This is a genomic window from Mesorhizobium sp. B2-1-3 (assembly GCF_006442495.1).
GTDB lineage: Bacteria > Pseudomonadota > Alphaproteobacteria > Rhizobiales > Rhizobiaceae > Mesorhizobium.
Map to the genome: position 1 here is coordinate 57,672 of NZ_VFWL01000001.1, position 55,431 is coordinate 113,102.

60 protein-coding genes (2 of these 60 running past the window's edge) are annotated in these 55,431 nt (G+C 63.4%); 35 read left to right on the plus strand and 25 right to left on the minus strand.

The features are described from left to right. The 4 genes from FJ973_RS00280 to FJ973_RS00295 form a co-directional block, all read left to right on the plus strand. Positions 1-647, plus strand: the 3' portion of a protein-coding gene (locus FJ973_RS00280; protein ID WP_140554565.1) for a phosphoenolpyruvate carboxykinase. Its footprint begins 964 nt before the window's first position; only the last 647 of its 1,611 coding nucleotides appear in the window; its start codon lies off the left edge, out of view; the stop codon is at positions 645-647. 84 nt (positions 648-731) lie between these two features. Continuing rightward, positions 732-1,169, plus strand: coding sequence for an alternative ribosome rescue aminoacyl-tRNA hydrolase ArfB (gene arfB, locus FJ973_RS00285; protein WP_140491189.1), 438 nt, complete (start codon positions 732-734; stop codon positions 1,167-1,169). Positions 1,170-1,258: 89 nt separating this feature from the next. Then, the gene (lysM, locus tag FJ973_RS00290) at positions 1,259-1,732 is read left to right on the plus strand and encodes a peptidoglycan-binding protein LysM (RefSeq protein WP_140554566.1); all 474 of its coding nucleotides are present in this window, start codon (positions 1,259-1,261) and stop codon (positions 1,730-1,732) included. A 103-nt stretch (positions 1,733-1,835) separates the two neighbouring features. Continuing rightward, complete coding sequence (locus FJ973_RS00295; protein WP_140524103.1) at positions 1,836-2,453, plus strand: alpha-ketoglutarate-dependent dioxygenase AlkB; 618 nt, start codon at positions 1,836-1,838, stop codon at positions 2,451-2,453. Here FJ973_RS00295 and FJ973_RS00300 read toward each other — a convergent pair. The 10 genes from FJ973_RS00300 to hisB all read right to left on the minus strand — a co-directional run bounded on the left by FJ973_RS00300 (position 2,447) and on the right by hisB (position 9,930). Continuing rightward, positions 2,447-4,039, minus strand: coding sequence for a hypothetical protein (locus tag FJ973_RS00300; RefSeq protein WP_140554567.1), 1,593 nt, complete (start codon positions 4,037-4,039; stop codon positions 2,447-2,449). The two genes, FJ973_RS00295 and FJ973_RS00300, sit on opposite strands and share 7 nt — an antisense overlap. Positions 4,040-4,182: 143 nt before the next feature. Beyond that, on the minus strand, positions 4,183-5,142 hold the full coding sequence (gene coaA / locus FJ973_RS00305) for a type I pantothenate kinase (protein ID WP_140491197.1): 960 nt from the start codon (positions 5,140-5,142) through the stop codon (positions 4,183-4,185). Between the two features lie 23 nt (positions 5,143-5,165). Further along, positions 5,166-5,489 (minus strand): phosphoribosyl-ATP diphosphatase, encoded by a 324-nt coding sequence (locus tag FJ973_RS00310; RefSeq protein WP_140554568.1) that lies wholly within the window; start codon positions 5,487-5,489, stop codon positions 5,166-5,168. 33 nt (positions 5,490-5,522) lie between these two features. Next, on the minus strand, positions 5,523-6,317 hold the full coding sequence (gene hisF / locus FJ973_RS00315; protein ID WP_181170860.1) for an imidazole glycerol phosphate synthase subunit HisF: 795 nt from the start codon (positions 6,315-6,317) through the stop codon (positions 5,523-5,525). Continuing rightward, entirely contained in the window at positions 6,314-7,150 is an 837-nt protein-coding gene (locus FJ973_RS00320) for an arginase family protein (RefSeq protein WP_140554569.1), read from the minus strand. The genes hisF and FJ973_RS00320 overlap by 4 nt, the downstream gene beginning before the upstream one ends. Continuing rightward, positions 7,147-7,896: a 1-(5-phosphoribosyl)-5-[(5-phosphoribosylamino)methylideneamino]imidazole-4-carboxamide isomerase gene (gene hisA, locus FJ973_RS00325; RefSeq protein WP_140554570.1), complete on the minus strand. Its 750-nt coding sequence runs from the start codon at positions 7,894-7,896 to the stop codon at positions 7,147-7,149. The genes FJ973_RS00320 and hisA overlap by 4 nt, the downstream gene beginning before the upstream one ends. 4 nt (positions 7,897-7,900) lie before the next feature. Further along, on the minus strand, positions 7,901-8,191 hold the full coding sequence (locus FJ973_RS00330) for a DUF1330 domain-containing protein (RefSeq protein ID WP_140524112.1): 291 nt from the start codon (positions 8,189-8,191) through the stop codon (positions 7,901-7,903). 6 nt (positions 8,192-8,197) lie between these two features. Further along, the gene (gene hisH / locus FJ973_RS00335; protein ID WP_140517743.1) at positions 8,198-8,848 is read right to left on the minus strand and encodes an imidazole glycerol phosphate synthase subunit HisH; all 651 of its coding nucleotides are present in this window, start codon (positions 8,846-8,848) and stop codon (positions 8,198-8,200) included. Position 8,849: 1 nt separating this feature from the next. Next, a complete protein-coding gene (locus FJ973_RS00340) occupies positions 8,850-9,326 on the minus strand; it encodes a DUF2628 domain-containing protein (RefSeq protein WP_140554571.1) in 477 nt (158 codons plus the stop codon). Positions 9,327-9,330: 4 nt separating this feature from the next. Beyond that, complete coding sequence (gene hisB, locus FJ973_RS00345) at positions 9,331-9,930, minus strand: imidazoleglycerol-phosphate dehydratase HisB (RefSeq protein ID WP_140491213.1); 600 nt, start codon at positions 9,928-9,930, stop codon at positions 9,331-9,333. Positions 9,931-10,143: 213 nt separating this feature from the next. Between hisB and hslV the strand changes: the two genes are divergently transcribed. From hslV to FJ973_RS00370, 5 genes are all read left to right on the plus strand, one after another. Continuing rightward, positions 10,144-10,695: an ATP-dependent protease subunit HslV gene (gene hslV, locus FJ973_RS00350; RefSeq protein WP_140491215.1), complete on the plus strand. Its 552-nt coding sequence runs from the start codon at positions 10,144-10,146 to the stop codon at positions 10,693-10,695. A gap of 73 nt (positions 10,696-10,768) precedes the next feature. Continuing rightward, positions 10,769-11,302, plus strand: coding sequence for a GNAT family N-acetyltransferase (locus FJ973_RS00355; protein ID WP_140491217.1), 534 nt, complete (start codon positions 10,769-10,771; stop codon positions 11,300-11,302). 3 nt (positions 11,303-11,305) lie between these two features. After that, a complete protein-coding gene (locus FJ973_RS00360; RefSeq protein WP_140491219.1) occupies positions 11,306-11,905 on the plus strand; it encodes a DUF2585 domain-containing protein in 600 nt (199 codons plus the stop codon). Positions 11,906-11,909: 4 nt separating this feature from the next. Beyond that, the gene (gene hslU / locus FJ973_RS00365) at positions 11,910-13,220 is read left to right on the plus strand and encodes an ATP-dependent protease ATPase subunit HslU (RefSeq protein ID WP_140517738.1); all 1,311 of its coding nucleotides are present in this window, start codon (positions 11,910-11,912) and stop codon (positions 13,218-13,220) included. 163 nt (positions 13,221-13,383) lie between these two features. After that, positions 13,384-14,343 (plus strand): DUF1402 family protein, encoded by a 960-nt coding sequence (locus FJ973_RS00370; protein WP_140554572.1) that lies wholly within the window; start codon positions 13,384-13,386, stop codon positions 14,341-14,343. Positions 14,344-14,412: 69 nt separating this feature from the next. Here the strand turns inward: FJ973_RS00370 and FJ973_RS00375 are convergent, their stop codons facing one another. The 3 genes from FJ973_RS00375 to FJ973_RS00385 are packed head-to-tail and all read right to left on the minus strand — an operon-like array spanning position 14,413 to position 17,105. Further along, on the minus strand, positions 14,413-15,651 hold the full coding sequence (locus FJ973_RS00375; RefSeq protein ID WP_181170850.1) for an FAD-dependent oxidoreductase: 1,239 nt from the start codon (positions 15,649-15,651) through the stop codon (positions 14,413-14,415). Further along, entirely contained in the window at positions 15,648-15,962 is a 315-nt protein-coding gene (locus FJ973_RS00380) for a MocE family 2Fe-2S type ferredoxin (protein ID WP_140554574.1), read from the minus strand. The genes FJ973_RS00375 and FJ973_RS00380 overlap by 4 nt, the downstream gene beginning before the upstream one ends. A gap of 45 nt (positions 15,963-16,007) precedes the next feature. After that, positions 16,008-17,105, minus strand: coding sequence for a fatty acid desaturase family protein (locus FJ973_RS00385; protein ID WP_140491229.1), 1,098 nt, complete (start codon positions 17,103-17,105; stop codon positions 16,008-16,010). Between the two features lie 166 nt (positions 17,106-17,271). Here FJ973_RS00385 and FJ973_RS00390 point away from each other — a divergent pair, with 166 nt between their 5' ends. The 10 genes from FJ973_RS00390 (at position 17,272) to FJ973_RS00430 (ending at position 26,032) form a co-directional block, all read left to right on the plus strand. Then, positions 17,272-18,303 carry a LacI family DNA-binding transcriptional regulator gene (locus tag FJ973_RS00390; RefSeq protein WP_140554575.1) on the plus strand — a complete coding sequence of 344 codons (1,032 nt, stop codon included), beginning with the start codon at positions 17,272-17,274 and terminating at the stop codon, positions 18,301-18,303. A gap of 391 nt (positions 18,304-18,694) precedes the next feature. Then, the gene (locus tag FJ973_RS00395; protein WP_140524127.1) at positions 18,695-19,636 is read left to right on the plus strand and encodes a sugar ABC transporter substrate-binding protein; all 942 of its coding nucleotides are present in this window, start codon (positions 18,695-18,697) and stop codon (positions 19,634-19,636) included. Between the two features lie 108 nt (positions 19,637-19,744). Beyond that, positions 19,745-20,821, plus strand: coding sequence for an ABC transporter permease (locus FJ973_RS00400; RefSeq protein ID WP_140491235.1), 1,077 nt, complete (start codon positions 19,745-19,747; stop codon positions 20,819-20,821). Positions 20,822-20,823: 2 nt separating this feature from the next. Beyond that, the gene (locus FJ973_RS00405) at positions 20,824-21,591 is read left to right on the plus strand and encodes an ATP-binding cassette domain-containing protein (protein ID WP_140554576.1); all 768 of its coding nucleotides are present in this window, start codon (positions 20,824-20,826) and stop codon (positions 21,589-21,591) included. A 118-nt stretch (positions 21,592-21,709) separates the two neighbouring features. Continuing rightward, positions 21,710-22,705 (plus strand): inositol 2-dehydrogenase, encoded by a 996-nt coding sequence (gene iolG / locus FJ973_RS00410; protein WP_140554577.1) that lies wholly within the window; start codon positions 21,710-21,712, stop codon positions 22,703-22,705. Positions 22,706-22,730: 25 nt separating this feature from the next. Beyond that, positions 22,731-23,525 (plus strand): SDR family oxidoreductase, encoded by a 795-nt coding sequence (locus FJ973_RS00415; RefSeq protein ID WP_140517731.1) that lies wholly within the window; start codon positions 22,731-22,733, stop codon positions 23,523-23,525. Between the two features lie 207 nt (positions 23,526-23,732). Beyond that, complete coding sequence (locus FJ973_RS30715; protein ID WP_181167258.1) at positions 23,733-23,894, plus strand: hypothetical protein; 162 nt, start codon at positions 23,733-23,735, stop codon at positions 23,892-23,894. A gap of 87 nt (positions 23,895-23,981) precedes the next feature. Further along, positions 23,982-25,073, plus strand: coding sequence for a 3-deoxy-7-phosphoheptulonate synthase (locus tag FJ973_RS00420; RefSeq protein WP_140517730.1), 1,092 nt, complete (start codon positions 23,982-23,984; stop codon positions 25,071-25,073). Positions 25,074-25,191: 118 nt separating this feature from the next. Next, positions 25,192-25,557, plus strand: a complete 366-nt coding sequence (locus FJ973_RS00425) for a metalloregulator ArsR/SmtB family transcription factor (RefSeq protein ID WP_140491248.1) — start codon at positions 25,192-25,194, stop codon at positions 25,555-25,557. Then, the gene (locus FJ973_RS00430; RefSeq protein ID WP_140524136.1) at positions 25,535-26,032 is read left to right on the plus strand and encodes an SRPBCC family protein; all 498 of its coding nucleotides are present in this window, start codon (positions 25,535-25,537) and stop codon (positions 26,030-26,032) included. Before FJ973_RS00425 ends, FJ973_RS00430 begins: the two co-directional genes overlap by 23 nt. Before the next feature lie 42 nt (positions 26,033-26,074). Here FJ973_RS00430 and FJ973_RS00435 read toward each other — a convergent pair whose 3' ends face one another. Next, complete coding sequence (locus FJ973_RS00435) at positions 26,075-26,710, minus strand: LysE family translocator (RefSeq protein ID WP_140554578.1); 636 nt, start codon at positions 26,708-26,710, stop codon at positions 26,075-26,077. 127 nt (positions 26,711-26,837) lie between these two features. Between FJ973_RS00435 and FJ973_RS00440 the strand changes: the two genes are divergently transcribed. Further along, positions 26,838-27,536, plus strand: a complete 699-nt coding sequence (locus tag FJ973_RS00440) for a YafY family protein (RefSeq protein ID WP_140491254.1) — start codon at positions 26,838-26,840, stop codon at positions 27,534-27,536. Positions 27,537-27,556: 20 nt separating this feature from the next. Here the strand turns inward: FJ973_RS00440 and FJ973_RS00445 are convergent, their stop codons facing one another. Then, a complete protein-coding gene (locus FJ973_RS00445; RefSeq protein WP_140554579.1) occupies positions 27,557-28,666 on the minus strand; it encodes a Gfo/Idh/MocA family oxidoreductase in 1,110 nt (369 codons plus the stop codon). Between the two features lie 155 nt (positions 28,667-28,821). Between FJ973_RS00445 and FJ973_RS00450 the strand changes: the two genes are divergently transcribed. The 9 genes from FJ973_RS00450 (at position 28,822) to phnN (ending at position 38,438) form a co-directional block, all read left to right on the plus strand. Then, positions 28,822-29,667, plus strand: a complete 846-nt coding sequence (locus FJ973_RS00450) for a MurR/RpiR family transcriptional regulator (RefSeq protein WP_181165350.1) — start codon at positions 28,822-28,824, stop codon at positions 29,665-29,667. Between the two features lie 141 nt (positions 29,668-29,808). Next, positions 29,809-31,743 (plus strand): 5-dehydro-2-deoxygluconokinase, encoded by a 1,935-nt coding sequence (iolC, locus tag FJ973_RS00455; protein ID WP_140524141.1) that lies wholly within the window; start codon positions 29,809-29,811, stop codon positions 31,741-31,743. A 34-nt stretch (positions 31,744-31,777) separates the two neighbouring features. Further along, on the plus strand, positions 31,778-33,628 hold the full coding sequence (iolD, locus tag FJ973_RS00460) for a 3D-(3,5/4)-trihydroxycyclohexane-1,2-dione acylhydrolase (decyclizing) (protein WP_140524142.1): 1,851 nt from the start codon (positions 31,778-31,780) through the stop codon (positions 33,626-33,628). Positions 33,629-33,772: 144 nt separating this feature from the next. Beyond that, positions 33,773-34,690 carry a myo-inosose-2 dehydratase gene (iolE, locus tag FJ973_RS00465; RefSeq protein WP_140524144.1) on the plus strand — a complete coding sequence of 306 codons (918 nt, stop codon included), beginning with the start codon at positions 33,773-33,775 and terminating at the stop codon, positions 34,688-34,690. Positions 34,691-34,730: 40 nt separating this feature from the next. Beyond that, positions 34,731-34,949 carry a DUF3329 domain-containing protein gene (locus FJ973_RS00470; RefSeq protein WP_140491266.1) on the plus strand — a complete coding sequence of 73 codons (219 nt, stop codon included), beginning with the start codon at positions 34,731-34,733 and terminating at the stop codon, positions 34,947-34,949. Positions 34,950-34,953: 4 nt separating this feature from the next. Beyond that, positions 34,954-35,766: a 5-deoxy-glucuronate isomerase gene (iolB, locus tag FJ973_RS00475; protein WP_140524146.1), complete on the plus strand. Its 813-nt coding sequence runs from the start codon at positions 34,954-34,956 to the stop codon at positions 35,764-35,766. 151 nt (positions 35,767-35,917) lie between these two features. After that, the gene (locus tag FJ973_RS00480; protein WP_140554580.1) at positions 35,918-36,625 is read left to right on the plus strand and encodes a DUF1045 domain-containing protein; all 708 of its coding nucleotides are present in this window, start codon (positions 35,918-35,920) and stop codon (positions 36,623-36,625) included. Between the two features lie 44 nt (positions 36,626-36,669). Continuing rightward, on the plus strand, positions 36,670-37,809 hold the full coding sequence (locus FJ973_RS00485; RefSeq protein ID WP_140524149.1) for an alpha-D-ribose 1-methylphosphonate 5-triphosphate diphosphatase: 1,140 nt from the start codon (positions 36,670-36,672) through the stop codon (positions 37,807-37,809). Then, positions 37,806-38,438: a phosphonate metabolism protein/1,5-bisphosphokinase (PRPP-forming) PhnN gene (gene phnN / locus FJ973_RS00490; protein ID WP_181168445.1), complete on the plus strand. Its 633-nt coding sequence runs from the start codon at positions 37,806-37,808 to the stop codon at positions 38,436-38,438. Before FJ973_RS00485 ends, phnN begins: the two co-directional genes overlap by 4 nt. A gap of 55 nt (positions 38,439-38,493) precedes the next feature. Here the strand turns inward: phnN and FJ973_RS00495 are convergent, their stop codons facing one another. The 4 genes from FJ973_RS00495 to FJ973_RS00510 form a co-directional block, all read right to left on the minus strand. Then, positions 38,494-39,012, minus strand: a complete 519-nt coding sequence (locus FJ973_RS00495) for a DUF2231 domain-containing protein (RefSeq protein WP_140517718.1) — start codon at positions 39,010-39,012, stop codon at positions 38,494-38,496. 231 nt (positions 39,013-39,243) lie between these two features. Continuing rightward, a complete protein-coding gene (locus FJ973_RS00500) occupies positions 39,244-40,239 on the minus strand; it encodes an ABC transporter permease (RefSeq protein ID WP_140491276.1) in 996 nt (331 codons plus the stop codon). A gap of 50 nt (positions 40,240-40,289) precedes the next feature. After that, positions 40,290-41,828, minus strand: coding sequence for a sugar ABC transporter ATP-binding protein (locus FJ973_RS00505; protein ID WP_140554946.1), 1,539 nt, complete (start codon positions 41,826-41,828; stop codon positions 40,290-40,292). A gap of 116 nt (positions 41,829-41,944) precedes the next feature. Continuing rightward, positions 41,945-42,907, minus strand: a complete 963-nt coding sequence (locus FJ973_RS00510; RefSeq protein WP_140491278.1) for a sugar-binding protein — start codon at positions 42,905-42,907, stop codon at positions 41,945-41,947. A 551-nt stretch (positions 42,908-43,458) separates the two neighbouring features. Here FJ973_RS00510 and FJ973_RS00515 point away from each other — a divergent pair. The 5 genes from FJ973_RS00515 to FJ973_RS00535 all read left to right on the plus strand — a co-directional run bounded on the left by FJ973_RS00515 (position 43,459) and on the right by FJ973_RS00535 (position 48,657). After that, positions 43,459-44,553 carry a LacI family DNA-binding transcriptional regulator gene (locus FJ973_RS00515; protein WP_181170851.1) on the plus strand — a complete coding sequence of 365 codons (1,095 nt, stop codon included), beginning with the start codon at positions 43,459-43,461 and terminating at the stop codon, positions 44,551-44,553. A 346-nt stretch (positions 44,554-44,899) separates the two neighbouring features. Beyond that, positions 44,900-46,501, plus strand: a complete 1,602-nt coding sequence (locus FJ973_RS00520) for a flavin monoamine oxidase family protein (RefSeq protein ID WP_224681940.1) — start codon at positions 44,900-44,902, stop codon at positions 46,499-46,501. A gap of 49 nt (positions 46,502-46,550) precedes the next feature. Continuing rightward, on the plus strand, positions 46,551-46,964 hold the full coding sequence (locus tag FJ973_RS00525; RefSeq protein ID WP_140554582.1) for a cytochrome c: 414 nt from the start codon (positions 46,551-46,553) through the stop codon (positions 46,962-46,964). A 90-nt stretch (positions 46,965-47,054) separates the two neighbouring features. Further along, positions 47,055-47,567: a RidA family protein gene (locus FJ973_RS00530; RefSeq protein WP_140517715.1), complete on the plus strand. Its 513-nt coding sequence runs from the start codon at positions 47,055-47,057 to the stop codon at positions 47,565-47,567. 289 nt (positions 47,568-47,856) lie between these two features. Beyond that, positions 47,857-48,657 carry a class I SAM-dependent methyltransferase gene (locus FJ973_RS00535; protein WP_140524156.1) on the plus strand — a complete coding sequence of 267 codons (801 nt, stop codon included), beginning with the start codon at positions 47,857-47,859 and terminating at the stop codon, positions 48,655-48,657. Positions 48,658-48,723: 66 nt separating this feature from the next. Here FJ973_RS00535 and FJ973_RS00540 read toward each other — a convergent pair whose 3' ends face one another. Then, positions 48,724-50,262, minus strand: coding sequence for a winged helix-turn-helix domain-containing tetratricopeptide repeat protein (locus tag FJ973_RS00540; RefSeq protein WP_140554583.1), 1,539 nt, complete (start codon positions 50,260-50,262; stop codon positions 48,724-48,726). A gap of 127 nt (positions 50,263-50,389) precedes the next feature. Here FJ973_RS00540 and FJ973_RS00545 point away from each other — a divergent pair, with 127 nt between their 5' ends. Beyond that, positions 50,390-50,869, plus strand: coding sequence for a cupin domain-containing protein (locus FJ973_RS00545; protein ID WP_140554584.1), 480 nt, complete (start codon positions 50,390-50,392; stop codon positions 50,867-50,869). A gap of 188 nt (positions 50,870-51,057) precedes the next feature. Here FJ973_RS00545 and FJ973_RS00550 read toward each other — a convergent pair whose 3' ends face one another. The 5 genes in view from FJ973_RS00550 to FJ973_RS00570 are tightly spaced (at most 58 nt apart) and all read right to left on the minus strand, a layout consistent with a single transcriptional unit that may run on beyond the window. Beyond that, positions 51,058-52,167, minus strand: a complete 1,110-nt coding sequence (locus FJ973_RS00550) for an ABC transporter ATP-binding protein (RefSeq protein WP_140554585.1) — start codon at positions 52,165-52,167, stop codon at positions 51,058-51,060. Next, entirely contained in the window at positions 52,158-52,862 is a 705-nt protein-coding gene (locus FJ973_RS00555; protein WP_246675807.1) for an isochorismatase family cysteine hydrolase, read from the minus strand. Before FJ973_RS00555 ends, FJ973_RS00550 begins: the two co-directional genes overlap by 10 nt. A gap of 58 nt (positions 52,863-52,920) precedes the next feature. Beyond that, positions 52,921-53,697 (minus strand): ABC transporter permease subunit, encoded by a 777-nt coding sequence (locus FJ973_RS00560; RefSeq protein ID WP_140554586.1) that lies wholly within the window; start codon positions 53,695-53,697, stop codon positions 52,921-52,923. Then, a complete protein-coding gene (locus FJ973_RS00565; protein WP_181170852.1) occupies positions 53,694-54,539 on the minus strand; it encodes an ABC transporter permease in 846 nt (281 codons plus the stop codon). Before FJ973_RS00565 ends, FJ973_RS00560 begins: the two co-directional genes overlap by 4 nt. A 34-nt stretch (positions 54,540-54,573) precedes the next feature. Next, positions 54,574-55,431 carry the 3' portion of an extracellular solute-binding protein gene (locus FJ973_RS00570; protein WP_140554588.1) on the minus strand. It continues 408 nt past the right edge of the window, so 858 of the gene's 1,266 nt are visible here — the last part of the coding sequence; its start codon lies off the right edge, out of view; it ends in the stop codon at positions 54,574-54,576.

Below are 55,431 nucleotides of genomic sequence, written 5' to 3' on the forward strand. Positions count from 1 at the left end.
GCTGCGCCTATCCGCTCGACTTCATACCCAATGCCAGCAAGACGGGGCGCGCCGGCCATCCCCGGAACATCATCATGCTGACCGCCGACGCTTTCGGCGTGATGCCGCCGATCGCACGACTGACCCCGGCGCAGGCGATGTATCATTTCCTGTCCGGCTACACGGCCAAGGTGGCCGGAACGGAGAAGGGCGTGACCGAGCCCGAAGCGACGTTCTCGACCTGTTTCGGCGCGCCGTTCATGCCGCGCCATCCCTCGGAATATGGCAATCTGCTGCGCGAGCTGATCGCGCAGCACGGTGCCGATTGCTGGCTGGTCAACACCGGCTGGACTGGCGGCGCCTACGGCACAGGCAGGCGGATGCCGATCAAAGCGACGCGCGCGCTGCTTGCCGCGGCACTCGACGGCTCTCTGAAGACGACCGGTTTCCGTACCGACGCCAATTTCGGTTTCGAGGTGCCGGTGGCGGTGCCGGGCGTCGACGCCGCCATCCTCGACCCGCGATCGACCTGGGCCGACAAATCCGCTTATGACCGGCAAGCGGCAAGGCTGGTCGGCATGTTCGCCGTCAATTTCGAGAAGTTCGAAAACCATGTCGACGCCTCCGTCCTCGGCGCGGCGCCGCACATGCGGGAAGCGGCGGAATAATCGCCCGCCAGGCTCAGCCATCCTCGCAAGGCCCGGTCCCGATCGGGCCTTTTCTTTTTTCGTGCGCCGCGCCATGACTGCGGCATGACGAGCGACGACACAATCATCATTGCCGACGATGCCGTGATCCATCCGGGTGATCTGCACGAGGATTTCATCCGCTCCTCCGGCCCCGGCGGGCAGAACGTCAACAAGGTGGCGACGGCGGTGCAGCTGCGCTTCGATGCACGCAACGCACCCGGCCTGTCGGAGCGCGTGCGCGAACGCACGATCAGGCTTGCCGGCCAGCGCGCCACCAAGGACGGCGTCATCGTCATCGAAGCCGGACGCTTCCGCACGCAGGAGCAGAACCGGGCGGATGCACGGGCGCGGCTGACGGCGCTGGTCGCCAAGGCGGCCGAGCCGCCACCGCCGCCGCGCAAGAAGACGAGACCGTCGAAAGGCGCGGTCGAACGGCGGCTGAAGAGCAAGGCCGGACGCGGCACCATCAAGAAACTGCGCGGCCGGGTAGAGAACGATTAAGCAACACACCAATCGCGCGCGTGAACCCGCTTTCAATTTCGCTTTGCAGATGCAAGGTTTACTCATTGCCACAGCAAGGAGACCTGGAGATGGGTATGTTCGATTTCGTCAAGAGCGTCGGCAAAAAGCTCGGCATAGGCGGTGACGAGGAAGCGGCACCCAGCGCCGATACGCTCAAGAAAGAACTCGATTCGCACAAGCTCGGTACCGACGGCGTGCAGGTCGTCGTCCAGGGCGACACGGCGGTGCTGAAGGGCGTGGTCAAGGACCAGTCGGTTTTCGAAAAGGCGGTCATCGCCGTCGGCAACACGCTAGGCGTCTCCAAGGTGCAGGCGGACGAGTTGCAGGTCGCGCCGGCCGCCGGTTCGGCGGCGGCCGCGGCCAAGGAACCGACCTTCTACACCGTCCAGAAGGGCGACAATCTCTGGAAGATCGCCGAGAAAAGCTATGGCAAGGGCAAGGGCGCCAAGAACACGGTCATCTTCGAGGCCAACAAGCCGATGCTGACCCATCCCGACAAGATCTATCCGGGGCAGGTCCTACGCATTCCAGACCTCACCTGATCAAGGGAGACGCGAATTTTTCGGGAACGGCGGCTTTCGGGTCGCCGTTTTCATTTTCAGATGGCATGCTCGAACCGACGAAACGGAGCTAGCGACCGACCTCATGCTCGTTCTGCCCAAGGGCGTCCGCCACATGCCGGCCTATCTGTCCCGCGACGTGCAGGAGGCGCTGGTGGAGGATGTGAGAGGCATCGTCCAGCAGGCGCCGCTATTCGTGCCGGCCATGCCGCGCACCGGCAAGGAAATGAGCGTGCGCATGACCAATTGCGGCCCGCTCGGCTGGGTCACCGACAAGGAACGCGGCTATCGCTACCAGCCGACGCACCCCGTGACAGGGACGCCGTGGCCGCCGATCCCGGATGTGCTGATGCGGTTGTGGCGAGAGGTCTCGGCCTACCCGCATCCGCCGCAGGCATGCCTGGTCAATTTCTACGCGCCGGATGCGAAGATGGGTCTGCATCAGGACCGCGACGAGGAGGATTTCTCAGCACCCGTCGTCTCGGTCTCGCTGGGCGACGACTGCCTGTTCAGGGTCGGCCAGACGACGCGCGAGGGGGCGACCCGGTCGTTCCGGCTGAAGAGCGGCGACGTCGTCGTGCTCGGCGGCGAAGGACGCCTCTGCTTTCACGGCGTCGACCGCATCTATCCCTCGACCTCGGCGTTGCTGAAAAATGGCGGCAGGATCAATCTGACGCTGCGGCGGGTGACGAGGGGTCAGTGAGCACTGCTGCGCCGCGCATAGACCTCGATGTAGTCTCCTAGCGCGATCTCTTCGTAATTGCTCATCAAGGCCTGGAAGTCAGCGTTCTGACGCATCCAGGTAGTCCATATTGGAGGATAATTCGCCGCCAACGACAACACGGATTTCTTCTTGTCCAAGCGATCGACAAGGATGATGTCCGGCTTGTTGTCGCGGATCAAGGAGTTGACATAAAGCGTATAGTTGTCGAGGTCGTGCCGCGCTATTCGTTCGTCTTCGCCGTGATAGTTGCCTTTCATCAAACCCCAAAGCGCATGGGCGCCAACCCAATCATGAGCGTAGGCTGAAAGCCAGCGGCCATTGACCATCCTCGCCAGCGGATTCCCGACGGAAAGATCCGAACTGACCTGAACAATGGACGGCGAGGAGTATCGGGCCTTGATTGCATCGACCAGGCTCTTTTCCGGCATCTGGTAAAACTGGTGGTGCGTTACCGTGAGAGCGACAACCACGGCAAAGGCGGCGCTAGAATGAAGTCTCGCATTGGCGCGCTCCGAGGCCGCTTCTTCTCCTGAAAGCGCGAGCACTTTTTGCCGTCGCGATGCAACAGCCAACAGCATCGCGACCAGCAACGCAAGCTGATACGGATACTGGTGATTGGGCCAATATTTGCCAAGATATGCCATTGAGACAAAGAAGCCTGCGCCACTTGTTACCGCAATTGCCACATCACTTCGCCAAGCAGATTTCCGCATCTGGAAGGCTATAAAAACGACGAACACCGCAAAGGTCGGCAGCGCCAACAGAATATTTATGTTGGCCCGCAGACTGACATAGTAGCGCATCAGCAAAGGCAAGAACGTATCAAGAAATTCTGGGAACCATATTCGCACGCTGGCGAGATACCCCGTGCAGATCGCGCCTATGACGATATTCTCAACAGTCAGGCAGGCCAGAAGCGACCGCCTTCGCCAGGCGATGACAAGATAAGGCAGTGCGATGCCAAGTGCCCAGTGGGGCTTAACGAGCAGCAACACGCTTGCCGCCAGCCCAACGGTGAATGCAAGTGCAAATGGTATATGCTGGCCTTGACTATCGTTGGAACGCCACATCATCAGGAACAGCATCGGCATGAACAGCATCATACCGATATGCTCGCGTTGTCCGAAAATATTCCCTGGCATGATCAGAAGCAGAACCGCGAGCATGGGATAGACCCACTGGGTTCTGAGATCGACAAAGATCCTGCCTTTCTCGATCACAAGGGCCGACAACAAAATCGAAACGACGAAGATAAGATAGATGAAATATTCGATCGCCAATTCCGGCGAAATTCCCAACCTATGGGACAACCACACTGGTCCGATATACAGAGCGACCGAAAAAGGCGGGTTGGTTTCTAAAATGTCGACATAGAGTTTCTGACCAGAAAAAATCTTCTCGCAGATAATGATTATCCAACTCACATCGGTGTTGTCACCCGCTGTCCAAGGCATGAAAAAGGAGATCACGACGACCAGTCCAACGAGCGAGAATTGCCGCAGACTGCCGATACGGTACTGGGATGCGACCATCGCATCGAACGTTCTTGCGCCCGACAAGCTCATATGATTGCCTCTAAAAGGACGAGCCTCCGCAAAAGATTAAAGGTCATGATCGAAACTGGGACAGAGGCATAGCTGCTTGCGATCCCATTAAGATTGCATCGGAAACTAGCTCGGATAGCCTAAAGTGCCGTTAATCGCGCCAGCTAAAGCTTCCTGAGCGCCACTTCCTCGACGAGGTGGTCGGCGCCTTTGCGTAAGATCAAGTCGGCGCGGGCGCGTGTCGGCAGGATGTTTTCGCGCAGGTTCTTCAGGTTGATGTTGGTCCACAGGCCTTCGGCAATCGCCCGCGCTGAATCCTCCGACAGTTGCGAATAGCGATGGAAGAACGATTCCGGATTGCGGAAAGCGGTCTCGCGCAGCCGCATGAAGCGGGAAATGTACCATTCGTGGATCAGCTTCTCGTCGGCATCGATGTAGATGGCGAAGTCGAAGAAGTCGGACAGGAAAGGCACGATCTTGCCGTCCTGCGGCAGCTTGCCCGGCTGCAGCACATTGATGCCCTCGAAGATCAGGATGTCGGGCCGGTCGATGGTGACGAACTCGCCGGGGATGACGTCATAGGTGAGGTGCGAATAGACCGGCGCGCGGATATCGGGCAGCGCCGACTTGATGCCCGAGAGGAAGCGCAGCAGCGCGCCCACGTCGTAGCTGTCGGGAAAGCCCTTGCGCTCCATCAGGTTTTCGCGGCGCAGCACCTCGTTGGGCAGCAGGAAACCGTCGGTGGTGATGAGATCGACCTTGGGGCTGGACGGCCAGCGCGCGAGCAGCTCCTTCAGCACGCGCGCCGTGGTCGATTTGCCGACCGCGACCGAACCGGCGATGCCGATGATGAAGGGCGTCTTGACCACGTCCGAGGCGTTGAAGAAAGCCTGGCGCTGGCGGAACAGCAACTGGCTGGCCTCGACATGCGCCGACAGAAGCCGCGACAGCGACAGATAGATGCGCTTGACCTCTTCGAGATCGATTGGATCGTTCAGCGAACGCAGGCGGCGGAATTCATCCTCGCTCAGCGTCAGCGGCGTGTCGGCGCGGAATTGCGACCATTGCTCGGCCGAGAAAAAGCGAAAGGGGGAATATTTCTCGGTCGGTGCGAGCTGATCCATCGAGATTCCTGCCCTCCTCGCGGTCAGCGCTTGGACCGTGACGCCTTCTCGGCGATACCCGAACGCCCGGTGCGGCTTTCGAGCTCCCTAAGCACGTCGTCCAACGGCACACCCGAAATGCCGAGGACGACGAGCCAATGATATATAAGATCGGCACTTTCCGAAACGAGCGCCTGTTTGTCACTCTTGATGGCGGCAATCACCGTCTCGACCGCCTCTTCGCCGAGCTTCTGCGCCGCCTTCTCGATGCCGCGCGCGTAAAGCTTGGCGGTCCACGAGTCCGGATCGCCGGAATGGGCGCGTTCGCTGACGATTGTCTCCAGGTCGGAGAGTGAAAACCCAGTCATGGCGCCTTGGCCCTGTTTCTTAGCCGCAAGCCTCTAGGGCCGATCGCCCGAGGAGTCCAGCCGCATCGGCAGGCCGGCTTGCGCCATATGGGCCTTGGCCTCGGCGATCGTATAGGTGCCGAAATGGAAGATGGAGGCCGCCAGCACGGCACCTGCATGACCGTCGCGAATGCCTTCGACCATATGGTCGAGCGTGCCGACACCGCCCGAAGCGATCACCGGGGCGCGCACCGCGTCCGATACCGCGCGGGTCAGCGCGATGTCGTAACCGGCCTTGGTGCCGTCGCGGTCCATCGAGGTCAACAGGATCTCGCCGGCACCGCGATCGACCATTTTCCGGGCGAATTCGATCGCATCCATGCCGGTTTTTTCCCGTCCGCCGTGGGTGAATATCTCCCAGCGGTCGGCCTCGCTGGCGCCCGACACTTTCTTGGCGTCGATGGCGACGACGATGCACTGGTTGCCGAACTTGTCGGCGGCCTCGGCGACGAAATCCGGGTTCTTGACCGCCGCCGTGTTGATCGACACCTTGTCGGCGCCGGCCAGGAGCAATTTCCGGATATCGGCGACCTGGCGTACGCCGCCGCCGACGGTGAGCGGCATGAAGCATTGCTCGGCCGTGCGGGCGACGACATCGAAGATGGTCTCGCGATTGTCCGATGACGCGGTGATGTCGAGGAAGCAAAGCTCGTCGGCGCCAGCCGCGTCATAGGCCTTGGCGGCCTCGACCGGGTCGCCGGCATCGACGAGATCGACGAAGTTGACGCCCTTGACGACGCGGCCGCCCTTGACGTCGAGACAGGGGATGACGCGGGCTTTCAGCATCAGCGGCCTTCTATCGTGGCTATGAGATCGTTGAGCAGCTGCCCGACCAGCGGCGGCACATCGGCCTGCGCATCGAAAGCCGGATCGTAGGCGGAAACGGTGATGCCGACGATCGGCACCGCAAGCGCCATAGCGCAGGTCGCGTCGCGCAATTGTTCCGGGTTCGGCCCGCCCGGCGCTACATAGCGGTTGGCCTGCAGCGCCTCAGGGTCGTGCACGTCGAGATCGAGATGCAAGTGCACGCGTTTAGCGCCGGCGACCTTGAGTTTTTCGGTTGTCGCTGCCGCTCCCGGACATTCCGTGCGGATCACCGGCAATGCCTCCAGAAGCTGTTTCTCGTCCGGGTCGAGATCGCGAGCGTTGACGAGCACGCAGCGCGACGGATCGATCGGCTGGAAGCCAGGAATTGCCGCCGCCATCGGGCGCCAGCACAGGCCAAGCACGGTGGCCAGCGCCATGCCGTCGAGAAAGCCATATGTGGATGTCTCGGGCGTGTTGAGGTCGCCATGCTGGTCGGCCCAGATGATCGCGTCCGCGCCCTCGCCGGCGACGGCGCCGGCTGATGTCAGGCAGTTTCCGGCCAGCACGATTGGAAAACGTCCCCTGTCGCGGGCGATGCGGACCTCGCCTGAAACGGCGTTGCAGACGGCGAAACCGGTGGCGATCTCACGCTCCTGGGCATCGCCGACCTTGCCGATGTCCTCGACCGCGACATCGTGGCCGGCCATGGTCAGGGCTTCGACCAATCCGCCCGCAATCAGCGCGTCCGGCCCCTGGCCCATGCCGCCATGATAATGGCCGCTGTCATAGGAGGCCAGGATGATCGAGACTTTCAAGATCGCATCTCCACCGGGGGCGCGCCTTTCAGGATCGCCAATGCTTCGGCCGGATCGATGCGGCCGTCGTAAAGCGCGCGGCCGGAGATCGCGCCTTCGAGCTTTTGCGCGTCGGGCATGGTCATGCGCACGATGTCGGCGACCGAGGCGAGGCCGCCAGAGGCGATGACGGGGATCGACACGGCGTCGGCGAGGCTGATCGTGGCATCCCAGTTGATGCCGGTCAGCACGCCATCGCGGTCGATGTCGGTGTAGATGATGGCGGCGACGCCGGCGCCCTCGAATTTCCTGGCCAGTTCGACGACGCCAAGGCTCGACGCCTGGGCCCAGCCCTCGACCGCCACCTTGCCGCCCTTGGCGTCGATGCCGACGGCGACCCTGCCCGGAAAGGCCTTGCAGGCCTGCCTGACCAGGTCCGGATCGCGCACGGCCACCGTGCCGAGGATGACACGGGCCAGTCCGCGGTCGAGCCAGTCCTCGATCTGCTCGAGCGTGCGGATGCCGCCGCCGAGCTGCACCGGGTTCTTGGTCGCCTTGAGGATGGCGCCGACCGCGGCGCTGTTGACGCTCTGACCCTGGAAGGCGCCATTGAGGTCGACGACATGCAGCCATTCGAAGCCCTGCTCTTCAAATGCCTTTGCCTGGGCGGCCGGGTCGTCGTTGTAGATGGTCGCGGTCGCCATGTCGCCGTGCCTGAGGCGCACGCACTGGCCGTCCTTGAGGTCGATTGCCGGAAACAGGATCATTTTCTCAGGCGCCTTCGACAATGACAAAATGGCCGGTCGAGGCGGCAAGCCGGAATTTAGAGGCCTGCTGATATTCCGGCGAATGATAGCATTCGACCGCCCTGGCGTAGGATTCGAACTCGACCAGGACGTGGCGGTTGCCGGTTGGCCCTTCCGGGCTCTCGTGGCGTCCCGCCCGCACGACGAATTTCGCGCCGTACTTGGCGAAGGCAACGGCATTCGCCTCGATATACCGCTTGTACAGATCGGGATCGCGAACATCGATCATCGCCATCCAATAGCCCTTCTTGCTCATGGCTCCTCAAGGCCTCCAGCGCAGGAAATTGGTGATCAGGGCGAGGCCCAGCGCCTGGCTCTTCTCTGGGTGGAACTGCGTGCCGACGAGGTTGTCGCGGGCGACGGTCGCCGTTACCGGGCCGCCATAGTCGGCGACCGCGAGCACCTCGTCGGGCTTGCGCGCATCGAGATGATAGGAATGGACGAAATAGGCGTGCAGGCCGGTTGGCCCGGTTGGAACGCCGGAGAACAGCGGATGCTTGCGCATCAGCTCGATCGTGTTCCAGCCGATCTGCGGGATCTTGAGTGCCGGATCGGCCGGCGTGATCTCCTTCACGTCACCTGATATCCAGCCAAAGCCATCGGTGATCGTCTTTTCGAGGCCGCGCTGCGACATCAGCTGCATGCCGACGCAGATGCCGAGGAAAGGACGCCCCTTGGCGATGGCGACTTCCTCGACAGCTTCCCACATGCCGGGGACGGCACGCAGGCCGGCCGCGCAATCGGCATAGGCGCCGACGCCGGGCAGCACGATGCGGTCGGCCGTGCGCACCCGCTCGGCGTCGGCGGTCAGGTCGATGCCGGCGGCGATGCCCGCCTCGCGCGCCGCGCGCTCGAAGGCTTTGGTGGCCGAGCGCAAATTGCCCGAGCCGTAATCGATGATCGCAACGCGCATGTCAGCGTCTTCCCGGAATGTGGGTCAGCCCCAGCGCCATGCCCGGCTGCGCCGGGCGCGCCAGGGCGGCGTCCGGCACCATGCGCGGCGCAGGCTCGGCTTCATCCGCATGTCGCTCGGCCTCCAGGGCAAAGCGCGCATCGGCATCGTCGAGCCAACCGGCTTCGACCACCCCCCATTCGCGCCACCCGCGGCGGCGGAGTGCCGCGATGCGCAGCGCCTGTCCTTCCAGCCCGACATAGAGCGAGACAAGCAGGGACAGCAGCGAGCCGGCCCATCCAAGACCGAGCCTTTCGCCAAGCATCGAAAGCACCGCCATGACAATGAAGGTGAGTGCCGCTTCGATCCACAGCCGATGCCAGGCGAACCACAGCGGCGGCACCAGCAGGCCGAGCCAGGTGAAGCCGTCGCGGACAAGCGCCGTCGCATCGGCCTTTTCGCCAGGGCCCGGCGGTTCCATCACGACATAGCTGGCCATGACGCTATCCCTTCAACGATCCCTTGGTGGAGGGAACCGCGTCCGGCTGGCGCGGATCGCGCTCCAGTGCTGTCCGCAGCGCACGCGCCACCGCCTTGAAGCAGGTTTCGGCAATGTGGTGGTTGTTGGCGCCATAGTGATTGGTGACATGCAACGTGATGCCAGCGTTCTGTGCCAGCGCCTGGAAGAATTCGCGCACCAGCTCGGTGTCGAAGGTGCCGATCTTGGGCGAGGAAAACGAAACGTTCCACACCAGGAAGGGACGGCCGGAGACATCGATCGCCGCGCGCGTCAGCGTCTCGTCCATGGCAAGATCGATCGAGGCATAGCGCATGATGCCGCGCCGCTCGCCCAGCGCCTTGGCCAGCGCCTGGCCGAGCGCGATGCCGGTGTCCTCGACCGTGTGGTGGTCGTCTATGTGCAGGTCGCCCTTGGCCCGAACGGTCATGTCGATCAGCGAATGGCGCGAAAGCTGGTCGAGCATATGATCGAAGAAGCCGACGCCGGTCACGATGTCCGATTTGCCGGAGCCGTCGACATGGACCGACACGGCAATGTCGGTTTCCCTGGTCTTGCGGCTGATTTCGGCGGAACGGGGCGACATGGCCTTGTCCTTGTCCGTGAGTTTAAGCGCTTCAGGCGTTCGCCTGCTTGAAAACGAAAGCCTTCTAGCAGCATGATCCGGCGATTGCCAGTTGCGATCCAGGCCGGTATCGAGCGTTTGCAATCACCGCCCCCATGCATACATATGGGCCGATCAAAGTCACTCGTACCGCGCCAATCGCCTTTTGAGGGATGGCGCGAATCGGAGCAGCAAATGTCCAATGAACTGACCATGCACGCCACGACTATCGTGACGGTGCGCAAGGGCAACAAGGTGGTGATCGCCGGCGATGGCCAGGTCAGCCTTGGCCAGACCATCATGAAGGGCAACGCGAGAAAGGTGCGCCGCATCGGCAAGGATGGCAACGTGATCGCCGGTTTCGCCGGTGCCACGGCGGACGCCTTCACGCTTCTGGAGCGGCTCGAAGCCAAGCTCGAACAATATCCCGACCAGTTGACGCGCGCCTGTGTCGAACTCGCCAAGGACTGGCGCACCGACCGCTATCTGCGCCGGCTGGAAGCGATGATGCTGGTGGCCGACAAGTCGGTCTCGCTGGCGCTGACCGGCACCGGCGACGTGCTCGAGCCCGAGCATGGCGTCATGGCCATCGGTTCAGGCGGCAACTATGCGCTGGCTGCGGCCCGCGCCTTGATGGACAGCGACAAGGATGCCGAGGAGATCGCGCGCAAGGCGATGCAGATCGCCTCCGACATCTGCGTCTACACCAACAACAATTTCGTCGTCGAAACACTCAATGCCGCCTGAAACAGGCCGGCGTCCATGATCCCGATCCGAAAGACCGCGCAAGCGAAAAATGGAGACGGCTTCGGAGAAGATCATGGAAAGACACGAACATAGCTACGATTTTCGACCGGTGACCCAGAAGGACCTGCCGATGATCGCCGGCTGGCTCGCCGAACCCCATGTCGCTCAGTGGTGGGACGATCCAGAGACGGAAATCGCCGAGATTCGCGATCATATCGATTCGATTTCCGTCGAGCCGCTGATCGTGGAACTCGACGGCACGCCGATCGCTTACCTGCAAAGCTACGATCCACACCTGGAAGAAGACCACCCTTATGCCGACCAGCCGTTCGGGACGCTCGGCATCGACCTGTCGATCGGCCGGCCGGAACTGGTCGGCATCGGCCATGGCTCGGCGATGGTGCGCCAGTTCGTCGAGCAGTTGTTCGAGGAAGGCGTGCCGCGCGTCATCATCGATCCCGACCCATCCAATGGCCGCGCCATCCGCGCCTATGAAAAGGCGGGATTCCGCGCAATTGATCGCCGGCAATCCAGATATGGTGATGTCGTGCTGATGGCAATCGATGCGCACGAGACGCAAGCGGGCGACACGGAAGCGGGGAACTGACGGATGAACGCAGTTGGCGAGGACAGAACGCTCTCGGCGTATGAAGACAGCTGGCGGATGGGGCTTCTGCTCGTGCTCGCCCTGGTCATCTTCCAGGCTGGAGCCCTCTATGGCATGGGGCATCCGCCGATCTGCACCTGCGGCTATGTCAAGCTCTGGCACGGCGTGGTGAACAGTTCCGAGAATTCCCAGCATATATCGGACTGGTACACGTTCTCGCACATCATCCACGGCTTCCTGTTCTATGCGCTGGCCAGGTTCCTGTTTCCGCGTTCGCCGGTCGGCTTGCGGCTGGCTTTCGCCGTCTTCATAGAAGGCGGCTGGGAGCTGATCGAGAACAGCCCGTTCATCATAGAGCGCTACCGCGCCGGCACCATCTCGCTCGACTATTACGGCGACAGCATCATCAATTCGGTGTCGGACACGCTGGCCATGGTGCTGGGATTTGTGATGGCGCGAAGGCTACCTATATGGGTGATCGTCAGCCTCGCCATCCTTTTCGAACTGGGTACGGGCTACCTTATTCGGGACAATCTGACACTCAACGTGATCATGCTGCTGCATCCGTTCGAGGCCATCAAGCAGTGGCAAAGTGGAATTTAGTGATATGAGCACATTTTCTCCCCGCGAAATCGTTTCGGAACTCGACCGCTTCATCATCGGCCAGAAGGACGCCAAGCGTGCCGTGGCCATCGCCTTGCGCAACCGCTGGCGGCGCCAGCAGCTGGAGGGGCAGATGCGCGAAGAGGTGATGCCGAAGAACATCCTCATGATCGGGCCGACCGGCGTCGGCAAGACCGAGATCTCGCGCCGCCTGGCGCGGCTGGCCGGTGCGCCCTTCGTCAAGGTCGAGGCGACCAAATTCACCGAGGTCGGCTATGTCGGCCGCGATGTCGAGCAGATCGTGCGCGACCTCGTCGAGGTCGCCATCGGCCTGGTGCGCGAGAAGATGCGTGAGGACGTCAAGGCGCGCGCCCATGTCAACGCCGAGGAACGCGTGCTGGAAGCGCTGGTCGGCAAGACCGCCAGCCCTGCCACACGCGATTCTTTCCGCAAGAAGCTGCGCGAGGGCGAACTCGACGACAAGGAGATCGAGATCGAAGTGGCCGACACCGGCAATGGCGGCATGCCCGGCTTCGAGATTCCCGGCATGCCGGGCGCCAATATCGGCGTGCTCAATATCAACGACATGCTGTCCAAGGCAATGGGCGGCAAGAAGACCAAATTGCGCAAGACGACGGTGAAGGAATCCTACGACCTGCTGGTCAACGACGAGTCCGACAAGCTGCTCGACCAGGACGAGGTGGTGCGCCGGGCGCTGGACGCCGCGGAAAATGACGGCATCGTCTTCCTCGACGAGATCGACAAGATTGCGGCCCGGTCGGACATCTCCGGCGGCCCTTCGCGCGAAGGCGTGCAGCGCGACCTGCTGCCGCTGGTCGAAGGCACCACGGTGGCGACCAAATATGGGCCGTTGAAGACCGATCACATCCTGTTCATCGCATCGGGTGCGTTCCACGTCTCGAAGCCGTCCGACCTTTTGCCAGAGCTGCAGGGCCGCCTGCCGATCCGGGTCGAATTGCGCGCCCTGGAAAAGGAGGACTTCGTTCGTATCCTGACCGAGACGGAAGCGAGCCTCATCAAGCAGTATATCGCGCTGATGAAGACCGAAGGCGTCGACCTGACCTTCACCGACGACGCCATCGATTCGCTGGCCGGCATCGCCGTCGACCTCAACGCCAGCGTCGAGAACATCGGCGCGAGGCGTTTGCAGACGGTGATGGAGCGCGTGCTGGACGAGATCTCCTACGACGCGCCGGACCGCAACGGCACTGCGGTGACCATCGACGCCGCCTATGTGGAGAAACATGTCGGCGACTTGTCGAGGAACACCGATCTGTCGCGCTTCATTCTTTGAGCAGGCGCGCGCCGGATCGTTCCGGCGCCTGTCGGGCGAATGGATCATGTGTGGCCGGATGGTATCATTCGGCCACCTTTCGTTCTGCCGAGCGCAGGGCCGCTCTCGACTCGACCAGGAGCTTTACCTAATTTGCGCGGCAATTCTCTAGGCGGCGGGGCGCATGAAAAAACTCATCCCAGTCATTCTCGGCTTGACGCTGGCGGCAACGCTGTTCGGCGCCGACGCGGCAACCCTGGTGCCGCCGGGAAACCGCAATGCCGAGCAACCCGGGATTCCGGGAGCCTCGAGCCGGCGCACGCAGGCCACCAACACCACGTTCCAGGCAAAATACCGCAAGGTCTATGCGCTGCTGCAGAACGACGCCGACCTGCGCGCCAAGATCAAGAAGGCGGCAAGCGTCTACGGCATCGATCCAATGCACATTGTCGGCGCCATCGTCGGCGAGCACACCTACAATGTCGACGCCTACGACCGGCTGCAGACCTACTACGTCAAGGCGATCTCCTATCTCTCCAGCAAACTGTCCTTCGCCTATGACGGCCAGGACATCACGGATTTCGTGCAGCGGCCGGAATTCAGGAAATGCGCCGGAATGTCCGACAGTTACGATTTGTGGGAATGCCGCGAACAGGTGTGGAACCGTTCGTTCCGCGGCAAGACGGTGGGCGGCGAGGACTTTCCCAACGACCGTTTCGGCGCCACTTTCTTCCAACCTTACTATGCCGGCCAGACCTTTGGTCTCGGCCAGCTCAATCCGCTGACCGCGCTCCAGATGAGCGATCTCGTGCACAAGGTCTCCGGCCTGCCCAAGCTCGACGTCGGCGATCCCAATGCGGTCTACAAGACCATCATGGATCCCGACCTGACGCTGCCTTACGTCGCCGCGACGATCCGGAAATCGATCGACGCTTACAAGAGCATCGCCGGCTTCGACATTTCGAGCAATCCGGGCCTGACCGCCACGCTCTACAATGTCGGCAATCCCGAGCAGCGCGCCTATGCGCTGAAGGCGGAGAACGAGAAGCGCAGCGCCGCCGGCGAGCCGGTGAAGCTGCCGGAGGAGAATTATTACGGCTGGCTGGTCAATGACAAACTACCGGAGCTGAAGGCGCTGTTTTAGGGAGCTCAGGCGCGCTGACGTTAATTTGCCAACGCCTGCGCCGCAGACCCTGACAATTGGCGTTGCATCCTACGCCGCCAGCAGCGACTTCAATTTCACCGCCTGCGAACCGAGCGCTTCCGGCGCCGGCCTCGCCCGTTTGCCGATCAGCATCTCCGCCAGCCTGATATCGCGGGCGACCGCATTGCCCGGCCCGATGCCACTGGCGGCCACCAGCCTGCCGTCCTCGGCAAGGTGAAAGAGGATGAAGGCGTCCTCGCCGAGATCGCGGCGCACCGTGCTGCGGCCTTCGTCGGAAAGCCCCGCGATCTGCAGGGACAGGCCATATTGATCCGACCAGAACCACGGCACCGCCGCATGTGCCTCGGCGGCGCCGAGCATGTTTTTTGCCGCCAGCGCGCCTTGTTCCTGGGCGTTGCGCCAGGCCTCCAGCCGCACGCGACGGCCGCCATAGACGGCAAGCGGGAACGAACAGCAGTCGCCGGCAGCGAAGATGTCGGCGTCGCTGCTGCACAGTTCGGCATCGACTGATATGCCGTTGTCGATGGCCAGTCCCGCTTCGGCGGCAAGAGCCGTCACCGGCACGGCGCCGATGCCGATGATGGCGAGATCGGCGAGGATTTCGCGGCCGCCGGCAAGCACGATGCGCGCCTGCCTGCCGTCGTCGGCGATCGAGGCAATGCCTTCGCCGCACGTTATGTCGACGCCTTCGGCGACGTGGGTGTCATGGACGACCTTGGCGATCTCGGCCGGTACGCCGCGCATCAGGATACGCGGCTGCGCCTCGATGACGGTGACCGCAGCGCCGAGCTTGCGGGCCGCCGCGGCGAGTTCGAGGCCGATGAAGCCGCCGCCGATGACGGCAATGCGGTTACCCGCCTTGAGGTGGGCGCGGATGGCCAGCGCATCGGCGAAGGTGCGGAGGTAGACGCAGCGCCCGTCAAGGCCAGACATCGACAGTTTGCGCGGCGTCGAGCCGGTCGCCAGCAGCAGCTTGTCATAGGGCAGAACCGAACCGGCCGACAGGCGCACGGCATGCGCGGCGCGATCGATCGCTACAGCTTGAATGGAATGAATATGCCGGATCGACTTTTCGGCGAGGATCTCGTCGCTGGCGATCGCCTTGATCTCGGGCACGCCGCCGGCCATGGCGTCCTTGGACAGAGGCGGCCGTTCATAGGGCAGATGCGGCTCGTCGCCGACCAGCGTCACCGGTCCCTCATAGCCGAGGTCACGCAATGCAAGCGCTGCCCGGCCGCCGCATTCCCCGGCGCCGATGATGACCATTCCGCGCGTCATACCGGTCATCCGATCTGGACGAGGACGCTGCCGGCGTCGACCTTGACCGGATAGGTGCTGAGATTGACGCAGGCCGGCGCGCCCTTAGCCTGGCCTGTCTTGTAGTTGAAGCGGCCATTGTGCTTGGGACATTCGATGATCTCGTCCATGACAAGCCCGTCGGCGAGATGCACCTTTTCGTGCGTGCACAGGCCGTCGGTGGCGAAATACTCGTCATCGGGGCTGCGATAGATGGCGTAGCTGCGGCCGCCGTGATCGAACCGCATCACATCTTCTTCGTCGATGTCTCCCACGGCACAGGCCTCGACCCAGTCGCTCATACATTTCTCCCGCGAAATTTCCCGATCGCGCCTCACGGGCGGATATCACTCCGCCGCGGCGTTGAAGGCAGCATTGTCGTTGTGCAGATCCTCGCGATACGGCCTGGCCGTTGGCGGCAGCTCGCGCTTGAGGAAATAATCCTCGTTGCGCAACTGGCGCCAGAAGACAGGCAGCATCTCGCGATAGCCGGCCAGGATCGACGGCGTCGGCGCCGGCAAATCATGCTTGATCAGTTCATGCAGCTTCGGCAGCGCATGGTAGGGCACCATCGGGAACATATGATGCTCGACGTGGTAGTTCATGTTCCAGTAGATGAAACGACTGATCGGGTTCATGTAGACGGTGCGGCTGTTCAGCCGATGGTCGGTGACGTTGTCGGCAAGACCGCCATGCTGCAGCAGGCCGACCATGACGTGGTGCCAGGCGCCATAGAGCCTGGGCAGGCCGACCAGCATCAAGGGCAGGAACGAGCCGGTATAGAGCGCCAGCGCGATGGTTGCGGCATAGATCGCGGTCCAGATGCGGGCGATGCGGATCGCTTTCGGCTGTTCCTGCTCGGGAATAAAGGTCTTTTCGGCCGCGCTGATGTTGCCGGCGGCGTTGCGCAGCATGTCTGACATCGCATGCCAGGCGTCGAGCACGCCGACAAAGCCGAGGATGGCGCGCACCAGGTCCGGCGGCCGCATAACCGAGATTTCCGGGTCGCGGCCGACGATGATGGTGTCGGTGTGATGGCGCGTGTGGCTCCAGCGCCAGGTCACCGGGTTGCGCATGATCATGAAGCAGGCGACCTGATAGACCCAATCATTCATCCACTGCGTGCGGAAGGCCGTACCATGGCCGCATTCGTGCCAGCGGGAATCCGTGGACGAGCCGTAGAGCACGCCATAGGCGAAGAAGAACGGCACGCACCACCAGGTGCCCCAGAACCAGGCACCGCCGGCGCCGCTGACGATGAGCGCGGCGATCCAGATCGCCGTGTCGCGGAGCGCGGGCGCGTCGGAGCGCTGCATCAGCTCCTTCATCTGCTTGCGGGGAATGTCGGTGTGATACCATTCGGCCGCCGACAGGCCGGTCTCGACGGCCAGCCTGGCGTCGCGGCCGATCAGGCTGTAGTCACGCCGGGACGGCGCAGCATGCATGGTTGCCTCCCTCGGCAAGGGCATCCGCCACGCGAATGCCCGACATTTCCTGACTTCGAGGCTGAAAATAACGCTAGCTCATGATAGACTCAACATCATAAAGATAGTTTCTATCATTTCCTATCATCAAGATGTAGGAAAGATGCACGGTCAAATGAGGACAGACATGGCGAAACGGCCGACCATATCAGATCTGGCGCGCATCTCCGGCGTCAGCGTCGCCACGGTGGACCGGGTGCTCAACAGCCGCCTGCCTGTGCGCGAGGAAACGGCGCGCCGCGTCTATGACGCCGCGACCGAGATCGGCTATCACGCCGCAGGCCTGATCAAGCAGCGTATGCGCCAGGAATTGCCCGAGTATCGGCTGGGTTTCCTGCTGCTTCGGGGCAATGACGTTTTCTATGGCGATTTCGCGCGGGAACTCGAACTCGCGGTCGCACAATCGCAGCGCTTCCGTGGCGTCGCAACCATCGATTTCGCCAGTTCCCTGGCCCCGGATGAGATCGCCGCCCAGATGCGCAGGCTGGCGGCGAAATCGCGGGCGATCGCCGTGGTCGGCCCTGATCATCCGACGCTGACGGCGGTCGTGGAGGCGCTAAAGGCCAGGGGGCAGCCGGTCTTCTCCCTGCTGTCCGACTTCGCCGCCGGCATCCGCGAAGGCTATGTCGGGCTCGACAACCGCAAGGTCGGCCGCACCGCCGCCTGGATGATCTCGAAGGCTGCGAGGAAGCCCGGCAAGGTCGCCCTTTTTGTCGGCAGCCATCGCTTCCACGGCCATGAGCTGCGTGAGATCGGCTTCCGCTCCTTCTTTCGCGAGCATGCGCCGGACTTCAACGTGCTGGAGACGCTGGTCAATCTGGAGGCCAACCAGGTGACCCATGATGCGACGATCGATCTTCTGGGGCGATATCCGGATCTTGTCGGCTGCTACGTCGCCGGCGGCGGCATGGAGGGCGCCGTCTCGGCGCTGCGGACAGCGAAGCCCGCAAGCATGCCGGTGGTCGTCTGCAACGAGATCAACGCCGAATCGCGCGCCGCGCTTGCCGACAACATCCTGACGATGGTGATCTCGACGCCCCTTGCCGCGCTCTGTCGCGAGCTCGTCGATCGGATGGCGCATGCCATCGAAACCGGTGCGGCCAATGCGCCGGGCCAGACATTCCTCCCCTTCGACATCTATTTGCCGGAAAACATCTGAAGCCATTTCAGGAATGCGCAGCGGTTTTCCGTCCAGGTCGCGTCAGGACGGAAGGTAGGGCGTTTCCATGAAACGATAAAACCTTCGGGCAGCCCGGTCTGCCGCAAACCAGCCGCCTGAAATGATAGAATCCATCAGAGACAGCCGAAAATCGCACGCCCGGATTCGGAATTTCCCTTGACGCCCCGATTCGAAATGGAATAAATATTTCACTGACTGTACATTTTGGTTCTTTCGTTCCGACAACACCTGGTTCGAGCAGGCAGTTCGGCGTTCCAGCCAGTGGTGAACCGCGTTGGAACGAAATGATATCAGGGAGAGATTCCCCGGGGAGATCGGGGATTCCGGATAGATCGGTGCGACCGGACACCCAAAGTGGAGGAGAGATACAATGAAGAAAATGATTTTGGGCGTCGCTTTCGCGGCGCTGATGAGTTCGTCCGCCATGGCCGCCAAGATCGGCGTGTCGATGGCCAAGTTCGACGACAATTTCCTGACCGTGCTGCGCAACGGCATGATCGAGCAGGCCAAGGGCATGAGCGGCGTGGAGCTGCAGGTCGAGGACGCGCAGAACGACGTCGCCAAACAGCTCGACCAGATCAAGAACTTCGCCGCATCAGGGGTCGACGCCATCATCGTCAATCCGGTCGACACCTCGGCCACGCAGGCGATGTCGGATGCCGCGGCCGCCGCAAAGATCCCGCTGGTGTATGTCAACCGTGAACCGGTGAATGTCGACACGCTGCCTGACAACCAGGCCTTCGTCGCTTCGAACGAGGCCGATTCCGGCACGCTCGAAACCAAGGAGGTCTGCCGCCTGTTCAAGGAATCCGGCAAGAAGGAAGCCAATGTCTATGTGATCATGGGCGAGCTTTCCAACCAAGCAGCCGTGCAGCGCACCAAGGACATCGAGGAGGTGATCGCAACGCCGGATTGCAGCTTCATCAAGATCATCGACAAGCAGACGTCGAACTGGAACCGCGACGAGGCCCAGAACCTGATGACCAACTGGCTGTCGACCGGCAAGCCGTTCGACGGCGTCATCGCCAACAATGACGAAAGCGCCATCGGCGCCATCCAGGCAATGAAGGCCGCCAATGTCGACATGAAGACGGTTGTCGTCGGCGGCGTCGACGCCACGCAGGACGCGCTCGCCGCCATGCAGGCAGGCGACCTCGACGCCACCGTGTTCCAGGACGCGGCCGGCCAGGGCGCCGGCGCGCTCGACGCGGCATTGAAACTGTCCAAGGGCGAGAAGGTCGAACACAAGGTCTACGTGCCCTTCCAACTGGTGACGCCGGCCAACATCGACAAGTTCCTGAAGAAGAACTGAGCGGCGGAACGGTTCACCTCGGGGCGGCGCTCAAAGGACCGGGCGCCGCTCCTCCTCTCGGCGCTTTGATAGCGCCAGGGGCGACCGCGGCTGACGGAGGATAGACGAGTGGCACAGACATCTCATGGCGTCGGCGGGGTCAGCTATGATGCGAAGAAGCGCATATGGCCGGCGGAATTCAACGTCTTCCTGGCGCTCGTCATTCTTGTCGTCATCTTCGAATTGATCGGCCGCGTCTTTCTCGGCGACAGCTTCCTGTTCAACACCCGCAGCAATGTCGGCGGCCTCTTCAACGAGGCGCGGCTACAGATCATCATTCTGCAAGTATCGATCGTCGGCATCATCGCCATCGGCGTGACGCAGGTTATCATATCGGGCGGCATCGACCTGTCGTCGGGCTCGATCGTCGGCGCCACCGCCATGATCGCCATGAGCTTCGCCCAGGTGGCGACGGTGAACGGCAACCCCAATCCCAAGGCGATGTTCCTGGCTCAGGGCTGGACCGACCTGCCGGTCATCGTGCCGGTGCTGGTCGCCATCGGCTGCGGGCTGCTGGCAGGCCTGGTCAACGGCGCCCTGATCGCCTACACGCGCATTCCGCCCTTCATCGCCACGCTAGGCATGATGGTGACCGCGCGCGGCATCGCCAAATGGTGGTCCAAGGGGCAGCCCATCTCGTTCCCGACCGAGAGCTTCGCCGCCATCGGCAAGGGCCTGATGCCCGTCATCATCTTCCTGTCGCTGGCCGTGCTGTTCCAGCTGATCATGACCTACACACGATACGGCAAGCATTGCTACGCGATCGGCTCCAACGAGGATGCCGCGCGCATGTCCGGCATCAAGATCGCCAACCACAAGATCCTGGTCTACGTCATCGCCGGCATACTCGCGTCGCTCGCCGCGGTGGTGCTGTCTTCCAAGAACCTCACCGCCCAGGCCGGCATGGGCGTGATGTACGAACTCGACGCCATCGCCATGGCGGTCATCGGCGGCGTATCGCTGTCGGGCGGCCGCGGCTCGATCATCGGCACGGTGATCGGCGCGCTGATCTTCGGCGTCATCATCTCCGGCTTCACCTTCCTGCGCCTCGACGCCTACTACCAGGAGATGGTCAAGGGCGTGATCATCGTCGGCGCCGTCGTTCTCGACCAGTGGCGCCAACGCCTGCGGGCATTGAGGGCTTGACCATGTCAAACATCGTCCTGAAGACCGAAAACCTGACCAAGCGCTATGGCGGCGTGCAGGCGCTGGAAGGCGCGAATTTCGAGCTGCGCAAGGGCGAACACGTCGCCATCATGGGCGACAATGGCGCCGGCAAGTCGACTTTCGTGCGCCAGATCACCGCCGTCGAGCAACCGACCAGCGGCCAGATCTGGTTCGACGGCAAGCAAGTCAATTTTTCGGGCCCTATCGAGGCGCGCGAGGCCGGCATCGAGACCGTGTTCCAGAACCTGGCGCTGGCCGACGACCTCGACGTGCCGTCGAACCTGTTCCTTGGCCGAGAAAAAGTGCTGTTCAATCTGGGACCGTTTTCGATCCTGGACCGCCGGGGGATGCGCAAGGCGACCGAAGCGGCGCTGGTGCGCACGGCGGTGAAAATCCCCAACCTGTCGAACACCATCCGCCATATGTCGGGCGGCCAGCGGCAATGCGTGGCGATCGCCCGGACCGCGACCTTCGCCTCCAAGCTGATCATCATGGACGAGCCGACGGCGGCACTCGGCGTGCAGGAGACCGCGCAGGTCGAGAACATCATCCGCACGCTGAAGGATAATGGCGAGCCGCTGATCCTGATCAGCCACAATATGCGCCAGGTGTTCGACCTTTGCGACCGCATCGTCGTCTTCCGGCGTGGCCGCATCGTCGCCAATTTGCGCAAGGAGAACACCGACGGAAACGATATCGTTTCCTACATCACCGGCGCCAAGACCGGAGAGGCCGAACTCGCGGCCTAGGCCGGGCGCGGAGGCGGCGGTCATCGCCTCCCTGTCGATCTTGTCTTGACCGGAAAAACACCTGCGCGCATGACCGGCGCCCCGCCAACCTTCGAACCATTCCCCAGAGGAAATTTCCATGACTCTCCGCTTCGCCCTCCTCGGTGCCGGCCGCATCGGCAAGGTCCACGCCCGCGCCGTCGGCTCCAATCCGCAGGCCAAACTGGTCGCCGTTGCCGACGCTTTCGAGAAGGCGGCGAGCGAACTCGCCACGGCCTACGGCGCCGAGGTGCGCACCATCGATGCCATCGAGAAATCCGGGGACATCGACGCGGTCGTCATCTGCACGCCGACCGACACCCATGCCGACCTGATCGAGCGCTTCGCCAAGGCCGGCAAGGCGATCTTCTGCGAGAAACCGATCGACCTCGACGTCAGCCGTGTCGAGCAGTGCCTGGCCGTGGTCGAGAAGGCCAAGGCGACGCTGATGGTCGGCTTCAACAGGCGCTTCGACCCGCACTTCGCTGCGGTGCGCAAGGCAATCGATGACGGCGCCATCGGCGTGGTCGAGATGGTGACCATCACGTCGCGCGATCCGGGCGCACCGCCGATCGACTACATCGCGCGCTCCGGCGGCATTTTTCGCGACATGACCATCCATGATTTCGACATGGCGCGCTTCCTGCTCGGCGAAGAGCCGGTGGCGGTCAGCGCGCATGCCTCGGTGCTGGTCGACAAGAAGATCGGCGAGGCCGGCGATTTCGACTCGGTCAGCGTCATCCTCGAAACCGCGACGGGCAAGCAGGCCGTCATCTCCAATTCCCGCCGCGCCACTTATGGCTACGACCAGCGCATCGAGGTGCATGGCTCGAAAGGCATGGTCGCGGCCGAAAACCAGCGGCCGGTGTCGATCGAACTGGCCAATGAAAAGGGCTATACCCGCCCGCCGCTGCACGATTTCTTCATGACCCGCTACCTCGACGCCTATGCCATCGAGATTGCGTCCTTCATCGCCGCCGCGACGTCGGGCAAGACGGCGGCACCGAGCGGGACGGACGGACTCATCGCACTTCGGCTGGCGGATGCGGCACTGAAATCGGCGACATCAGGCCAGACCGTCCGCCTCGACAAGTAACGACTTAAAGCACAGGAGCAGAGCGATGAGCGCATCAGCCGATCGCAATTCACAAACGCGCGCCATCGTCACCGGCGGCGCACAAGGCATAGGCTTCGCGGTCGCCGAGGCATTGGCGGACGAAGGCTGCCGGGCGCTGGCCCTGATCGGCCGCTCGCAGGAAAAGGGCGACAAGGCAGTCGCCAGCCTCAAGAAGTCGGGCGTCGACGCGATCTTCATCAGCGCCGATGTCTCCAAGGTGGCCGACTGCAAGCGCGCCGTCGCCACCGCGCTTTCGCATTTCGGCACCATCAACGCCCTGGTCAACGCCGCCGCCACATCCGCGCGCGGCTCGCTGGTGGAGACCAGCGAGGAGCTCTTCGACACCATCTTCGACACCAATGTGCGAGGACCCTTCTTCCTGATGCAGGGCGTGGTGGCGCATCTGCTTGAGAAAAAGGCCCCCGGATCGATCGTCAACGTGCTGTCGATGTCGGCGCATACCGGCCAGTCGTTCCTGACACCCTATTCGACCAGCAAGGGCGCTCTGATGACGCTGACCAAGAATGTCGCCAACGCCTATCGCTTCAATCGCATCCGCTGCAACGCCGTGCTGCCCGGCTGGATGGACACCGAGGGCGAGGACATCGTGCAGAAGAAATGGCATGACGCACCCGACGACTGGCTCGAGAAGGCCGAGGCCGCGCAGCCGATGGGGCAGTTGGTGAAGCCGGACCAGCTTGCCCGACTGATCAGCTACATGGTCAGCCCGCAATCCGGCGTGATGACCGGCTCGCTGGTCGACTACGACCAGAGCATCGCTGGGGCGTCGCCGGAATAGCGGCCGCGTAAGCGAAACCGTTAACCAGGTCCTCATCCACGGGCGGAGCAAGGAGCGCAGCGACGCGGCGCAGACCCGAGGATCCATGCCGCGACTTCCGGGCCGTCGCTACGGCGCAAGATTCTGCACCGCAGCACTCTCCCATCTAGGTCGCGGCATGGATCCCAGGGTCTCCGCGACGGAGCTTCGCTCCTGCTTCGCCCTAGAATGACGAAATCGCAAAGGCTCGGCCCTCACCTGAAATTGCTTGCTACCAGGGTACGTGACAAACGCCGCCGCTTCGACTATATGAGCCGCATGATCCACCTGACCGCCACCTATTGGTACTTTAGCAGCTCGCTGGCGGCGGGAGGATTGCGCTCGATCTGAAGATTGCAGCAAACAGTCCGACAAGCCGCCAGACCTGGCGGCTTTTTTGTTTTCAGCCGGCAGGTCTCCCAACCAGGAGCAGAAGCCGTGTTGACCACCACAGACGACCTTCGGGTCAAGGAACTGAGACTGCTGAGCACGCCGGAAGAGGTGATGCGCGAGATACCGCGCTCACTCACGGCGACGCGCACCGTTGCCGCCTCGCGCAACGCCATCCACTCCATCCTGACCGGGGCCGACGACCGACTTGTTGTCATCGTCGGCCCTTGTTCCATCCACGATCCGGTCGCGGCCGTTGACTATGCCAGCCGTCTGGCGGCGCTGCGCGAAGCTCTGTCCGACCGGCTCGAGATCGTGATGCGGGTCTATTTCGAAAAGCCGCGCACGACGGTCGGCTGGAAGGGCCTGATCAACGACCCCGACCTCGACGGCAGTTTCAACATCGACAAGGGGCTGCGGATGGCCCGCAATGTGCTGTCGGCCGTCAACAATCTGGGCCTGCCGGCGGCGACCGAATTCCTCGACATGACCACGCCGCAATACATTGCCGACCTCGTCGCCTGGGGCGCGATCGGCGCGCGCACGACCGAGAGCCAGATCCATCGCGAGCTGGCCTCGGGCCTGTCCTGTCCGGTCGGCTTCAAGAACGGCACCGACGGCAATCTCAGGATCGCTGCCGAGGCGGTGAAATCCGCCGCCCAGCCGCATCATTTCATGGCGGTGACCAAGGGCGGACGCAGTGCGATCGCGGCAACGACCGGAAACGAGGATTGCCATGTCATCCTGCGTGGCGGCGTTCAGCCCAACTATGACGCGGCAAGCGTCGAGGCCGCCTCGGTCGAACTCGCCCGCATCGGTATCGCGCCCCGCCTGATGATCGATGTCAGCCATGCCAACTCAGCCAAGAAGCCGGAGAACCAGCCCAAGGTCGCGGCTGACGTGGCAGGACAGGTCGCGGCGGGGGACGAGCGCATTATCGGCGTCATGATCGAGAGCAATCTCGTCGCCGGCCGGCAGGATGTCGTGCCGGGCAAGCAGCTCGTCTACGGCCAGAGCATCACCGATGGCTGCATCGACTGGGCGGCCACGGAGACGGTGCTGCACGGCCTTGCCGGCGCCGTGGAATGGCGCCGGTCGGCGCGCCGCGCCTTGGTGGAGAGCCGGCAGGGCGCCGCCTGATCCGGTTGGAGCATAAGGGCGGCGTTTCCGGTTTCAGCCCAGGACCACGCCGCCCTAGGGCCCGCAGCGCTCCACCTCACTTGCACGCCTCCGACCCGCGTGCTACATACTGAACCAAATGGTTCAGTATTCCGCGACCCGCCTGGATGCCTCGTTCGCCGCGCTTTCGGACGCCACCCGGCGCGGCGTTCTGGAGCAGCTCGGCCGTGCGGACGCTTCGATCACGGACTTGGCCCAGAAATTCCACATGACCCTCACGGGCATGAAGAAGCATGTCGGCGTCCTGGAGCAGGCGGGACTCGTCACGACGCGGAAGGTCGGGCGCGTGCGGACCTGCAAGCTGGGCCTGCGTCGCCTGGAGGATGAGGCGGAATGGATCGAGAGATACCGGCAGCTCTGGGCCGCACGCTTCGACGAGTTGGACAAGGTTATCGAGGAATTGAAACGCAAGGAGGAAGTCGATGGACGCAGGAAGAGCGAGTGAGGCCAAACGCACGACGGTGGAACGGAGGTCCGACCGGGAGTTGGTCGTTACGCGAAGCTTCGACGCGCCTGCGCGCATCGTGTTCGAGGCGTGGACCAAGCCTGAGCTGTTCAAGCAGTGGTGGGTGCCGAAGTCGATGGGCATGTTCCTGCGTTCCTGCGAGATGGATGTTCGTGTGGGAGGCGGGTACCGTTTGGTGTTCGGGCATGACGGCTCGAACCCTGCCGAGTTCTTCGGCAGGTATCTCGAAGTGACACCGCACTCGCGCCTCGTCTGGACCAATGACGAAGGGGGTGAGGGTGGACCCGTCACCACGGTGACCTTCGAGGAAAAAGGCGGCAAGACGCTGCTGGTCATGCGCGAGCTCTATCCCTCGAAGGAAGCCCTCGACGCCGGCGCCGGGGCGGCGGATGCGATGTCCGAGACGTTCGAGCAGCTGGACGAGCTTCTCGCCACGCAGCAGGGCGCCGCCTGATCCGGCCGGCGCCAGAGGGCGGCGGTCCGGTCTAGCCCGGCATTACGCCGCCCTCAGCCCTTCCCATGCGGTGAACACGGACACCGCGAAGAGCAGCAGCCCGGCCGCCCGGCCGGCAAGGATGGTCGCTCGCGGATTAGCGATCAGCAGCTTGCGGCTGCGGCCGGCCGATATTGCGAGCCCGCCATAGACCGCGGCCTGCGTCAGCACGGTCAGCAGGCCCATCACCGTCGCCTGCTTCCAGATCGGGCCGTAGTCCGTTTTCAGGAACTGCGGATAGACGGCAAGGACGAACAGGTAGGCCTTCGGGTTGATCAGGCAGGTCACAAGGCCTTGGCGAAACGCCTTCCATGCCGAGCGGCTGCCGGCGGGCCCGTCGCGACCGACAGTGATGGAGCTGCGCATCAGCGTGATGCCGATGAAGGCCATGTAGGCGGCGCCTGCAATCAACAGCGGCTTGAACAGGATCGGCAAAAAATGCATCAGCAGGCCGACGCCGATCGCGCCGTTCAGCGTGTGCACCATGCCGCCGACCATGATGCCGCCGGTCGCGGCAAGGCCCCTGTCGCGCCCGCCCGTCAGCGCATTGGCCAGCACGAACAGCATGTCCATGCCCGGAACGGCGATGATGCCGAACAGCAGGATAAAGAACAGCCAGAGATTTTCAGCATAGCTCATGTCAGTAGCCTGTCGCCTCGCTCGGCCCAGCCGCAGCGGAACCTGTTGATTTTCAATCCGATAGACGATCCTATAGGCCGAACCAACTGACGATGATGTGTCAGTTGTGATCAGCAACGGGTGAGAAATGCGCAAGGCGTCGCGCCTGTTCGAGATCATCCAGATCCTGCGGCTGGCGCGGCAGCCGGTGACGGCGGCAATGATAGCCGCGCAGCTGGAGGTGACGATACGCTCGATCTATCGCGACATCGCAGCGCTTCAGGCCATGCGCGTGCCGATCGAGGGCGGGAGGGGCATCGGCTATATCCTGCGCCCCGGCTTCGACTTGCCGCCTCTGATGTTTTCGATCGAGGAGATGGAGGCGATCGTGCTGTCACTGGCGCTGCTGGAGCGCACGGGCGACGACGAGCTCAAGCAGGCAGCCAAGCGCGTCGGCGCCAAGATCGCCGGCGCGGTACCGCCGCCTTTGCGCCAGACGCTCGACGCCAATGCGCTGCATGCGTGGGGATTCGCCGCGCCCTCTGCAGGTGCGATCGACCTGGCGCTGGTGCGCCGCGCCATACGCGACGAGGAGAAGCTCGACCTCTCCTATCGCGACGAGCTTGGCCGCGCTTCCGAGCGCCTCATCCGCCCGATCGCGCTGATCTATTACGCCGAGACCGCCAACATCGTCGCCTGGTGCGAGCTGCGCCAGGCGATCCGCAATTTCCGCAGCGACCGCATCGAGGATTGCCAGCCGACGGGACTGCGCTTCAAGGGCGAAGGCGATCGGTTGCGGCAGATCTGGGTCAATGGGTGGGAAGTCAACGCAGCGGCCGCCGGCTAAACCGACCAGCGGAGCGAACCTTACCTTACATCCACCCAGCGCTTCTCCTCGAACGATCGCGCCATCGCATGCATGGTGCGCTCGATCTCCAGACCTTCGTCGAATTCGATGAGCCGCGCCGGTCTGCCGGCGAGCCGGGTCAGCAGTTCATGGCATTCGATGATCTTGAGATCATTGAAGCCAAGACTGTGCCCGGGCGCGGGGACGAACAGGTCGTAGGGCTTGTGCTGTGGCGACACGAGGATGGTGCGATAGCCCTGTTCGGTCGGGCGATCCGATGTGAGGTAGAGCTGGAACTCATTCATCCGCTCCTGGTCGAACAGGATCGAGCCCTTGGAGCCGAAGATCTGGACGGCGATGCGGCCCTTGCGGCCCCAGGCCGAACGGTTGACCAGAAGCGTGCCGGCGATGCCGTTCTCCAGATGCATCAGCACGGAGGCAATGTCGTAGGTCTCGACCGCGCGGCGGCCGCCGGCGGCCAGCTTGCGGTCGGCATAGGGCTTGGCCATGTCGCAGATGACGCTGGCGACGCGGCCGAACAGGGTCGACACCAGCGACAGCGGATGCACGGCGAAATCATCAAGCGCGCCATAGCCGGAAGATGCCTCGTGCTTCCAGAAGAACAGCGCCTCGGGATCGGCCATGAAATCCTCGTCCATCTCGATGCGCAGATGGTTGACCTCGCCGATGATGTTTTCGTCGAGCAGCGCGCCGATGTGGCGGATGGCCGGGCTCTGGATGTAATTGTAACCGAGCGCCGCGACCTTGCCGGATTTCTTCGCCGCGGCCGCCATCGCCTCGGCTTCGGCGAAGCTCGGCGCCATCGGCTTTTCGCACCACAAATGCTTGCCGGCCTCGAGAACTGCGATGGCCATTTCCGGATGGAACTGGTTGGGCGTGGTGAGCGAGACGACGTCCACTTCGGGATCGTTGACGACGGCGCGCCAGTCACCGGACGCCCTGGCGAAACCGAACTCGCCGGCCTTGCGCCTGGCGAGATCCTCATTGACCTCGCCGAGATGGACAAGCCGCGGTTTGGTCATGTCTGGAAAGACGGCGCCGACGGCACTCCACGCGATGGCGTGGCACTTGCCCATAAATCCCGTGCCGATAAGACCGACGCCGACCATTTTCCGTTCCTCCACCGTCATAGATGCTACGTGGATGAATTAGTCCATTTTTGTTCGGAATGGAATGTCTGCCTCATTTTTTATGGTGTTCTTGCGCAGCCTCGCTATGATGGGGCAGAGAGGACGCTTCACCGATGAGCTTGGACGGGCCGACGATGGACGAACGGGTACCTCGCGACTTCGAGACGCTGCGCGCCACGATCCTCGATCGGCGCGAAAGCCTGCCCAAGCGCATCGCCCAGATCGCCGCTTATGCGCTCGACAATCCCGACGATATCGCCTTCGGCACCGCCGCCAGCATCGCCGCCTCGGCCGGCGTGCAGCCCTCGACGCTGATCCGCTTTGCCCAGCAGCTCGGCTTTGACGGCTTCACCAGCCTGCAGCAGGTGTTTCGCGAACGGCTGCGCGAGCGCAACTCCTCCTATGACGAACGGCTGCAGGCGCTGCGCGCCAAGGCCGAGGGCGGCGCCGGCCACCGGGCGATCTTCGACGGCTTCGTCGCCGCCGCCAGCACCTCGCTCAACGACATTTCGCGCACGCTGGACGACGCGCATCTGGAAGAAGCGATTTCCCTGCTGGCCAAGGCACAGACCATCTATGTGCTGGCCAAGCGGCGCTCCTATCCGGTGGCGTCCTACATCGCCTATGCGCTTGGCAAGCTGAAGATCCGCAACCAGCTGATCGAATCAGCCGCCGGCCTCAACGCCGAGATGGTCAGCTTTGCGACGCCCGCGGATGCCGTCGTCGCCATTTCCTTCTCGCCCTATGCGCCGGCCACGATCGAGGAGGCGCGCACGATTTCCGAACAGGGCGTGCCGATCATTGCCATCACCGACAGCTCGTTTTCACCGCTTGCTCAGTTCGCCAGCGTCTGGTTCGAGGTTGCCGAGGCGGATTTTGCCGGCTTCCGCTCGCTATCGGCGACGATGGCGCTGGCCATGGCGCTGACCGTTGGCGTCGGCGAGAAGCGGCGCAACCCCGGCAAGGGGCGCAAGGCCTGAGTGGAAGGCAAAAGGCGATTTTAGATCGGGGAATGCTCATTCCATATTGACTATGGATTGGAATTATTATTTCATATTTTTCGGCGCCACGCTGCCGCTCGCGCGTGTACCCCAACATAACAGGCCCGACGGGAGGTTCCAATGAGCGAAGCCGTGGACGCGAAATACGCTGCGCTCGACGTCATCACCATCGGCCGGGCTTCCGTCGACCTCTATGGCCAGCAGATCGGCTCGCGGCTGGAGGACATCACCTCCTTCGCCAAGTCGGTGGGCGGCTGCCCGGCCAACATCTCGGTCGGCACGGCGCGGCTCGGCCTGCGTTCGGCGCTGCTGACGCGGGTCGGCGACGAGCAGATGGGCCGCTTCATCCGTGAACAATTGAAGCGCGAAGGCGTCAACACCGACGGGCTGAAGACCGACAAGGAGCGATTGACCGCGCTGGTGCTGCTTTCGGTCGAGAGCGAAGGCGTTTCGCCGATGATCTTCTACCGCTCCGACTGCGCCGACATGGCGCTGGCCGAGGAGGACATCGACGAGACGTTTATTTCCTCGGCTCGCGCGGTCGTCGTCACCGGCACGCATTTTTCCCGGCCCAACAGCGATGCCGCCCAGCGCAAGGCGATCCGCATCATGAAGGCCAAGGGCGGCAAGGTCGTGTTCGACATAGACTACCGGCCGAACCTCTGGGGCCTGGCCGGCCACGCCGAGGGTTTTGAGCGCTACGTCAAGTCCGACCGCGTCTCGGCGCAGTTGAAGACGGTGCTGCCCGATTGCGACCTCGTCGTGGGCACCGAGGAAGAGATCATGATCGCCTCGGGCGCCGACGACTGCCTGAGCGCCCTGAAGACGATCCGTTCGCTGTCCCCGGCCACCATCGTCTTGAAGCGCGGCGCCATGGGTTGCATCGTCTATGACGGGCCTATCAGCGACGATCTCGAGGACGGCGTGGTCGGCAAGGGTTTTCCGATCGAGATCTACAACGTGCTTGGCGCCGGCGATGCCTTCATGTCGGGCTTCCTGCGCGGCTGGCTGGGCGGCGAAAGCCTTGCCACGGCGGCGACCTGGGCCAATGCCTGCGGCGCCTTCGCCGTGTCGCGGCTGTTGTGCGCGCCGGAATATCCGACCTTCGAGGAATTGCAGTTCTTCCTCGAGCACGGCAGCAGGCATCTGGCCTTGCGCAAGGACGAGGCGATCAACCACATCCATTGGGCAACGACGCGCCGGCACGACATTCCCTCGCTGATGGCATTCGCCTGCGACCACCGGGTGCAGCTCGAGGACATGGCGGCCAAGACTGGCGCTGACGCGTCGCGCATCGAGGATTTCAAGGTGCTGACGGTGAAAGCGGCGGCCAAGGTCGCCGCCGGGCGCGACGGATACGGCATGTTGCTCGACGAGAGGCATGGCCGCGAGGCGATGTTCGAATTCGCCAGGCATTCCTTTGCCTGGCTCGGGCGGCCGGTGGAGCTGCCGGGCTCGCGGCCGCTGCGCTTCGAATTCTCGCAGGACATCGGTTCGCAGCTCACCGAATGGCCGGTCGACCACTGCATCAAATGCCTTTGCTTCTATCATCCCGACGATCCGCCGGGCTTGAAGGAGGAACAGCAGCAGAAATTGCGCGCACTGTTCGAGGCCGCGCGGAAAGTGGGCAGGGAGCTTCTCATCGAGATCATCGCCGGCAAGCACGGCAAGCTCGACGACACGACCATCCCGCGTGCGCTTGAGGAACTCTATGCGCTCGGCATCAAGCCGGATTGGTGGAAGCTCGAACCGCAGGCGTCTAGCGGCGCGTGGACGAAGATCGAGGCCGTGATCCTGAAAAACGATCCCTGGTGCCGCGGCGTCGTGCTGCTCGGCCTGGAAGCCCCGCAGGACGAGTTGGAGGCCGCCTTCGCAGCGACGGCCAAGGCGCCTATCGTCAAGGGTTTCGCGGTCGGCCGCACCATCTTCATCAATGCCGCCGAACAATGGCTTTCCGGGAAGATGTCGGACGACGAAGCGATTGCCGATATGGCATCGCGCTTCGAGCAACTGACCGAGGCATGGCTTGCCGCGCGCGGCCGTAAAGCAGCATAAGAAGGCACGGGCACAGGGACTGCGGAGGAAACCAATGAGCAAGACAATCCGCCTGACGATGGCGCAGGCGCTGACCCGTTTCCTGAGCAAACAGATGACCGAGATCGACGGCGCAAAGGTACCGATCTTCGGCGGCGTCTGGGCCATCTTCGGCCACGGCAATGTTGCCGGCATCGGCGAGGCGCTCTACCAGGTGCGCGACAAACTGCCGACCTTCCGCGCCCACAATGAACAGGCGATGGCGCATGCGGCGATCGCCTATGGCAAGGCCAATTTCCGCCGCCGCTTCATGGCCGCCACCTCATCGATCGGGCCCGGCGCGCTCAACATGGTGACGGCGGCGGCACTTGCGCATGTAAACAGGTTGCCTGTCCTGTTTCTGCCGGGTGACGTCTTCGCCAACCGCGTTCCCGATCCGGTGCTTCAGCAGGCCGAGGATTTTTCGGACGGCACGGCGACGGTCAATGACTGTTTTCGTCCGGTGTCGCGCTATTTCGACCGCATCACGCGGCCGGAGCAGATCATCCCGGCGCTCAACCGCGCCATGGCCGTGCTGACCGACCCGGCCGAATGCGGGCCGGTGACCTTGTCGCTCTGCCAGGACGTGCAGGCCGAGGCCTATGACTATCCCGAGAGCTTCTTTGCCGAACGGGTCTGGCGCCAGCGCCGGCCGCGCCCGGACCGGGCTGAATTGGCGGCTGCGGTTGCAGCGCTGAAGAGCGCAAGCAAGCCGCTGGTGATCGCCGGCGGCGGCGTGCTCTATTCTCGGGCCTCGGACGAACTGGCGAAATTCGTTGAAGGCGCCGGCATTCCGGTCTGCGAAACGCAGGGCGGCAAATCCTCGCTGCCGGACGATCATCCGCTCAACATGGCGGCGATCGGCGTCACCGGCACGTCGGCCGCCAACCGGCTGGCGGAAGAGGCCGATGTCGTGCTCGCCATCGGCACGCGCCTGCAGGATTTCACCACCGGCTCCTGGGCGCTGTTCAAGAATTCGGGCAAGACCATCATCGGCTTGAATGTGCAGCCTTTCGATGCCGGCAAGCATCGGGCATCGCCGCTGGTCGCCGACGCGGCCGAAGGCTTGGCCGAACTCGGTGCCGCGCTGAAGGGTTGGAAGGCGCCATCCGCCTGGACCGACAATGCGGCAGCCGGCAAGAAGGAATGGCAGGCCGAAGCCGCCAAGGTGACGGCGTCGACCAATGCCGCCTACCCTTCCGACGCGCAGGTGATCGGCGCCGTGCAACGCGCCATGGGCTCCGGCGTGACGCTGCTCAACGCCGCCGGCGGGCTGCCGGGCGAATTGCACAAGCTTTGGCAGGCCGGCGCGCCCGGCTCCTACCACGCAGAATACGGCTTCTCGACCATGGGCTATGAGATTGCGGGCGGGCTCGGCACCAAGATGGCCAAGCCTGACGAAGAGGTCGTCGTCATGATCGGCGACGGCTCTTATCTGATGCTCAATTCCGAGATCGCCACCTCGGTGATGCTCGGCCTGAAGCTGACCATCGTGCTGCTCGACAACAGGGGTTTTGGCTGCATCAACCGGCTGCAGATGGCGACCGGCGGCGCCAACTTCAACAATCTCCTGAAGGACGCGCGCCACGAGGTGCTGCCCGACGTCGACTTTGCCGCGCACGCCGCGAGCATGGGGGCGATCGCCGAGAAGGTCTCGTCGATCGCAGGGCTGGAGACGGCGCTGGCTCAGGCGAAAGGCAACGACCGCACCACGGTGCTGGTCATCGACACCGATCCGCTGGTCTCCACCGATGCCGGCGGCCACTGGTGGGACGTGGCGGTGCCGGAAGTCTCCGAGCGCAGCCAAGTGAACGCGGCGCGCAAGGTCTATGACGAGAAGCGGCGGATGCAGAGCGTCGGCGATTGATCTCGGCGCTGCCCACCCCCTACCTCTCCTTGTGGGGAGGTCGGACCGAAGGTCCGGGTGGGGTCTGGCGCCGCACCCCCACCCCGCTGCTTCGCAGCGACCCTCCCCACAAGGGGGAGGGTGAACAAGAACCGGAGTGACGACTTGAAAGCCAAACTGGGCATGTCCCCCATCGCGTGGTGGAACGACGATCTTGCGGAACTCAGCGACGACGTGTCGTTGGAGGAGTGCCTACGCCAGTCGCGTTCGGCCGGCTTCACCGGCATGGAGATGGGACGGCGCTTTCCCAAGGACCCCAAGGTGATGCTGCCGATCCTGAAGGCGGCTGACGTCACACTGTGCGGCGGCTGGTTCTCGGGCACGCTGGTCGACGAGGAGATGAGCAAGAACAAGGATCGCATCCAGCCGATGATCGACCTGTTCAAGGCGGTCAACGCGCCTTGCATCGTCTATGGCGAGGTTGGCCGTTCGATCCAGGGCGACCGCTCGAAGCCGCTCGCCACCAAGCCGAAACTCTCGAGCGACGAGATGAAGGCCTATGCCAGGCGCCTGACCGAATTCGGCGAATGGTGCGCCGAGCAAGGCATGCCGCTTTCCTATCATCACCATATGGCGGCGGTGGTCGAGACCGAGGCGGAGCTCGACGCCTTCATGCGCCATTCCGGAGCGGGCATTCCGCTGCTGCTTGACGCTGGACATCTGGCCTTTGCCGGCGGCGATGTGCTGCGCGCCATCGACAATCACCACAAGCGCATCAGCCATGTGCATGTGAAGGATGTACGCATGGGCGTGATCGAGAAGCTCGACCGCACGAGGCAGTCCTTCCTCGATGCGGTGGCTCTCGGCGCCTTCACCGTGCCGGGCGACGGCTCGCTGGATTTCGGCGCCATCGTGCAGCGTTTCGCCGACCACGGCTATGAAGGCTGGTTCGTGGTCGAGGCCGAACAGGACCCGAAGAAGAACCCGCCGCTCAAGATGGCGCAGGTGGGCCACAAGGAGTTGATGCGGGTGATGACGGCGGCCGGCTACACGGTCGAGACCCAGGGCTTCCCCGATGTCTGATCGGGTTCTCGCCAGGCCGGGCTTGCTGTAGGTTGCCGCGATGAAAGATTCCGAGCACCCCTTCTTCCGGCCCCTATGGCGGCGTGTCGCCGTCGTCGCGGTCTGCGTCATCTGGTCGATCATCGAATTCGCGAGCGGCACGCCGTTCTGGGGCGTGATCGCGCTGGGCTTCGCCGGCTATGGCGTCTGGCAGTTTTTTTATCTCTACAAGCCGGCCGACGAGAACAAGGCGCCCGCCGAAGTCGAACCGAAGGAGTAACCGGATGTCGAAGCTGCTGGTCAAAGCCGACAAGGGCCATGGCCGTGTCGCGCATGTCACGCCGCAAAGCGCCGGATGGACCTATGTCGGGTTCGACCTGCACCGGCTGGAACCGGGCGAAACGGCTTCGGGAACAACGGACGATCGCGAAGTCTGCCTGGTGTTCGTCACCGGCAAGGGCACGGTCACGGCCGGCGGCAAGGATCTCGGCCTGCTTGGCCAGCGCATGTCGCCCTTCGAAGGCAAACCATGGTCGGTCTATGTGCCGCAGGGATCGGACTGGTCGGTGACGGCTGATAGCGGACTGGAACTGGCGGTCTGCTCGGCGCCGGGATTGAGCGGCGGCCTGCCGGTTCGCGTCATCGGGCCTGACGACCTCGGCCAGGAGGTGCGCGGCAAGGGCACCAATACGCGCTACGTCACCAACATCCTGCCCGAGGGCAAGCCGGCCGATTCGCTGCTGGTGGTCGAGGTCATCACGCCCGGCGGCCATACGTCGAGCTATCCGCCGCACAAGCACGACCAGGACAATCTCCCTAACGAATCCTATCTCGAGGAAACCTATTATCACCGCCTCAACCCGCCGCAGGGCTTTGCTTTCCAGCGGGTCTATACCGACGCCGACAAGGACGGCTCCCGCGCGCTGGACGAGGCGATGGCGATCGAGGACGGCGACGTCGTGCTGGTGCCCAAGGGCTATCACCCCTGCGCGGCTTGCCATGGCTACGACCTCTACTATCTCAACGTCATGGCCGGCCCGAAGCGGACGTGGAAATTCCACAATGCGCCCGAGCACGAATGGCTGATGAAGGCCTGACCGTTGCGCGTTCACGGCTGAACCTGTTGGTCCAGATCAGAAAAATCGTCGGCTAAGGACCGGCGGGGTCGATTTGCCTTCGAAAACCCTTCAAAGCTTCGTCAATCCGTCATGGAAATCACCTATGGCAACGGGCTGACGAGGATTTTCGATGCGCTACGCCATCTACTTCACCCCCCAACAGGACGAAAAATTGGCGCGGATCGCCGCCAACTGGCTGGGCCGTGACCCGTTCGGCGCCGCGACGCGACCGGTGGAGGCGGTGGGCGATTTGTCGGCGGCGGAAGTCGCCTTCCACACCGCATCGGCACGGCGCTATGGTTTTCACGCAACGCTGAAAGCCCCTTTCCGGTTAGCGGCCAACGAAACCGAAGCCTCGTTGCGCGCAGCGCTCGACGCCTTTGCCCAGGCGACGTCCGTTGTGATGATCCCGCGTCTCGTCGTCAGCCAGATCGACGGTTTCTTCGCACTGGTGCCGGAGGCGCCATTGCCTCCGCTCAATCGCTTCGCCGATGATGTGGTGCGCGATTTCGACCGCTTTCGCGCGCCGTTGACGGAGGCCGAGATCGAGCGGCGCAGCCCGGACTCGCTGAAGCCGGGCGAATTCCGCAATCTCTGCCAATGGGGCTATCCTTACGTCTTCGAGAGCTTCCGCTTTCACATGACGCTGTCCGGCAGGGCCGGGCCACAGGAAAGCCTTCGTCTTCGCCTGGCAATCGAGGGCCTGTTCGCCGAGGTGCTGCGCCAGCCGGTTCCGGTGGACGCGCTGACGTTGTTCATCGAGCCCGAACCCGGCGCCCCGTTCATGGTGCTTTCCCAGCACGCGCTCGGGCGCCGTCCGGCCAGAAAAACCGCCTGAAGCAACAAGCCGTAAAGGCGAGAAAAAACCAAGGACTGCCTGAAATGACCGCCGAGACCATTCTGAGCAACGCCCGCATCGTTCTTGCCGACGAGATCATCGAGGGCTCGCTCGTGATGCGTGACGGTCTGATCGCCGACATATCCTCCGGCGCCGTGCGAGCCGGCGAGGACATGGCTGGCGACTTCATCATTCCGGGGCTGGTCGAGCTTCACACCGATCATCTCGAAGGCCATTATGCGCCGCGGCCGAAGGTGCGGTGGAACCCGATCGCCGCCGTGCTCGCCCATGACGCGCAAGTGGCGACCGCCGGCATTACCACCGTGCTCGACGCCTTGCGTGTCGGCATGGACGAGGATGCCGATCTCAACGCCACCGATATCCGCAAGCTCGCCGACGCGATCGAGGACAGCGTGCGGATGGATCGATTGCGGGCCGACCATTTCATCCATCTGCGCTGCGAGGTCTCGGCGCCGGATTGCCTCAGGGCCTTCGCCAATTTCGAGACCGACGAACGGGTGAAGCTCGCCTCGCTGATGGACCATGCGCCGGGCCAGCGCCAGTTCGTCAACCTCGAAACCTATGCCTACTACTATCAACGCAAGCTGAAGCTGACCGATCGCGATTTCCAGAAATTCTGCGAGAAGCGGATGGGCGAATCGGCACGGAATTCGGCCCCGAACCGCGTCTTCATCGCCGCCGCCTGCCACGAGCGCGGCATCGTGCTTGCGAGCCATGACGATGCGACGACGGGCCATGTCGACGAAGCCATCGAGCAAGGCGTGCGCGTTGCCGAATTCCCAACCACCGAGGAAGCCGCCAGGGCTTCGAAGGATGCAGGGCTCGGCGTGCTGATGGGCGCGCCCAATGTCATGCGGGGCGCCTCGCATTCGGGCAACGTCTCGGCGCGCACGCTGGCCAGCGACGGCCTGCTCGACATATTGTCGTCCGACTACATCCCCTTCAGCCTGATCCAGTCCGCCTTCTTTCTCGGCGACGTCGTCGATAGCATTTCCCTGCCGCAGGCGGTGGCAATGGTGTCCAAGAACCCGGCCGAGGCCGTCGGTCTTTCCGATCGCGGCGTCATCGAAGAGGGCCGCCGGGCCGACCTGGTGCGCGTGCGCCTCGACGACCACGTTCCGGTGGTGCGCACGGTCTGGCGGCAGGGGCGGCGGGTCGCGTGATGGCTTCGGCATTGATCGAGCGTGAACTGTCGGCCGAGGCGTTTCCGATACGCGACGGCGTCTTCGTTGCCGTGGTGGGCCCGAGCGGCGCCGGCAAGGATACGATCATCGGCCATGCCAAGGCGCTTTTCGCCGACGAGCCGCGGCTGGAGTTCGTGCGCCGCGTCATCACCAGACCGAGCGACACGGCAAGCGAGGATCACGACACGCTGGCCGATGCCGCCTTCATCGAGGCCGAAGCCGACGGCGCCTTCGCCGTTTCCTGGGAAGCGCACGGCCTGCGCTACGGCCTGCCGGCCGAGGTCGATTGGGCAGTGGCCAACGGCCATGTCGCTGTCGCCAACGTATCGCGCGCGATCATTCCTGCCTTGCGGGAGCGCTATGCCAATCTGGCCGTCGTCGAGATCACCGCTTCGCCCGATGTGCTGGCCGGGCGGCTGGCGATGCGTGGCCGCGAGTCGCGCGGGGAGGTTCTGGCACGCCTGGCGCGCAGCGCCCCTGTGACGCTCTCCGGACCCGGCGTCACCTCGATCGACAATAGCGGTTCGCGCGAAGCGGCAGGCGAGCGCTTTGCCGAGGTGCTGCGCAAGGCGATGGCGTTCTCCGACATGTCGGGGCTGATCGACTAAAGGTGTTGATGGTCAGGTGGCGCTCGCCTGACCTGAACATCGAAACACCTTCCTTTTATGCCGCGTGCCGGTCGTGATCGGCACGACGCGTGCTGGCCGACGGCGTTGCCGAAGGTTGTGTCGGCGCGTCCAGAACCGCGACGTGATGACGGTACACCATTTCCCAGCCTTTCCAGCCGGTAAACAGCAGGATGCAGACAACGATCAATGAAAGCAGCACTCCCCATGGGCGAACTGCCGCTTCGGCGCCTTGGCTGTAGCGAAGATAGAAATTGATCAGCGCCAGAACGACGGCGGTCAAATTGCCGACCATGTGATACCAGGCGTCCGTCAGAGCGCGGATGCGCGGCTCGCTCAGGAAATCGATAAAGCCGGCAATCGCCGCCAGGAGAGCCATGACGATGGCTGCTCCAATCAGCCACATCGACGCGCGTGCCCAAAAGACGTCGGCAGTGCCCCAGAACATCAGATCGGTGAGAAACGCGCCGACAAGGAACGCGACAGGAAAGGGAATGAGCATCGGATGGATGGGATGACCTCCCACCTTGGCGGTGCTTAGCGGATTCGCAGCCATGACCATGCCTCCGAATAGAAAAGCTTTGAACAACGCCCAGATAAGGGTTTCGTTCCAATCCGGATGGAAGCTCGCAAGACCGTTTTCGCGATGCCGCCCCCCTTTTGCACTCAAGTCACTTGGGGCCGCACAGATACGGCCGACAACAGATCGAGCGGAATTGCGGGGCGGGCGAGATAGAGCGAAGTTATCTTTCGACGGCCACGGCGGACGGCGGCTTTTTGCCCCTGACTATTCCGCCGCTGCCCCGGCGATGCTCTTGCGGCTGGCGTCGACCATGCGCCGCCGCGCGCGGAACACGCCCCACTGCTGGTCGATCAGCACGCCGATGAGGATGACGCCGCCCATCACCGCGAAGTTGAGCGAGGACGGGATGCCGAGCAGATTGACGAGGTTCTGCAGCTCCTGCAGCAGCACGGTGCCGAGGATGACGCCGATCAGCGAGCCCTCGCCGCCGCGCAGCGAGAAGCCGCCGAGCACGGCCGCGGCAATGGCGTAAAGCTCGTAGAACTGGCCGTGGCTGGCCGGCGAGATGGATCGCGTGTACATGGCGAAATAGATCGCCGACAGCGCCGTCAGTACCCCGCAGATGACGTAGGCGGCCATGACGACACGCCCGGTGCGGATGCCGGAATATTTCGCCGCTTCCTCGTTCTTGCCGATGGCGTAGAGATAGCGGCCGAACACCGAGCGGTGCAGCACCACCCACATGACGATGGCGATGACCATCAGCGCGAAGAAGGAGTTCGGCACGCCCCAGGAGCGGCCGGCGGTCAAGAATTCGAGCTCCGGGAAATTCTGGCCGAAGGCGAAGCCGGCGGTGCCGTCGGCGGTGTAGAAGCGGGCGACGCCGCGATAGATCAAAAGGCCGCACAAGGTCACCACGAAGGGCTGCAATTTGAGCCGCGTGATCAGCCAGCCATGCGCCAGGCCGATGATGGCACCGAGCACCAGGATGAGCACGAAGGCCAGCGGCCATTCCATGCCGCGCACGGCGATGAAGTCGATGAAAAGCGTTCCCAGCAGCGCCACCAGCGAGCCGACCGACAATTCGATGCCGCCGGTGATGATGACGAAGGCCTGGCCGATCGACAGGATGCCGAACAGTCCGATCAGGTTCGAGGTGTTGGCGAGATTGATTGGCAGCAGGAAGCGCGGATTGATGATGGCGACGATGGCGCCGACCACCAGGATCAGGATCAGCAGGCCGAGATCTTTCTTGCTCATCATCTTCTCCCCAATGCCGGCCCGAGCGCTTCCGCGGCGCGGCGGCAGAATTATTTCGGCTGCTTGCCTACCGCCAGCAGCAGCACGTTTTCCTGGCTGAACTGGTCCTTGTCCAGAATGCCCGAGATCTGGCCCTCATGCATGACGGCGATGCGGTCGGACACGCCGATCACCTCCTCCATGTCGCTGGAGATCATCAGCACGGCGACGCCGGCGTCGGCCAGCGCACGCATCAGCCCGTAGATCTCCGCCTTGGCGCCGATGTCGATGCCGCGCGTCGGCTCATCGAGGATCATCACCTTGGGGTTCATCGCCAGCCATTTGGCCAGCACGACCTTCTGCTGGTTGCCGCCCGACAGCGTGCCGGTGCGCGTCTGCACCGAGGGCGCCTTGATGCCGAGATCTTTTTTCTGCTTCTCGGCGGTTGCCGTTTCGGCGCTGGTCGACACCAAGGAGCGCTTGGCATGCGCCGGCAGGTTGGGCAGCGAAATGTTCTGGGCGATCGAAAGGTCGAGCAGGATGCCGGTCAGCTTGCGGTCCTCCGGCACCAGGAAGATGCCGTGCGCGACGGCATCGGCCGCCGAGCTCAGGGAGAGCGGCTTGCCGGCGAGCTCGAGCGTGCCGCCGAGGCTGCTTTCGATGCCGAAGAACACCCGCGCCAGCTCGGTGCGGCCGGAACCGACAAGGCCGGCAAGGCCGAGGATTTCACCGCGCCTGACGTCGAGATCTACCGGGCGGCCAGGATAGGTCGGGGTGCGGATGGCCTTGGCCGACAGGGCGACGGCGCCGGGGGCGCGGGCCGCCTCGGAAGCCTTCTCGCGCTCCTTCAGCATGCGGCCGATCATCAGCTTGACCATCTGGTCGTGGTTGATGTCGCGCTTGGGCAAGGTGCCGGCCAGCATGCCGTCGCGCAGCACGATGACGCGGTCGGCGACACGCTCGACCTCGTGCAGGCGATGCGAAATGAAGATGACGCTGATGCCGTCCGCCTTCAGCGCCCTGATGACGTCGAGCAATTTGTCGGTCTCGGCGATCGGCAGGCTCGACGTCGGTTCGTCGAGGATGACCAGCCTTGCCTTGATCGACAGCGCCTTGGCGATCTCGACCATCTGCTGCTGCGCGAGCGACAGTTCGGCGACAGGCGTGTCGGCGGAGAAATTGGCGCCGACGCGCTTCAGGAGCGGCGCCACCATGGCGCGCAGCCTGGCGCGGTCGACGAGCCTGAGCGGCCCGGCGCGCAGCGGTTCGCGGCCGAAGAAGATGTTGGCAGCGACGTCGAGATTCTCGAACAGGTTGAGTTCCTGATGGACGAAGGCGATGCCGGAGCCCAGGCTGCCCTCGACGCTCAGGCCGTCATGGGCGGTGCCGTCGACGGTGACGGTGCCGCTGTCGGGCCGCGTCACCCCGCCGAGGATCTTCATCAAGGTGGATTTGCCGGCGCCGTTCTCGCCGACGAGGCCGATGACCTCGCCCGGCCTGACCTCCATCGAGAAGCCATCGAGCGCGACGACGCCCGGATAGGTCTTGCGCACGTTCTCGAGACTGAGGAACGGGGTGGTCGCGGCGATGGATGTGTCGGAATAATTCATCATGCCTGACAGCGTTGGCGGGCCGACCTCTTGGCAGACTGACTGGCCTCGAAGGGTTCGTCAATGCGAGAGCAGCCGGCTCAAGCGACGTTGAGCCGGCTGCTCTGCCTTCGGTCTTAGTTTCCAGCCATCGCCTTCAGATTGGCGGCGTAGGCGTCGACGTCATCCTTGCCGATGATCTTGGTCGGGATGATGATGAGGCCGTCGGCCGGGATGCCCGACTTGTCGCCCTTGAGATAGGATGCCATCAGCTTCATGCCCTGATAGGCCCACTCGAAGGGCTGCTGCACGACGGTGGCGGCAATGGTGCCTTCCTTGACGCCGCCCAGGGTGATCGGATCGTCATCGAAGCCGACGACGGTGATCGAGCCGAGCTTGCCGGCATCGCGCAGCGCTTCATAGATGCGCGGCGTGTTGTAGGAGTAGAAGCCGACCATGCAGGTGACGTCGGGGCTGGCGACGAGCGCGTCCTCGACGTTCTTCTTGGCGCGGGCCTGGTCGATGTCGTCGCCGCGCACGTCGACGAGCTCGATCTTGGTGCCGGCCAGGCCATCCTTCATGCCCTGGATGCGCTCCTTGGCATTGTCGGCGCCGAGCAGGCCGACGAAGCCGAGGCACTTGCCGCCGTCCGGCATCGCCTTCTTGGCGATTTCGGCCGCCTGCTTGCCGGCATCGACATTGGACGAGCCGATATAGGCGACGCGCTTGGTCTGCGGAGCGTCGCTGTCGGTGGTGAACAGCGCCGTTTCCGAGGCGATCTTGTTCAGCCCGTCGGTCGAGGTCTTGGGATCGACGGCCGAAACCATGATGCCCTTGACGCCGGCGGTGACCAGATCGTCCATCAGCCGCTGCTGGATGGCGACCGAGGACTGCTCGGGATATTTCAGCTCGAGATTGTAGTCGGGCAGTTCGCCCTGCGCCTTCTTGACGCCGGCTTCGGCCGCCTTCCAGAAGTCGGAAGCGCCGTTGACGACGAAGGCCAGCGTCGGCTTGTCGTCGGCGCGCGCGATCGTGCTCGCCGTCAGGCCAAGCAGCAGCGCCGCGGTGGCCACGGATGCATTGCGTATCAAGGATTTCATGTTCAACCTCCCGTTTTGGCCGGTCGTCGGACCGGCCGATCCTGCACTTGTCTGATTTGCCGTTCGCGGCTTGGACGCCCTCCTCCTCAAGGGTTCCCGGCACTGAAGATGGCGTCGTTCCAGCCACGGCGACGGACTTTAGAGACTCATCCCCCGTTCGTAAATAGTCCGATTTGTCTGACATATCACATGTCCGCGACAAGGCTTCGCGGGGGTACTATCCGCTTGCCATCGGGCCATTCGCATGCACCGCGCCCCAGGGAAAACGGACGCGACGGACCGACGTTACAGCGCATTTTCGTATTAGTAAACGGTATTAGTTGCGTTCGATGGCGACCACGCCGGCGGCGACGCCGTTGGGTTTGCCTGAAACGCAATGGCTTGGGGCAAACGGGGTAATCGGCTCATATGCTGTGATTTGAGCTGCCCGGAGCCGGCTAGCCAGTAGACCCGTCGTCCGCTAATAGATATAAGTTAGCCGATATTTCTATAAACCGGCGCGGCCTTGATGGTCGCCGGGCAGGCCGGACAGGCTGGGGAACACGAACAGCATGAGCGAGACCACCGATATCGCGACGGCAAGGCGCCGCAAGGCGCCGGTGAAGCCCAAGGGCCGGGTCACCATGACCGACATTGCGCGCGCCGCCGGCTGCTCGCAGGCGACTGTTTCCTTCGTGCTCAACAATTCGCCTGGCATAAAACTGTCGCGGCAGACGCGCGAGCGGGTGATCGAGGCGGCGCGCGCGCTGGGCTATAGTGCGCCGGCCTTTTCGGCGCTGAAGGCGCCGGCCACCGCCTTCGACGGGCTGGACGGGGTGATCGGCTTCGCCGTCGACCAGCTCGCCACCAGCCCGGAAGCCGTCGTCGCCATCGAGGGCGCGCGCCAGGCCTCGTGGAACGCCGGCAACGTGCTTCTGGTGGCGCAGACCATGGGCGACGCCGTGATGGAGCCGCGCGCGATAGAGGCGCTGACCAGGCGGGGCATTTCGGCGCTGATCTACATGACCATCTTCACCCGCGAGATCACGGCGCCCGACTTCCTCTACAGCCTCGACATCCCGGTGATCCTGCTCAACTGCTACACGTCGGATTACGCCTTCCCCGCCGTGGTGCCCTCCGAGATCGCCGGCGGCCAGAACTCCACCCGGCACCTGATCAGCCATGGCCACCGCCGCATCGCCACCATCACCGGCGAGCCCTGGATGCAGGCGGCGCAGGACCGCCTGAAAGGCTACCGCCGCGCGCTTGCCACCGCCGACATCCCTTTCGATCCCGAACTGGTGGTCGAGGGCGACTGGTCGGCAAGTGCCGGCTATGCCGCGACCGTCAAGCTCCTGGCGCTGAAGGACCGCCCGACCGCCATCTTCTGCCAGAACGACCGCACCGCGATCGGCTGCTACGAAGCGCTGAAGGAAGCCGGCCTGCACATCCCGCAGGACATCTCCGTGGTCGGCTACGACGACGAGGAAATCGCCAGGCATCTGTTCCCGCCGCTGACCACCTCGATCCTGCCGCATATGGCGATGGGCCAATGGGCGATCGAACAGCTCGAGGCGCCGGCCACGGTGGGACGGGGGCGCTATCCCATCACCAAGCTGGAATGTCCGCTGGTGGAGAGGGAGAGCGTGCGGGCCGTGGCAGGCTGACCGACCGGCCGACAAGGCAAGCATTTGGGTGATGAAAGCCGGCGCCGCGAGCGCCGGCCGGCCACGGACGTTCCCGCTGCCGGGGCAGCCAGGCGTGCCCTTTCAATTGGCACAGCAAGCGGTCTGGCCGCCGGCCCCGAGGCCGCGAAGGCGTGAAAAATGCCGGCCAGCGACGCCGCGAGAGCCCTATTGCGCCAATGTTCGAGGACATTTGTTCCAAGCGCGGCGTGTTGGTTGAACAGATTGGGTTGCAGGCATAGCCTTGCGTCGTCCACCGGGGCTCGCCTCGAGCTTGCGGGGGCAACAGGCGGCGGATCGCGGCGTGCCGCTGATCGAGGAGACTAACATGCAGCTCGAACAATCCCTTGCCGGCATGCGCCGGCGCGACCTTCTCAAAATGATCGGCATTACGGCGGGCAGCGCCGCAATGTACCAGGCCATGACCAGCATGGGGCTGGCGGCAGAGTCCGATTACAAGGGACCGATCAAGCTCGAAGGCGACCCGAAAGGCGCTTCGGTGCTCGTCCTGGGCGCCGGCCTTGCCGGCATGCTGGCGGCGCTGGAACTGCGCCAGGCCGGCTACAAGGTGAAGATCCTCGAATACAATGCCCGCGCCGGCGGCCGCAACTGGACGATACGCGGCGGCGACACCGTCACCGAACTCGGCGGCTACACGCAGAAATGCGAGTTCGACGAGGGGCTCTACCTCAATCCCGGCCCCTGGCGCATCCCTTACCATCACAACGGGCTGTTGGCCTATTGCCGGAGGCTCGGGGTGACGCTGGAGCCGTTCCAGCAGACCAATCACAACGCCCTGCTGCACTCGACGGAGGCCTTCGGCGGCAAGCCCAAGCGGGTGCGCGAGATCGAGACCGACTTCAAGGGCCACACTTCGGAGCTGCTGGCCAAGGTGGCCAAGAAGGGCCAGTTGGAAGGGCTCGTCTCCAAGGAGGACCAGGAGGTGCTGCTCGAGGCGCTGCAGTCCTGGGGCGCGCTGGACAAGGACTACAGCTACAAATCCAGCCTCGCGACCGCCGAATTCCGCGGCTACGAGAAGGAGCCGGGCGGCGGCATCGGCGCCGAGCCGGTGGCGGGTCAGATCATCGGCGCGTCCGACGTGCTGAATTCGCGCCTGTGGGGCAGCCTCGCCAACTTCTCGCTCTACGAATTCCAGACCACCATGTTCCAGCCGGTCGGCGGCATGGGCAGGATCGGCGAAGCCTTCGCCAAGCAGGTCGGCGACCTCATCACCTACAATGCCAAGGTCACCAAGATCGCCCAGAACGACAAGGGCGTGACGGTGACCTATGAGGACGCGAAAAACCCCGGAACCGCCCAGGAAGCCAGCGCCGACTGGTGCGTGTGCACCATTCCGCTCACCATCCTCAGCCAGATCGAAATCCAGGTCGGCGGCGCCATGCAGGCGGCGATCGGGGCGGTGCCCTATGCGTCCTCGGTCAAGGTCGGCCTGCAGATGAAGCGCCGTTTCTGGGAGGAGGACGAATCGATCTTCGGCGGCGTCAGCTACACCAACTTGCCCATTTCGCAGATCTCCTACCCCAGCACCGGCTTCAACGCCGGCGGCAAGGGCGTGCTGCTCGGCTGCTACACATGGAACGGACCGAACTCCTACGAATTCACCGCCATGACCCCGCAGGAGCGCGTGCAGAAGGCGGTGGAATACGGCGCGCAGCTCCACCCGCAATACAAGCAGGAATTCGAGACCGGCGTTTCCTGGGCATGGCACCGCTCGCCCTTCACGCTTGGCTGCGCGGGCGACTGGACCGAGGAGGCACGCAAGGAGCATTACGACAATCTGTGCCAGATCGACGGCCGCATCGTGCTGGCCGGCGAGCATGCCTCCTACATTCCCGCCTGGCAGGAGGGCGCGATCCTGTCCTCGCTCAACGCCATCACCCGCCTGCACCAGCGCGTCATGCAGGGATGAGGCCATGCCGATTCCTTCGTTCACCCCGTATCCCGCGAGGCATCCCATCATGAGCAGCTCCTTCAAAAGACCCAGCGGTCTCATCGCCGCCATGGCCGTCGCCATGGCGTTCACGGCCCCCGGCGCGTTCGCCGATTCGGCCGGCGTCACATTCAGCCAGGGCGATACTTTCACCGAAAAGGACGGCGCGGCGCTCTATGCCAATGTCTGCGCCGCCTGCCACCTGGACAAGGGGCAAGGCGCGGTCGGCGCCGGCCACTATCCGGCGCTGGCCAAGAACAAGAACCTGGAGACCGGCGGCTATCCCGTAAGCCTCGTCCTGCACGGGCAAAACGGCATGCCGCCGGTGGGGCAGATGATGAGCGACGACCAGGTCGCGGCCGTGGTCAACTATGTCAGGACGCATTTCGGCAACGACTACAAGGATGCCGTGACGGCGCAGGACGTGAAGGATGTCCGCTGAGTGGCGGATGTCGCCCGCACATGCGGCAACGCAAACCGCGCGGCGGGCATTCCGGCGCTCGCCGCCCTCTCGAATGGAAGGAAACGGGTCATGAAACCATCGATCGGGAAATCATGGATTGGGGCCGCCGTGCTGGCGGCGGGAATGCTGGCGGCCGGCGCGGCCGTGGCCGACGACGTCGTTCGCCACAAGATTCCGAATTCGGATTTTCCGATCCTGCGCGCCGTCGAGGTGCCGGCCGGCAAGACCACGGTCTATCTCAGCGGCGCCGTGCCGTCGGTCATCGACGAGAAGGCCGACAAGGCGACGGTCGCCGCCTATGGCGACACCGAGGCCCAGACCGGCTCGGTGCTGAAGTCGATCGACAAGACGCTGGCCGATCTCGGCCTGAAGATGGGCGACGTCGTCAAGATGCAGGTCTTCCTGGTCGGCGATCCCGCCAAGGGCGGCAAGATGGATTTCGCCGGTTTCATGAAAGGCTACACGAAGTTTTTCGGGACCAAGGACCAGCCGAACCTGCCGACGCGTTCGGTGGTGCAGGTCGCGGGCCTTGCCGGCCCCGGCTTCCTGGTCGAAATCGAAGTGACCGCCGTGCGGCCCTGAAGCCGGGGCGTTCGGCCAGCCCGTCGAGCCAGGATGCCGAACGGGCTGGCGAGGCGCGGATCTGGCGGGCCGCGAACCGGGGCGGCTGAAGCGGCCTCGCTCGCCCAGGCACCCACCGAAAGGCGGAGCCGGGCGATGTTGACCCGCCAGCGAGGGCTAAACCGCGCGGAGCCCACGCCCATGCACTAGCCATTCGTCGAAGGCAGGTCGCGCGACCGCGGACGGAAAACCGCCTCACGCTTTTCCCGGAATTAGCCTAGCCTCGCCTCTTCAGCGCAGGGAGAGCGAGATGACCTCAAGTTTCACCGTTCATGACGCCAGCGGATATGAGCAGCTCATGGGCCGCTGGAGCCGCAAGCTCGCGCCCAAATTCATCGACTTCGCCGGGCTTGCCCGCGGCGAAAAGATCCTCGACGTCGGCTGCGGCACCGGCAGCTTGACATTCGAGCTGGCCAAATCCGCCGACCTCGCGGCGATCGCGGCAATCGACTTTTCGCCCGTCTTCGTCGAGGCGGCGAAGCGGCGCAACACCGACCCGCGCATCGAAATCCAGCAAGCCGACGCCACCGCCTTGCCGTTCGCCGACGATGGTTTCGACCGCGCGCTGGCGCTGCTCGTGCTCCACTTCGTGCCGGAGGCCGGCAAGGCAGTGGGCGAGATGCGCCGCGTGGTGCGGCCGGGCGGCGTGGTGGCGGCCGTCGTGTGGGACCATCTCGGCGGCATGCCTGGCATGCGCATGATGATCGACACGGTGGCCGCGCTCAGCGAAGGCGGACGCCAGATGCGCAGCCGCTATTGCTTCCAGCCGATGATGCAGCCGGGCGAAATGAAGCGGACTTTTGTCGAGCAGGACCTGGCCGACGTGACCGAAACCGAGCTGATGATCCGCATGGACTACCGGGACTTCGACGACTATTGGGCGCCGATAGCGGCCGGCGAAGGCCCGCTCGGCAAATACATGATGACGCTCGATCCAGCCGAGCGGACGCGCAGCGAGGCCGCCGTCCGCGATGCCTATGAGGCCGGCCGGCCGGATGGCGCGCGGTCGTTTGCGAACGTTGCCTGGGCTTGCAGGGGCGTGGTGCGGTAAGGGCGCCGAAGAACCGCCCGTCCGCCATCTGCCGCCCAGGCCGGTCTCCATGAAGACGCACCGGCGCTATTGCGGCAGACCGGCGGCCTGCAGCGCCTCGCCGAGGCATTGCGCGACCGCCGGGGCGCAATGTACGGCGGCGAACTGCCGACCGTAGCGAAACGTCGGATGCAGCTCACGCACCCGCGCCGCCGCCGCCATCGCCTCGTCCAGCCGGCCGAGCTTGGCCAAGGCGGCGGCCAGTTGCACATAGGTGATGCTGTGGGCGGGATTGGCCTGCACCGACCTGTATGCGGCACGGCAGGCCTCGTCATAGCGGCCGCGCAGCAGATGGCTCATCGCCTGCGCGTCGAAGGCGGCGAAGGCCCAGGGGTCGAAGGGGCTGAGCCGCATCCCGCGCTCGCTCCACGCGATGGCCTGCTCCGCTTCGCCGCTCCAGCCGAGGATGACGCTGCCCAGAATGTAGGTCAGGGCGGATGACGGGCTGACGGCAAGCGCGGCTTCCAGGGCGGTGAAGGCGGCCTTGCGGTCATGTCCATCCATGCCGATCGAAAACCCCGCAAGGGTAAGCGCGGCCGCGTCGTCCTGTCCGTGCAGGATGGCCAGCCGGGCATGGCGTACCGAAGCCTCGCGATCGGCTTCCTGCAAGCCGGCGCGAAGGAACAGGCAATGATGGCACATGGCGGCATTGCCGTGGGCAAGCGCATAGGTCGGCTCGAGTTCGATGGCGCGTTCGAGCAGCACGAGCGCCTGCGCCACCCGTTCGGGCATGCCGGAATCCACGTCCGGCTGGGCGCGCAGCACGAGGTCGTAGGCATCGAGACTGTCAGGGCGCTTGCGCCTCACCCTCTCGATTTCGACGCGCCGCAGGCTGGGCGCGATCGCGCCGACGGCCGCCAGCGCGATCTCATCCTGGAGCGCGAAAATATCGGCGGAGGCGCGGTCGAAGCGCTCGGCCCATATGTGGGCGCCGGTCGAGGTGTCGATCATCTGGCCGGTCACGCGCACGCTGCCGCCGGCCCTGCGCACGCTGCCTTCGAGCACATAGTGGACGCCGAGCTCGCGGCCGACCTGCTTCACGTCCACCGCGCGCCCCTTATAGGTGAAGGAGGAGTTGCGCGCGATGACGAACAGCCAGTTGATGCGCGCCAGGCCGGTGATGATGTCGTCGACGATGCCGTCGGCGAAATAATCCTGTTCGGGATCACCGCTGAGGTTCGAGAACGGCAGAACCGCGATCGAAGGCTTTCCGGGCCATGTCAGCGTTGCCGCCTCGGGGCCCAGGCCACCGATCGCGACCTCGGGCCCGACATAGCGATAGCCGTGCCGCGGCAGCGTCTCGATCCAGCTTCCGCCGCCGGCCGCGCTCTCCAGCATGCGCCTGGCCGCCGCGATCTGCACCGTCAGATTGCTGTCCTCGATCGCTTGGCCCGGCCATGCGGCGTCGATCAGCGCCTGCTTGGGAACCGGCTTGCCCGTGCGTTCGACAAGCAGCGCCAGCAGCGCGACGGCCCGTTGGCCGAGCGGCGTCGGCTGGTCGCCGTGGAACAGGATCCCGGCTTCGCCGTCGATGCGAAAGGGGCCAAAGGCGAGGCTCGTTGCCATTCCCGAAGGAGATACCGTTTGCAATCTTTTCGCAATGATTTCGCAACGGCTTCACGACTGGCCGGCCGGGTAGAGGCATCCTGTGCCGGTGGCTGCGGGAAAAAGCAGCGAACCGATGGAGGATCAAATGAGCGCCGCCCCTGTCATCCGGATGCCCGACGAGAACAAGGGGGTCATGCTGCGTGGCCAGCCGATGGTGTTTCTCGTCACCGGCGAGGATACCAGGCACACGAGCATGTTCGACTGGACCATACCGGCCGGCTTCGCCACCGGCCTGCATGTTCATCGCGTGCAGGAAGAAACCTTCTATGTGCTTGACGGCGAATGTGTCTGGTACGTGGGCGGAAAGGTGATCCGGGCGACGCCGGGCACCTTCCTGTTCATTCCGCCCGGCGTGCAGCACAACATCACCAATGTCGGCGAAAAACCGGCCCGCGTGCTGATGACCGTCTCGCCGCCCGGGCACGAGCATTATTTCGAGGAACTTGCCAGGCTGGCCGCAAAAGGCTCCCCGGATCCGAAGGCGCTTGCCGAGCTGCGGGACCGCTACGACACCGACCAGATTTCTACCCTGACGACGAGTGCGGTGCAAGTACGGTTCAGCTGATTACTTGCCAATGGGTGCGTGATAGGCGAATGGCTGGCGATCGAAGCTGGCAAATAGGCAGTCCGTTCAGCGGAGGATCGGTGGATCGTCAGTGTTCGTGGTACGTGCGCTGAAGCCTTCTCGACGATGTGGTAAGCGCGTAGCGAGATGACGCCATCACTCGCGCGCTTCCTACGCGTGAACAGTGATTATTTGGTGTCTGCCACGACGACATGGTCGCTCATTGACCATCCGAGCCGCAGCATCGCGCCCTCGACAGCCTTCTGTCGGGTGGACAGATCGGCGGTATGCAAAGCCATCGTTTCATTGCCGGCCAGCCGCAGCACAATGCGTGCATGGGTGCCAAGGAACATCACATCTTCGACCTGTCCTTCCAGAACGAGATCGCTTTTCGTTCCGTCACCGGCAAGGCTTAGTTTTTCGGGGCGTATGATCACCACAACCGCTCCGTCCTCTCCCTTGTCCGGGAAAGCCGGTCCCGCGTCGAGCGTCACGCGACCGCCGGTCCGATAGCCTGTAAGCAAATTGGCATCGCCTATGAAGGTAGCCACGAAGCGATTGCAAGGCAGGGAGTAGATCTCGTCCGGCGAACCCTCCTGGACGATAATACCGGATTCCATGACAGCAATGCGGTTGGCCAGCGCCATGGCTTCGGTTTGATCATGTGTGACGAAGACGAAGGTCCCACCGATCTCGCGATGAATGCGGCGCAGTTCTTCCTGCATCGTCTGCCGCAATTTCAGGTCGAGCGCCGCCAGCGGCTCGTCAAGAAGCAGGATCTTCGGCCGCATGACGAGCGCTCGCGCCAAGGCGACACGCTGCTGCTGTCCGCCGGAAAGCGCCGTCACGTTGCGTTCCGCAAGTCCGCTGAGCCTTACCAGGCCGATTATCTCCCGGCAGCGGGCGTCGGCCTCCGCCTTGGCCACTCCCGCCACACGCAATCCATAGCCGACATTCTGGAGAACAGTCATATGCGGGAACAGGCCGTATCCCTGAAATACCATGTTTGTAGGACGACGTTCCGGGCCGGTATGGGTAATGTCCGTTCCGCCGATCTCGATCCTGCCTTCGGTGGGCTGTTCGAAACCGGCTATCATGCGCAGCAACGTCGTCTTGCCGCAGCCCGACGGGCCGAGAAGTGCAAAGAAATCTCCGGACCGGACATCGACATCGGTCGGCCCTACCGCCGTCATCGCCCCGAACCGCTTCGTCACGCCACGCAGGCTCAGCAATGGTGGTTCCTTTGCGATGGCGGAGGCTCCATTTTCGCCGGCCGAGGCCTGCGGGGTCATATCCATGCGGAATTCTCCATCACCGAGATGACGTCTTCGGGGCGCTCGACCACCCGCCCGAAATTCATGGCAAAGGATTTGAGCGTCGCCATGTGCATCTCTTCGTCGTGATCGGCGAGCGCATCCGAAACCAGAACGCAGTCGTAGCCCCGGTCGGCGGCATCCAGCGCGGTGAGCGCAACGCAAGCACTGGTGACCACGCCCGTTATGATGAGGCGCGAAATGCCATTATACCGGAAAATATCGTCCAGCCCGCTTCCGTTGAACGCTCCATTCGTCGTTTTCCTCACCACCGTCTCGCCAGCAAGCGGCATGAGTTCTTCCAGAATGGCGAAGTCCGGATTTCCCGACCACCACAGGTCATGGACGCCTGATCTCTCTTCTATTGCGCGGGTCCAGTCGCGGAACCGCTTTGGGCAATCGCGGAGATCTCGGTGCTCGGAACCGAGCGTCAGATGAAAGACCTGCATATGGTTGCGGCGAAAATAGTCGAGTATCCGGCTGATGGCGGGGATCGTCGTGCGCGTCAGTCGGTCCGCATAGTAGCGCATCGAGCCGGGGCTGATCCGCTCCATGGCAAGCGACAGGCCGCGATCCGGCGCGGCATCGTGATACTGCATGTCTATGACCAGCAGGCCTATTTGCGCACGGTCCGACAGGTCAACGGGAGGCACTAGGTCCGTGTATGCGCTTTGATTCAATTTGATACTCCTGTGAGCCACCGCTAGGTGAGCCTTGCATGGTCGAAGCGGATGTCGCTCAGCCGCGGTACTTGGAAAGTCGCAGGGCTACGACCGTGAAGCCGACGGTTACGATGAGAATGATGGAGGCAAGGGCGTTTATGCTCGGATTGAACGACGTCCTCAACATCCCCCAGGTCAAGGTAGGAAGCGTCAATCCGCCGCCTATGGTGAAATAGGTGATGATGAAATCGTCGAGCGAAAGCGCCATGGCAATGAGCGCGGCGCCGATCAAGCTCGAACGGATGATGGGCAGTGTTATGTTGAAGAAGGCGCGAACAGGGCCCGCGCCAAGATCTCGGGCGCTTTCAAGGAGTTGGATCGGGAATGCACGCATCCGTGCATGCATGATAAGGATGACGAAGGGTTGCGTGAAAACGAGCTGACTGAGTATCACCGTCACGAAGCCGAGCCGGATATCGAGGGCGGAGAATGTGGTGGCAAGAGCCAATGCCAACACCAGGGGCGGCAACATCAGGGGAAGGATCAGAAGCACCAGTCCGGTGTCGGCTGTTCGGCTCTTGAATTCCGCAATCGAAAACGCCGCCGCCGTGCCGATCACAAGCGATAGTCCGCCAACCCAGCCGGTGATCACGAGGCTGTTTGTGGCCGCTACATAGAAATCGGGCTTGGCAAACAGCGCTTTGTACCAGCCAAGCGTCGGCACGCCCAAGGGAAAGGTAGCATGAGCATTATTGCCGAAGGAGAGCAGCACCACAAGCACAAGCGGCGCAAGCATGAAGATCACCAATGCCGTCCCGAAGAGCAGCCAGCCTGGGGAAAAAGAGGTCTTCATCGCGTTGCCAGAATTCGACGCCCGCCTGCCGCAATCAACGCCAGCACGACAAAACAAAGAAAAAGAGTGAGGAAGGTCAGCGCCGATCCCGCCGGCGCGTTGAGCCTATTGATAAATTGACTCGCAACGAAGGTTCCGATCATCGATGTGTGCGGCCCGCCGACAAGACTGGGCGTTACATAGTCACCTATCGAAATCAGGAAGGCGGTGGCGAAGCCTGCAAACAACCCGGTAGCCGTTCGGGGCAAGATGATGTCCACCAGGCGGCGGAAGGGGCCCGCGCCCAGATCCCGCGCCGCCTCGATGTCGATGTCGGCGATGCCACGCAAGGCTCCGTAGATAGGCAACACGGCAAAGGGCAAAAGATAGTGGGTGAGCGTGATCACCACCGAGAACGGATTGTAGAGTAGCCAGGACAAGGGTTTGTCAACAACGCCTGTTGACATCAGCAATTGGTTGACGACCCCGCTTTCACCGAGCATCGTCTTCCAGGCATAGATCTTGACGAGGTAACCGCCGAACAACGTGATGAGCGCCACGAACAGCAACGCGTCGCCGAAGCGGCCTGCCTTGAAGCGGATGAGAAATGCATACGCATATGCGAGGAGCGTCGTAAGCACCGCGATGACGAGAGCAATAATCACCGTTTGGAGGGCCGGGCCCAAATAACTGGAGTACGCTTTGCTGTAATTCGCCAGCGTAAAGACCGGTTCGATCCTGTAGAGCCGAAACGTCCAGAAGCTGACCAGGGCGAAATAGCCGAGCGGCAGCACGAAAAGGGCCAGATATACGCTTGCCGCCGGCGCGATAAGCACTGCCCGTAAGGTTCTCTTCGCCGTCATGGCCTCTCGCGCCTCCCGCGCCTCATTCGGTCGGTCAGGCCTTGAGGATGCGCTCCCAAGCCTCTTGATATTCATCCCAGGTGGCATGGGTGCCGTCGTCGTCGAGATAGTACATCTCCTCGAAAGTTACCTTCTTGGTCAGGAAATCCTCGAGATTGTCGTAGGGATAGGATGCCCGGTTCCAATCGCTGACGAGGGGGATCGCCTCGCTGACCACCACAGGCAGGCCATTGGCATCGGCGCCGGCCTTCTGCCCTTCCGGCGAAAGCGCGTTGTTGATCAGGACATGTGCCGCTTCGATATTCGCGGAGCCGCGTCCGATCGCGTAGCCTTCGATGAAGCTTCCTGTTCCCTCGACAGGGAAGGTCCACTTGATGGGCGCCGCTTTGCCAACCCATGATGCGACCGGTTCGAAGCCCTGGAAGATGACGATCTCCTTACGCGCGGCAAGGTCGGTCAAGTCGCCATAGCTTGATGCGATGGTCCGCAGGTGATTCTTCTTCAATTCGACAAGGAGATCGACCGTCCGGGCCAATTGTTCGCGGGTCATGCGCAAAGCAGTCTTTATACCTGGATTGGCAACTCGTCCCCATACGGACCAGCATGCCGAAATGTCGTCTGGAATTGCGCATTTCCCCTTGAACTCGGGCTTCATCATGTCCTTCCACGACGCCGGCGCGCTCGTCACGACATCTGAATTATACATCAGCGGTGCCGAGCCCCACACGAACGGGGCCGCGTACCAAGTCCCCGCGACAGCCATGTTAGGCTCTGCCATGCGGCGTACGGGTTCCATGATCTTCGCGAAATTTGGTATCTTGGTCAGATCCAGCGCTTCGATAAGGCCCTGGTTCTGCAAGAACGGATCATTGATGAAGTATGGCGTAAGCAG

Excerpts from the sequence above, each read along its gene's own strand:
- arfB (WP_140491189.1), top strand. The coding sequence starts at position 732 with ATGACGAGCGACGACACAATCATCATTGCCGACGATGCCGTGATCCAT.
- lysM (WP_140554566.1), top strand. The coding sequence starts at position 1,259 with ATGGGTATGTTCGATTTCGTCAAGAGCGTCGGCAAAAAGCTCGGCATA.
- FJ973_RS00295 (WP_140524103.1), top strand. The coding sequence starts at position 1,836 with ATGCTCGTTCTGCCCAAGGGCGTCCGCCACATGCCGGCCTATCTGTCC.
- FJ973_RS00300 (WP_140554567.1), bottom strand. The coding sequence starts at position 4,039 with ATGAGCTTGTCGGGCGCAAGAACGTTCGATGCGATGGTCGCATCCCAG.
- coaA (WP_140491197.1), bottom strand. The coding sequence starts at position 5,142 with ATGGATCAGCTCGCACCGACCGAGAAATATTCCCCCTTTCGCTTTTTC.
- FJ973_RS00310 (WP_140554568.1), bottom strand. The coding sequence starts at position 5,489 with ATGACTGGGTTTTCACTCTCCGACCTGGAGACAATCGTCAGCGAACGC.
- hisA (WP_140554570.1), bottom strand. The coding sequence starts at position 7,896 with ATGATCCTGTTTCCGGCAATCGACCTCAAGGACGGCCAGTGCGTGCGC.
- FJ973_RS00330 (WP_140524112.1), bottom strand. The coding sequence starts at position 8,191 with ATGAGCAAGAAGGGCTATTGGATGGCGATGATCGATGTTCGCGATCCC.
- hisH (WP_140517743.1), bottom strand. The coding sequence starts at position 8,848 with ATGCGCGTTGCGATCATCGATTACGGCTCGGGCAATTTGCGCTCGGCC.
- FJ973_RS00340 (WP_140554571.1), bottom strand. The coding sequence starts at position 9,326 with ATGGCCAGCTATGTCGTGATGGAACCGCCGGGCCCTGGCGAAAAGGCC.
- hisB (WP_140491213.1), bottom strand. The coding sequence starts at position 9,930 with ATGTCGCCCCGTTCCGCCGAAATCAGCCGCAAGACCAGGGAAACCGAC.
- hslV (WP_140491215.1), top strand. The coding sequence starts at position 10,144 with ATGTCCAATGAACTGACCATGCACGCCACGACTATCGTGACGGTGCGC.
- FJ973_RS00355 (WP_140491217.1), top strand. The coding sequence starts at position 10,769 with ATGGAAAGACACGAACATAGCTACGATTTTCGACCGGTGACCCAGAAG.
- FJ973_RS00360 (WP_140491219.1), top strand. The coding sequence starts at position 11,306 with ATGAACGCAGTTGGCGAGGACAGAACGCTCTCGGCGTATGAAGACAGC.
- hslU (WP_140517738.1), top strand. The coding sequence starts at position 11,910 with ATGAGCACATTTTCTCCCCGCGAAATCGTTTCGGAACTCGACCGCTTC.
- FJ973_RS00370 (WP_140554572.1), top strand. The coding sequence starts at position 13,384 with ATGAAAAAACTCATCCCAGTCATTCTCGGCTTGACGCTGGCGGCAACG.
- FJ973_RS00375 (WP_181170850.1), bottom strand. The coding sequence starts at position 15,651 with ATGACCGGTATGACGCGCGGAATGGTCATCATCGGCGCCGGGGAATGC.
- FJ973_RS00380 (WP_140554574.1), bottom strand. The coding sequence starts at position 15,962 with ATGAGCGACTGGGTCGAGGCCTGTGCCGTGGGAGACATCGACGAAGAA.
- FJ973_RS00385 (WP_140491229.1), bottom strand. The coding sequence starts at position 17,105 with ATGCATGCTGCGCCGTCCCGGCGTGACTACAGCCTGATCGGCCGCGAC.
- FJ973_RS00390 (WP_140554575.1), top strand. The coding sequence starts at position 17,272 with ATGGCGAAACGGCCGACCATATCAGATCTGGCGCGCATCTCCGGCGTC.
- FJ973_RS00395 (WP_140524127.1), top strand. The coding sequence starts at position 18,695 with ATGAAGAAAATGATTTTGGGCGTCGCTTTCGCGGCGCTGATGAGTTCG.
- FJ973_RS00405 (WP_140554576.1), top strand. The coding sequence starts at position 20,824 with ATGTCAAACATCGTCCTGAAGACCGAAAACCTGACCAAGCGCTATGGC.
- iolG (WP_140554577.1), top strand. The coding sequence starts at position 21,710 with ATGACTCTCCGCTTCGCCCTCCTCGGTGCCGGCCGCATCGGCAAGGTC.
- FJ973_RS00415 (WP_140517731.1), top strand. The coding sequence starts at position 22,731 with ATGAGCGCATCAGCCGATCGCAATTCACAAACGCGCGCCATCGTCACC.
- FJ973_RS30715 (WP_181167258.1), top strand. The coding sequence starts at position 23,733 with ATGACGAAATCGCAAAGGCTCGGCCCTCACCTGAAATTGCTTGCTACC.
- FJ973_RS00425 (WP_140491248.1), top strand. The coding sequence starts at position 25,192 with ATGGTTCAGTATTCCGCGACCCGCCTGGATGCCTCGTTCGCCGCGCTT.
- FJ973_RS00430 (WP_140524136.1), top strand. The coding sequence starts at position 25,535 with ATGGACGCAGGAAGAGCGAGTGAGGCCAAACGCACGACGGTGGAACGG.
- FJ973_RS00435 (WP_140554578.1), bottom strand. The coding sequence starts at position 26,710 with ATGAGCTATGCTGAAAATCTCTGGCTGTTCTTTATCCTGCTGTTCGGC.
- FJ973_RS00440 (WP_140491254.1), top strand. The coding sequence starts at position 26,838 with ATGCGCAAGGCGTCGCGCCTGTTCGAGATCATCCAGATCCTGCGGCTG.
- FJ973_RS00445 (WP_140554579.1), bottom strand. The coding sequence starts at position 28,666 with ATGGTCGGCGTCGGTCTTATCGGCACGGGATTTATGGGCAAGTGCCAC.
- FJ973_RS00450 (WP_181165350.1), top strand. The coding sequence starts at position 28,822 with ATGGACGAACGGGTACCTCGCGACTTCGAGACGCTGCGCGCCACGATC.
- iolC (WP_140524141.1), top strand. The coding sequence starts at position 29,809 with ATGAGCGAAGCCGTGGACGCGAAATACGCTGCGCTCGACGTCATCACC.
- iolD (WP_140524142.1), top strand. The coding sequence starts at position 31,778 with ATGAGCAAGACAATCCGCCTGACGATGGCGCAGGCGCTGACCCGTTTC.
- FJ973_RS00470 (WP_140491266.1), top strand. The coding sequence starts at position 34,731 with ATGAAAGATTCCGAGCACCCCTTCTTCCGGCCCCTATGGCGGCGTGTC.
- iolB (WP_140524146.1), top strand. The coding sequence starts at position 34,954 with ATGTCGAAGCTGCTGGTCAAAGCCGACAAGGGCCATGGCCGTGTCGCG.
- FJ973_RS00480 (WP_140554580.1), top strand. The coding sequence starts at position 35,918 with ATGCGCTACGCCATCTACTTCACCCCCCAACAGGACGAAAAATTGGCG.
- FJ973_RS00485 (WP_140524149.1), top strand. The coding sequence starts at position 36,670 with ATGACCGCCGAGACCATTCTGAGCAACGCCCGCATCGTTCTTGCCGAC.
- FJ973_RS00495 (WP_140517718.1), bottom strand. The coding sequence starts at position 39,012 with ATGGCTGCGAATCCGCTAAGCACCGCCAAGGTGGGAGGTCATCCCATC.
- FJ973_RS00500 (WP_140491276.1), bottom strand. The coding sequence starts at position 40,239 with ATGAGCAAGAAAGATCTCGGCCTGCTGATCCTGATCCTGGTGGTCGGC.
- FJ973_RS00505 (WP_140554946.1), bottom strand. The coding sequence starts at position 41,828 with ATGAATTATTCCGACACATCCATCGCCGCGACCACCCCGTTCCTCAGT.
- FJ973_RS00510 (WP_140491278.1), bottom strand. The coding sequence starts at position 42,907 with ATGAAATCCTTGATACGCAATGCATCCGTGGCCACCGCGGCGCTGCTG.
- FJ973_RS00515 (WP_181170851.1), top strand. The coding sequence starts at position 43,459 with ATGAGCGAGACCACCGATATCGCGACGGCAAGGCGCCGCAAGGCGCCG.
- FJ973_RS00520 (WP_224681940.1), top strand. The coding sequence starts at position 44,900 with ATGCAGCTCGAACAATCCCTTGCCGGCATGCGCCGGCGCGACCTTCTC.
- FJ973_RS00525 (WP_140554582.1), top strand. The coding sequence starts at position 46,551 with ATGAGCAGCTCCTTCAAAAGACCCAGCGGTCTCATCGCCGCCATGGCC.
- FJ973_RS00530 (WP_140517715.1), top strand. The coding sequence starts at position 47,055 with ATGAAACCATCGATCGGGAAATCATGGATTGGGGCCGCCGTGCTGGCG.
- FJ973_RS00535 (WP_140524156.1), top strand. The coding sequence starts at position 47,857 with ATGACCTCAAGTTTCACCGTTCATGACGCCAGCGGATATGAGCAGCTC.
- FJ973_RS00540 (WP_140554583.1), bottom strand. The coding sequence starts at position 50,262 with ATGGCAACGAGCCTCGCCTTTGGCCCCTTTCGCATCGACGGCGAAGCC.
- FJ973_RS00545 (WP_140554584.1), top strand. The coding sequence starts at position 50,390 with ATGAGCGCCGCCCCTGTCATCCGGATGCCCGACGAGAACAAGGGGGTC.
- FJ973_RS00550 (WP_140554585.1), bottom strand. The coding sequence starts at position 52,167 with ATGGATATGACCCCGCAGGCCTCGGCCGGCGAAAATGGAGCCTCCGCC.
- FJ973_RS00560 (WP_140554586.1), bottom strand. The coding sequence starts at position 53,697 with ATGAAGACCTCTTTTTCCCCAGGCTGGCTGCTCTTCGGGACGGCATTG.
- FJ973_RS00565 (WP_181170852.1), bottom strand. The coding sequence starts at position 54,539 with ATGACGGCGAAGAGAACCTTACGGGCAGTGCTTATCGCGCCGGCGGCA.